This window comes from Telluribacter roseus, from assembly GCF_017355915.2.
In the GTDB taxonomy this organism is placed as follows: domain Bacteria; phylum Bacteroidota; class Bacteroidia; order Cytophagales; family Spirosomataceae; genus Telluribacter.
In genome coordinates, this window is the sequence record NZ_JAFEUV020000014.1 from 115,343 (window position 1) to 159,060 (window position 43,718).

39 protein-coding genes (1 of these 39 cut by a window edge) are annotated in these 43,718 nt (G+C 51.7%); 14 read left to right on the plus strand and 25 right to left on the minus strand.

Features of this window, described 5'->3' with window-relative positions; genetic code table 11:
- The 4 genes from ribH to serS all read left to right on the plus strand — a co-directional run.
- A protein-coding gene (gene ribH / locus JTN23_RS21200) for a 6,7-dimethyl-8-ribityllumazine synthase (protein ID WP_247237064.1) crosses the window boundary here: on the plus strand, positions 1-298 show its 3' portion. It extends 197 nt beyond the left edge of the window; 298 of the gene's 495 nt are visible here — the last part of the coding sequence; its start codon lies off the left edge, out of view; it ends in the stop codon at positions 296-298.
- Positions 295-558: a CBU_0592 family membrane protein gene (locus tag JTN23_RS21205; protein ID WP_247237065.1), complete on the plus strand. Its 264-nt coding sequence runs from the start codon at positions 295-297 to the stop codon at positions 556-558. Before ribH ends, JTN23_RS21205 begins: the two co-directional genes overlap by 4 nt.
- Before the next feature lie 53 nt (positions 559-611).
- Positions 612-1,970 (plus strand): aspartate kinase, encoded by a 1,359-nt coding sequence (locus JTN23_RS21210; protein ID WP_247237066.1) that lies wholly within the window; start codon positions 612-614, stop codon positions 1,968-1,970.
- A 65-nt stretch (positions 1,971-2,035) separates the two neighbouring features.
- Positions 2,036-3,310: a serine--tRNA ligase gene (serS, locus tag JTN23_RS21215; RefSeq protein ID WP_247237067.1), complete on the plus strand. Its 1,275-nt coding sequence runs from the start codon at positions 2,036-2,038 to the stop codon at positions 3,308-3,310.
- A 98-nt stretch (positions 3,311-3,408) separates the two neighbouring features.
- Here serS and JTN23_RS21220 read toward each other — a convergent pair whose 3' ends face one another.
- The 5 genes from JTN23_RS21220 to JTN23_RS21240 all read right to left on the minus strand — a co-directional run bounded on the left by JTN23_RS21220 (position 3,409) and on the right by JTN23_RS21240 (position 9,106).
- A complete protein-coding gene (locus JTN23_RS21220; RefSeq protein ID WP_247237068.1) occupies positions 3,409-4,260 on the minus strand; it encodes an SDR family oxidoreductase in 852 nt (283 codons plus the stop codon).
- Between the two features lie 168 nt (positions 4,261-4,428).
- Complete coding sequence (locus JTN23_RS21225; RefSeq protein WP_247237069.1) at positions 4,429-5,298, minus strand: helix-turn-helix domain-containing protein; 870 nt, start codon at positions 5,296-5,298, stop codon at positions 4,429-4,431.
- A 74-nt stretch (positions 5,299-5,372) separates the two neighbouring features.
- On the minus strand, positions 5,373-6,620 hold the full coding sequence (locus tag JTN23_RS21230; protein WP_247237070.1) for a hypothetical protein: 1,248 nt from the start codon (positions 6,618-6,620) through the stop codon (positions 5,373-5,375).
- A complete protein-coding gene (locus JTN23_RS21235) occupies positions 6,617-7,888 on the minus strand; it encodes a hypothetical protein (RefSeq protein ID WP_247237071.1) in 1,272 nt (423 codons plus the stop codon). Before JTN23_RS21235 ends, JTN23_RS21230 begins: the two co-directional genes overlap by 4 nt.
- A 45-nt stretch (positions 7,889-7,933) precedes the next feature.
- Positions 7,934-9,106, minus strand: coding sequence for a hypothetical protein (locus JTN23_RS21240; RefSeq protein ID WP_247237072.1), 1,173 nt, complete (start codon positions 9,104-9,106; stop codon positions 7,934-7,936).
- A 310-nt stretch (positions 9,107-9,416) separates the two neighbouring features.
- Here JTN23_RS21240 and JTN23_RS21245 point away from each other — a divergent pair, with 310 nt between their 5' ends.
- Positions 9,417-10,556, plus strand: coding sequence for an acyl-CoA dehydrogenase (locus JTN23_RS21245; RefSeq protein WP_247237107.1), 1,140 nt, complete (start codon positions 9,417-9,419; stop codon positions 10,554-10,556).
- Positions 10,557-10,729: 173 nt separating this feature from the next.
- The gene (locus JTN23_RS21250; protein WP_247237073.1) at positions 10,730-11,659 is read left to right on the plus strand and encodes an AraC family transcriptional regulator; all 930 of its coding nucleotides are present in this window, start codon (positions 10,730-10,732) and stop codon (positions 11,657-11,659) included.
- 92 nt (positions 11,660-11,751) lie between these two features.
- Here JTN23_RS21250 and JTN23_RS21255 read toward each other — a convergent pair whose 3' ends face one another.
- The 7 genes from JTN23_RS21255 to JTN23_RS21285 form a co-directional block, all read right to left on the minus strand.
- The gene (locus tag JTN23_RS21255) at positions 11,752-13,146 is read right to left on the minus strand and encodes an NADH-quinone oxidoreductase subunit N (RefSeq protein ID WP_247237074.1); all 1,395 of its coding nucleotides are present in this window, start codon (positions 13,144-13,146) and stop codon (positions 11,752-11,754) included.
- Positions 13,147-13,195: 49 nt separating this feature from the next.
- On the minus strand, positions 13,196-14,644 hold the full coding sequence (locus tag JTN23_RS21260) for a complex I subunit 4 family protein (protein ID WP_247237075.1): 1,449 nt from the start codon (positions 14,642-14,644) through the stop codon (positions 13,196-13,198).
- 33 nt (positions 14,645-14,677) lie between these two features.
- The gene (nuoL, locus tag JTN23_RS21265; RefSeq protein WP_247237076.1) at positions 14,678-16,597 is read right to left on the minus strand and encodes an NADH-quinone oxidoreductase subunit L; all 1,920 of its coding nucleotides are present in this window, start codon (positions 16,595-16,597) and stop codon (positions 14,678-14,680) included.
- A gap of 82 nt (positions 16,598-16,679) precedes the next feature.
- Entirely contained in the window at positions 16,680-17,018 is a 339-nt protein-coding gene (gene nuoK / locus JTN23_RS21270; protein ID WP_247237077.1) for an NADH-quinone oxidoreductase subunit NuoK, read from the minus strand.
- Between the two features lie 104 nt (positions 17,019-17,122).
- On the minus strand, positions 17,123-17,932 hold the full coding sequence (locus tag JTN23_RS21275; protein WP_247237078.1) for a 3'-5' exonuclease: 810 nt from the start codon (positions 17,930-17,932) through the stop codon (positions 17,123-17,125).
- Positions 17,933-18,005: 73 nt separating this feature from the next.
- Positions 18,006-19,505: a glycerol kinase GlpK gene (gene glpK / locus JTN23_RS21280; RefSeq protein ID WP_247237079.1), complete on the minus strand. Its 1,500-nt coding sequence runs from the start codon at positions 19,503-19,505 to the stop codon at positions 18,006-18,008.
- A 193-nt stretch (positions 19,506-19,698) separates the two neighbouring features.
- The gene (locus tag JTN23_RS21285) at positions 19,699-20,967 is read right to left on the minus strand and encodes a hypothetical protein (RefSeq protein ID WP_247237080.1); all 1,269 of its coding nucleotides are present in this window, start codon (positions 20,965-20,967) and stop codon (positions 19,699-19,701) included.
- Positions 20,968-21,145: 178 nt separating this feature from the next.
- Here JTN23_RS21285 and JTN23_RS21290 point away from each other — a divergent pair, with 178 nt between their 5' ends.
- Positions 21,146-21,580, plus strand: a complete 435-nt coding sequence (locus JTN23_RS21290; RefSeq protein WP_247237081.1) for a nuclear transport factor 2 family protein — start codon at positions 21,146-21,148, stop codon at positions 21,578-21,580.
- 209 nt (positions 21,581-21,789) lie between these two features.
- Here the strand turns inward: JTN23_RS21290 and JTN23_RS21295 are convergent, their stop codons facing one another.
- The 3 genes from JTN23_RS21295 to JTN23_RS21305 all read right to left on the minus strand — a co-directional run bounded on the left by JTN23_RS21295 (position 21,790) and on the right by JTN23_RS21305 (position 24,283).
- The gene (locus JTN23_RS21295) at positions 21,790-22,527 is read right to left on the minus strand and encodes a beta propeller repeat protein (protein ID WP_247237082.1); all 738 of its coding nucleotides are present in this window, start codon (positions 22,525-22,527) and stop codon (positions 21,790-21,792) included.
- A gap of 148 nt (positions 22,528-22,675) precedes the next feature.
- Positions 22,676-23,224: an REP-associated tyrosine transposase gene (locus tag JTN23_RS21300; protein ID WP_247237083.1), complete on the minus strand. Its 549-nt coding sequence runs from the start codon at positions 23,222-23,224 to the stop codon at positions 22,676-22,678.
- Positions 23,225-23,401: 177 nt separating this feature from the next.
- A complete protein-coding gene (locus JTN23_RS21305; RefSeq protein ID WP_247237084.1) occupies positions 23,402-24,283 on the minus strand; it encodes a glycoside hydrolase family 16 protein in 882 nt (293 codons plus the stop codon).
- A gap of 279 nt (positions 24,284-24,562) precedes the next feature.
- On the opposite strand from JTN23_RS21305, the gene JTN23_RS21310 reads away from it, so the two are divergent.
- Positions 24,563-25,687 carry an alpha/beta hydrolase family protein gene (locus JTN23_RS21310; RefSeq protein ID WP_247237085.1) on the plus strand — a complete coding sequence of 375 codons (1,125 nt, stop codon included), beginning with the start codon at positions 24,563-24,565 and terminating at the stop codon, positions 25,685-25,687.
- A gap of 13 nt (positions 25,688-25,700) precedes the next feature.
- Here the strand turns inward: JTN23_RS21310 and JTN23_RS21315 are convergent, their stop codons facing one another.
- From JTN23_RS21315 to JTN23_RS21335, 5 genes are all read right to left on the minus strand, one after another.
- Positions 25,701-26,309 carry a hypothetical protein gene (locus JTN23_RS21315; RefSeq protein ID WP_247237086.1) on the minus strand — a complete coding sequence of 203 codons (609 nt, stop codon included), beginning with the start codon at positions 26,307-26,309 and terminating at the stop codon, positions 25,701-25,703.
- Between the two features lie 11 nt (positions 26,310-26,320).
- Complete coding sequence (locus JTN23_RS21320) at positions 26,321-26,809, minus strand: RNA polymerase sigma factor (protein WP_247237087.1); 489 nt, start codon at positions 26,807-26,809, stop codon at positions 26,321-26,323.
- Positions 26,802-27,641 carry an alpha/beta fold hydrolase gene (locus JTN23_RS21325; protein WP_247237088.1) on the minus strand — a complete coding sequence of 280 codons (840 nt, stop codon included), beginning with the start codon at positions 27,639-27,641 and terminating at the stop codon, positions 26,802-26,804. Before JTN23_RS21325 ends, JTN23_RS21320 begins: the two co-directional genes overlap by 8 nt.
- 94 nt (positions 27,642-27,735) lie before the next feature.
- Positions 27,736-28,356: a hypothetical protein gene (locus JTN23_RS21330; protein WP_247237089.1), complete on the minus strand. Its 621-nt coding sequence runs from the start codon at positions 28,354-28,356 to the stop codon at positions 27,736-27,738.
- Between the two features lie 193 nt (positions 28,357-28,549).
- Entirely contained in the window at positions 28,550-29,239 is a 690-nt protein-coding gene (locus tag JTN23_RS21335; RefSeq protein WP_247237090.1) for an NUDIX hydrolase, read from the minus strand.
- Positions 29,240-29,360: 121 nt separating this feature from the next.
- On the opposite strand from JTN23_RS21335, the gene JTN23_RS21340 reads away from it, so the two are divergent.
- From JTN23_RS21340 to JTN23_RS21350, 3 genes are all read left to right on the plus strand, one after another.
- Positions 29,361-30,995 (plus strand): carboxylesterase/lipase family protein, encoded by a 1,635-nt coding sequence (locus JTN23_RS21340; protein WP_247237091.1) that lies wholly within the window; start codon positions 29,361-29,363, stop codon positions 30,993-30,995.
- 20 nt (positions 30,996-31,015) lie between these two features.
- Positions 31,016-31,975, plus strand: a complete 960-nt coding sequence (locus JTN23_RS21345) for a sugar phosphate isomerase/epimerase family protein (protein ID WP_247237092.1) — start codon at positions 31,016-31,018, stop codon at positions 31,973-31,975.
- A 269-nt stretch (positions 31,976-32,244) separates the two neighbouring features.
- A complete protein-coding gene (locus tag JTN23_RS21350; protein WP_247237093.1) occupies positions 32,245-35,010 on the plus strand; it encodes a DUF6797 domain-containing protein in 2,766 nt (921 codons plus the stop codon).
- Between the two features lie 97 nt (positions 35,011-35,107).
- On the opposite strand, the gene JTN23_RS21355 is transcribed toward JTN23_RS21350, so the two are convergent.
- On the minus strand, positions 35,108-35,668 hold the full coding sequence (locus tag JTN23_RS21355; RefSeq protein ID WP_247237094.1) for a YqgE/AlgH family protein: 561 nt from the start codon (positions 35,666-35,668) through the stop codon (positions 35,108-35,110).
- A 429-nt stretch (positions 35,669-36,097) separates the two neighbouring features.
- Positions 36,098-37,342, minus strand: coding sequence for a cytochrome P450 (locus tag JTN23_RS21360; protein WP_247237095.1), 1,245 nt, complete (start codon positions 37,340-37,342; stop codon positions 36,098-36,100).
- A gap of 134 nt (positions 37,343-37,476) precedes the next feature.
- Between JTN23_RS21360 and JTN23_RS21365 the strand changes: the two genes are divergently transcribed.
- On the plus strand, positions 37,477-37,995 hold the full coding sequence (locus JTN23_RS21365) for a gamma carbonic anhydrase family protein (RefSeq protein ID WP_247237096.1): 519 nt from the start codon (positions 37,477-37,479) through the stop codon (positions 37,993-37,995).
- Between the two features lie 3 nt (positions 37,996-37,998).
- Here JTN23_RS21365 and JTN23_RS21370 read toward each other — a convergent pair whose 3' ends face one another.
- The gene (locus tag JTN23_RS21370) at positions 37,999-38,652 is read right to left on the minus strand and encodes a DedA family protein (protein ID WP_247237097.1); all 654 of its coding nucleotides are present in this window, start codon (positions 38,650-38,652) and stop codon (positions 37,999-38,001) included.
- Between the two features lie 114 nt (positions 38,653-38,766).
- Positions 38,767-40,659, minus strand: coding sequence for an ABC-F family ATP-binding cassette domain-containing protein (locus JTN23_RS21375; protein WP_247237098.1), 1,893 nt, complete (start codon positions 40,657-40,659; stop codon positions 38,767-38,769).
- A 198-nt stretch (positions 40,660-40,857) separates the two neighbouring features.
- Between JTN23_RS21375 and JTN23_RS21380 the strand changes: the two genes are divergently transcribed.
- Both JTN23_RS21380 and JTN23_RS21385 read left to right on the plus strand, forming a co-directional pair.
- On the plus strand, positions 40,858-41,850 hold the full coding sequence (locus JTN23_RS21380) for a formylglycine-generating enzyme family protein (RefSeq protein WP_247237099.1): 993 nt from the start codon (positions 40,858-40,860) through the stop codon (positions 41,848-41,850).
- Positions 41,851-41,889: 39 nt separating this feature from the next.
- On the plus strand, positions 41,890-43,218 hold the full coding sequence (locus JTN23_RS21385; RefSeq protein ID WP_247237100.1) for a Gfo/Idh/MocA family protein: 1,329 nt from the start codon (positions 41,890-41,892) through the stop codon (positions 43,216-43,218).
- A gap of 91 nt (positions 43,219-43,309) precedes the next feature.
- Here the strand turns inward: JTN23_RS21385 and JTN23_RS21390 are convergent.
- A partial coding sequence (locus tag JTN23_RS21390) for an integrase core domain-containing protein (RefSeq protein ID WP_247237101.1) occupies positions 43,310-43,718 on the minus strand: 409 nt, incomplete at its 5' end.

Below are 43,718 nucleotides of genomic sequence, written 5' to 3' on the forward strand. Positions count from 1 at the left end.
TGAACTGACGCTGGGATCGCAGTGGTTTGCGGAGCGTGACGATGTAGACGCCGTCATAGCGCTGGGAGCGGTGATCCAGGGCGAAACCAAGCATAACGATTACATCAACCATGCCGTAGCCCAGGGGCTTACTAACCTGTCGCTGAAGTACAACAAGCCCGCGATATTTGGAGTATTGACTCCCAATACCATGGAACAGGCGCTGGACCGCGCGGGTGGAAAACACGGTAATAAAGGAGATGAAGCCGCGATCACAGCTATCAAGATGCTGGGGCTTAAAGCGCAGGCTGCTCGATGAACGAGAAGTTATGGATTGATATAGTAGGGTGGATAGGATCCGTATTGGTGGTCGGTGCCTACGCTCTGAATATTAGTGGCCGCCTGCGCGCCGATGCCCCCTCCTACTTGTGGGCCAATGTCGCAGGAAGTATAGGCTTGATCATAAACACTGCCTATGCAGGGGCCTACCCTTCAACCGGTGTCAACGTAGTGTGGGTTTTCATTGGCCTGTGGGGGCTCTGGAAAAGGAAGAAACTAGTAAAGATTCCTAAGTTATAGTACCCGTAGTACCTGTTTAATCATCCGTTTTTTACAATCAATCACTAAGTAAGATGCAAGTCTGGAAATTTGGCGGCACCTCGGTTGGAAAGCCTGAGCGCATGCATTCGATCAGAAACCTAATTACGTCTACCGATACGCGAAAGATCGTGGTACTGTCGGCTCTGTCGGGTACTACCAATGCCCTGATCTCCATGGGAGAGTCAGCCAAAGCGAACAATGATGCCGAAGCTACCCAGAAGGTAGATGAACTGAAAGCCCACTACGATAGCTTTATCCAGGAGCTGTACCAGACCGAAGAAGGCCTGGCGACGGGACGTAAGGTCGTGGAGAATGAATTTTCGTTTATCCGTTCGCTGATCGGCATTCGTCCTTTTACCATTAAGCAGGAGAAAGAACTGGTGGCCGAAGGGGAGCTACTGAGTACGCAGATGTTCCAGGCGTACCTGGCTGAGCAGGGTGAAAACTCGGTGCTGTTCCCGGCCCTTGAGTACATGCGCATTGATGCCGATGGCGAGCCCGAGCTGGATGTGATTGAGAGGAAACTGACTACCATGCTGGAGCAGCACCCCGACAAGCAACTGATCATTACGCAGGGCTTTATCTGCCGCAATCCGCGCGGACAGATAGATAACCTGAAGCGCGGTGGCTCTGACTATACGGCTTCGCTGATTGGTGGAGCGATCCGGGCCGAGGAGATCCAGATCTGGACCGACATCGACGGCATGCACAACAACGATCCCCGCATCGTGAAGCGTACGTTCCCGATTCGTGAGCTGACCTTTGAAGAAGCGGCTGAGCTGGCCTACTTTGGCGCCAAGATCCTGCACCCAAGTACCATTACGCCCGCCAAGATGCGTAATGTACCGGTACGCTTAAAAAATACGCTGGAACCCGCGGCTCCGGGTACTCTCATTGCCAACCAGACTACTGACCGTGACATCAAGGCTATTGCGGCCAAGGATAACATCACGGCTATCTACATTCACTCGACCCGTATGCTGAATGCCTACGGCTTCCTGCGTCGGGTGTTCGAGGTATTTGAGAAGTACAAGACCCCGGTGGATATGATTACTACTTCGGAAGTATCAGTATCCGTTACCATTGATAATCCGGAGCGTCTGGCTGATATTACCGCCGAATTGCGCGAGTTTGCCGACCTGGAAGAGCACGATCTGGAGCAGTCCATCATTTGCATCGTGGGTAACTTCAGCGCCGACAAGGAAGGTATTGCTCTGAAAGTACTGGATGCCCTGAAGCACATACCGATCCGGATGATCTCCTACGGAGCTTCTGAGCACAACCTTTCGCTCCTGATTCATACCAAGTACAAAGCCGATGCTCTGAATGCCCTCAACGAGCGCCTCTTCTACTATGAAGATGCGATGAAGGGAATTTTTACGGCACCGTAATAAATATACCTATTTTTGTAGCCTCGTACTCACCGTACGAGGCTTTTAGTTTATTCTTATTTGATATGCTACAGACAACCTTTATACGTGATAACAGGGAGTTAACCATTGCCGGACTTACCAAGAAGCGCTTTGCCAACGCCGAAAGTGCGGTAGATCTTATCCTGAACCTGGACCGTCTGCGCCGGGAGACCCAGCAGGAGCTTGATTCTATACTGGCTCAGTCCAATGCCAAAGCCAAGGAGATCGGTGGATTAATGAAACAAGGCAAGAAAGAGGAAGCTGAGGCCGCCAAAGCCGAAACAGCCTCTTTGAAGGAGCGCTCCAAGGCACTGGATGAGCAACTGAAAAAGATTGAAACCGAGCTACAGGACGAACTGGTAAAGCTACCTAACCTTCCGCATGAAAGCGTACCCGAAGGCCGCACCGCCGACGATAACGTAACGGTACTGGAGCAGGGTAAAAAGCCGGTACTTCCCGAAGGGCATCTCCCCCACTGGGAGCTGATCAAGAAGCTGGATATTATAGATTTTGAACTGGGCAATAAAATTTCCGGAGCGGGCTTTCCCGTTTACAAAGGCAAAGGGGCTCGTCTGCAGCGGGCAATGATCTCGTTCTTCCTGGATGAAGCGGCCAAAGCGGGTTATACCGAGATACAGCCCCCGATCCTGGTCAACGCTGACTCCGGCTTCGGAACCGGCCAGCTTCCCGACAAGGAAGGACAAATGTACCACGCCACCGCCGACGATCTGTACCTGATCCCGACGGCCGAGGTACCTATTACCAATATCTACCGCGACGTCATTCTGCAGGAGAGTGAGCTTCCCGCTAGGAACGCCGGCCATACTCCCTGTTTCCGCCGCGAAGCCGGTAGCTGGGGCGCCCACGTACGCGGCCTCAACCGCCTGCACCAGTTCGACAAGGTGGAGATCGTACAGATCCGGAGGCCGGAGGAATCCTACGCAGCCCTGGACGAGATGGTAGACCACGTAAAAGGTCTGCTCGAAAAGCTGGAACTCCCCTACCGGATTCTGCGGCTCTGCGGGGGCGATATGGGCTTTACCTCCGCACTTACCTTTGACTTTGAGGTGTGGTCGGCGGCGCAGGAGCGCTGGCTGGAGTGTAGCTCCGTATCTAACTTTGAAAGCTACCAGGCTAACCGTCTGAAGCTGCGCTACAAAGTAGAAGGCAAGACGCAGCTCCTGCATACACTGAATGGCTCCGCGCTGGCCCTGCCCCGCATCGTAGCCGCTCTGCTCGAAAACAATCAGCAGGCCGACGGTAGTATCCGTATTCCACAGGCACTGGTACCTTACTGTGGATTTGATAGAATCGGGTAAAGCTACTTTTACTTTCGGATAAAATATAAAAAGCCGCTAGCTGATGAAGGCTAGCGGCTTTTGTTTAACCCATTCAGTCTATCTTACATAAAGTACTTTTAAGCACCTTTGAGTGTCTCAGCGACCGTTTCCGACAGCGGAGTAGTGGGGCGGCCAATGAGTGCGGAAAGCTGACGACTTTCATCATACAAAGCATCCTCCGCAGCAGCGGCATCCCATCCGGCAATAGCCTGCGCCAATCCCTCCGGCAAGCCAAAGCTGGCAAGAGTAGCGGCATATTCATCCTGTGACATGTTTTTGTACGGAATGGCTTTGCCCGTTTGCAGAGAAACTTCGGCAGCCAGATCACTAAGTGTGAACGCTTCATCACCGGCCAGTTCGTACACTTTGCCCTCGTGCCCTTCACCCGTTAACACAGCTACTGCCGCTTCTGCATAGTCGGCGCGTGCCGCTGAAGATATTCTGCCCTCACCGGCACTGCCAATAAAGGCACCTGCGGCCAAAGCACCCGGAATAGAGCCAGCGTAGTTTTCGGTATACCAGCCATTGCGGAGGAGTGTGTAGGGAATACCTGCCTCTTTCAGCGCAGCCTCCGTAGCGCGATGTTCGCCCGCGAGACTAATTTTGGAGATATCAGCATGGAGAAGGCTTGTATACACGATCCATCTGACACCGGCTTTCTTCGCTGCCTCAATGACATCCTGGTGCTGCTTCGCCCGTTTTCCTGCTTCGCTACCTGAGATGAACAACAGGGTATCTATCCCACTCAAAGCACTATCCAGCGTTTCGGGCTTGTTGTAATCGGCTTCGCGCGCCTCTACGCCTAGGTCAGCCGCCTTCTGTGGCGAACGAACCAGCGCAACAAGGCTGTCGGCGGATACTTTCCCTTTCAATTTGTCAATGACGAGGCGGCCTAAGTGCCCCGTAGCTCCAGTGATTCCTATTTTCATTGTACGTTACGTTTTAATTTACTTTTTCCATTGCGACATCCATCACAACAGTCTTCGCTGGATCTCTCAATGAGTACCTGCTCTGGATTACGGGTACAAAGTTCGTACCTGGCCAGGGGCCGGAAAAGGTAATAATGGGACTAAGTATGATACTTTTGGGATGACAGACTACGTGGTGAACTGCTCCCTGAACTCAACCGGCGTGTTGCCATTGTGTTTGCGGAAGTACTTGATAAAGTTGGTAGGCTCCTGAAAGCCCAGCTCATACCCTATTTCTTTGATGCTTTCACTGGTATGGGACAGGAGCCTCTTTGCCTCCAGCATTACCCTGTCGTTAATGATGGCTTTAGGAGACTTACCCAGTACCTTAGAGGTCGCCTGGTTCAACCGCTTTTCGGACACGCTCAGGCTGGCGGCATAGCTGCTGACCTGTTTTACTTGTTTGTAGCGGGCTTCTACCAGCTCTTTGAATAGAACCGTATACTCCAGATCGGCGCCTTTCCTGATCTCTATGAAATTCTGTCGCCTTCGTTCCCGCTCGGCCAGTAGCAGGAAATTGTGCAGGTAGTTTTTCAGTATGTCTGGCTGGTACACTTCATCGCTGGCCTGCAGCTCTCTTTCCATAAGGGAAAAGAGGCTGGAAAGTACCGGCGAGGCCTCATCGAGTTGCAGGTAGGATATCCCCAAAAGATCATTGAACAGAATGGTACTGCGTAAGTACCTGATGTCCGCCTCCGACCTGCAAAAGAAATTATCGGTGAATAGGATGGCCTTCGCCTCAAATCCGCCCCTGGAATCAAACAGTTGAACGGTATCCTTATTCAGGAACAGTAGCGTGTTGGGCTGTATAGGTACAGGATTGAAATCAACTATGTGAGTAGGAGTACCCGTCTGAAACCAGACAATGTGATAAAACGCGGTACGATGTGGGGCGGTGAGTTCCTGTCGGCTCTGTTTGAATAGTGCTGAGATAGATACAATCTCAAATTCAAAGGGCATGCCCTCCTTGAAATCATAACTTTTGATCGGCTCTGTCATCGTAGCGAAACCTTTTGGTCAGTACCTGGTCAGTGTGTGCTTCTGTACTTTCATGTACTGACGGAAGGTAATGCTCACACCCTGGCAGCCTCTCTTTTAGGAAAAGCCAGCCAGATGAAATAGATCGTCAGCGCCACTATACCCGCCTGCATCAGGTAGTCTACTACCAGCGCCGAAGAGGCGAAGACATCCGCCGGAGACAGGTACTTGGGCATATCCATCCGCCACCAGTACGACGGGTGCACCACGCACAGCAGATTATACAGCAGCAACAACCCTACCTGTGTCTTATCTTTCCAGTTAATGATGTAGAATACCAGCGGGAGCAGAAACAGAAATATGTAGTTACTGTAAGCGCTCTGCTGCACGATCATCATGGTAGCGTATATGATCACCCATACGTGCGAGAGCATCAGGTAAAAGGGAGCCGTGCGCAGCCGCCAGCCCGCCAGGGTACCCAGCCCCACCGACAGCAGCAAGCCAATCCAGTTCCAGAACTTCTCCCCCGTACCAATGGAGTTCATGGCCCAGGGATTAAGTACCGACAGGACATTGGGGGCGCGCAGTACATCGGCTTCCCCCAGCGGCTGTGTAAACTCCCACCCCACCAGACTGTAAAGTACCGCCAGCGAAATAAGACCTGCTACGCTGAGGGTAAGCAGCATCTTGATCTTCTCCGTCTCGAGCAGGAACAGGGGGACGAAGATAAGCACGAAAATAGCCTTCGTCATCATCAGTCCCAGGGCTAGTACCAGGCTGTAGGCTACCACGCTCCGGGTGCGCTGCCGCACCAGCCAGGCCAGTACCACAAACAGCCACATCCAAACATCTTCCTGCGCCCCTACCACGCATAAGATCAACGAACCGGGCAGAATCAGGTACAGCAGTGCCTTGTACAGCAGTACCTCCCTCGGCTGACTATTCCGGTAGAATAGCCACGACAGTCCCAGTGCCACGCCATCCATGAGTGTCATGATCAGCACTACCATCCGGGGACTGTACCAGAGCTTGGCGCCGGCGCCCAGAAAGTAAGAGTACAAGGGTGAGTAGGGCGACCAGAAATCAAGATATACCACTTTACCGGCAGCGGCGGCACTCGCCATGTTCCAGAAGCCGATTACATCCGAAGTAGGCTCAAAACCGGCAACAAGGTACACCGCCAGGAAGGGAAGCAGGCGAAACACGATCCAGCCACCTATCAGGAGGGTAAGGGCGCCCGTATTTTTGAGCCGGGCCGTAATGGCCGCCCGCATGTATAGTACTACGCCTACCAGTAGCAGGGCAGCCAGACTCAAGCCTACTTTGGCTAGTATAATACTCATGATAAAACCGGGATTGGGAGCTCGACTACTTTGCGGTAGGCTTGTCTGAGGAACCAGAAGTAACAGGCCACACTCAGTATCTGTAGTACATACTCCAGAATATATATGGGATTGGCAAACATACCAAAGCTGGTATAGTGAGGCTGATCGTAATATACGTATACGAAAGGCTGCACGACCGTCAGCCAGCTTACCGCCAGTAGTATCCCGATGTGCCACGTCTTACGTACATCGACCAGCTCAAACACCACCGCGATCAGATACGCAATAATATAAGCACCCGGCGCACTGGCCTGAAAGATCATCATACATACAAAAGAAGCCACAAACAGACTCGGCAGCGTCTCGGTTATGTGACGCTCGCGGCTGCGGTAGGCCATATAGCTCGGAATAAGTACCGTAAACACCAGCCCAATCCAGTTGAACAGGGTGGATTCTTTCTCATTCACCTTAAAAAACAGCTCGATGTAAGGCCTCAAGATAGAGAACAGGTTGGGCGTCATGAGCTGCTCTGTATGCTGAATAGGCATCAGGAACAGGTCGCCGATCTGGGAGTACAGGAAGGCCAGAGCCGGTAGCCCCACTGCTGCCATAACCAGCAGCATCTTGATGGGCTTACGCACGATCAGGAGCAGGGGCGGCAGGAAGAATATAAAAGTTACCTTAATGGTGAGCAGAGCCAGCGCGAAAAGCAGTCCTATACCAACTTCGTAATCGTCCCGGCGCTTGTACGCGTGCCGTAGCATCAGCAGGGCTATGCCCCAGAACCACACTTCTTCCTGCCCGTCGATCAGTACATACATAAACGTAGCCGGTAGCAGCCAGTACAGAAAGGCGAGCTGTAGCGCATTGGACGACCGGCTCTTGTAGGTTCGGTAGGTAAGCCACAGGATAGCGGTCTCCATCAGTACCATCAGGAGTACTATAGAGCGGGCATTGTGCCACAGCCAGAGCGGCAGACTGATGATATACGCGTATAAGGGAGCATGGTACGACCAGAAATCACGGTAGACAAATCCGCCCGCTTTGGCCCCTTCGGCCTTGTAGAAAAAGAAAGGTACATCGCCGCGGGGATCTTCATTGATTATCAGAAAGACGCCGATCCAGGGGAGTAGCCGAATGAGCAGAAATCCTATTCCGAATACCAGTCCATCCTGCTCATTCTGCCATTTTGCGAAAAGTGATTGCTGACGAACAACCCAGACGATGCCGGCGGTAAGAGCTATATTGAGGAGTATCTTTATAGAAAAAACTTCAAGAATGGACATATCATCAAACTATAATCAAACGAAACAACAAATGGGTACTTTACTTTAATCAAACCACCCCCAGCCGGTCCATCTGTCAAGAAACATAACTGCTTTCAGAGGAAGTGGTTCAGCCCATAGTACTTTATTATACCCCAGCGTATAGCACATAGGATGAATAATACAGATGAGGGCCATCACGAAAAGTAATTTTCGGTATTCGGGCAAAGGTACCATTCTGGCCAGTACCAGGCTACTAATCAGCAGGAACGGAAAGCCATACCCGTACGCCCGGTCAATATCGTGAACAAATATTCCGGTCGTGATCAGTACCAGGAATCCTACCAGCAATGCCACCAGCAACCAGTAGTGCCGGGCCATGTACAGTACATAACCTGCTGCTCCCAGTAATAGCCAGGCTCCCTCAAACGAAGTCCAGAGACTATTGCCCAGCCCTGCCCGGTGGGCATCCGCGAACAGAACCGGAGTACCTTCGGTGGTATACTCATGAAAGAAAAAGTAGGTGCTCATGATGTACCTCCGGAAGATAAAATACAGGATCCAGGAGATGACTACAACCCAGGTAGCCGGTACAAACGCACTTTTTGCTACCGCCCCCAGCGTAGATGCATCTCTTTGGGCCACTAAGGTACGAGCCATCCACCATAAAATAACATAACCTCCGGCTACAATAGCGCGTTCGTCCGTAAAAAAGGCCAGCTGCAGGCACACGAAGAGCAGGAACGGATTCCTGATAAACAGAGCCAGCAGCAGGAAAAAGTAGGCAAATCCGTCGCCGTAGCCGGCCATATCCACCAGGAACCACGAGAACACGAACATATTGGATAAGGCAAGGGCAAAAAAAGCCGTTACTACTTTATCTGCCGTCTGCCGGTAAACCTCCCGGGCGATCAGGTACAGAAAAACGCACCCCAGCAACCCCTGAATCACCACAATAAGAATGACGTTGTGCCCCGTCAGGTACGACAGCAGCGGAAGTACCCACCGCATAACCATATTCTCGCGACGGATGTACACCTCATAGCCGTAGGGATGCAGGATATCCTGGGCCTGGATCTCGATGAAAGCCCAGGCATCCGCGCCTTTAAGAATGGTATAGGGAGGTACTGCCAGGAACCAGGAGAGAACCGCACAAAAAAGGGTCAGGTACAAAAGCCAGTTGGGGCTATCTAGTTTTTCATCAATCCATTGACATAGCCGGTAATACTGCTCTGACAAGGAAAAAATAGTTTGTACCTGCTTCATTTACAAAGGCTGGAATAAAAGTGCTGCAAAGCTAAACCAGACTTTCAATATGCCAAATAGTCCCTAATGTATTTATCCTGTGGCTGTTTTAGTTATGTACGGGCACATCAGCCTTCGTCTTCAGCGCATATTACCTCTCCTGAATAGTATTGTCCACCGGTCACAGTATGCTTGCATACTATATCAAAATAGAATAAATTTGGTTATAACACTATTAGTAATCGAACTACTTCATCAGTAATCAAACTATACGATTATGGCACTAGCTGCAGAATGGACCGGTATGGACTTCAATCTGAGTGAAGAACATAAAGCTGTACAGGAGGCTGCCCGGGACTTCGCACAGAATGAACTACTACCTGGCGTCATTGAACGTGATAATGACCAGAAGTTTGACCCCGCCCTGCTCCGCCGCATGGGTGACCTGGGCTTCATGGGCATGATGGTTGCTCCCGAATACGGAGGAGGAGGTATGGATACGGTCTCGTATGCCATCGCGATCGAAGAGATTTCTAAAATAGACGCCTCGGCGTCGGTCATCATGTCGGTGAATAACTCGCTGGTGTGCTGGGGGCTCGAAAAGTACGGTAACGAAGAACAAAAGCAACGGTACCTGACGCGCCTGGCATCGGGCGAGGTAATAGGGGCTTTCTGTCTTTCGGAGCCGGAAGCCGGCTCTGATGCTACCTCGCAGCATACTACCGCCGAAGACAAAGGGGACTACTACCTGCTCAATGGTACCAAAAACTGGATCACCAACGGCAACACTGCCTTGATCTACCTCGTCATGGCGCAGACCTACCCCGACAAACGCCATAAAGGAATCAACTGCCTGATTGTAGACAGAGGCCTGGAAGGATTCTCCGTTGGTAAGAAAGAGGACAAAATGGGTATCCGGGCTTCGGATACGCACTCCCTGATGTTTGCGGATGTACAGGTACCTAAGGAAAATCGAATCGGTGAAGACGGAATGGGCTTTAAGTTCGCCATGAGTACCCTTAACGGAGGGCGTATAGGTATAGCAGCCCAGGCACTGGGCGTTGCGGCCGGTGCCTACGAGCTGGCGCTGGCCTATGCACTACAACGACGTACTTTTGATAAACCTATCTTTGAGCACCAGGCTGTGCAGTTCAAACTGGCCGAAATGGCCACCCGCATCGAAGCAGCTCGCCTGCTGGTGTACAAAGCGGCCCGCCTCAAGGATGAAGGCAAGGATTTTGTGAAGGCGGCGGCTATGGCCAAGCTCTATGCTTCTGATGTAGCCATGTGGGCTACGACCGAGGCCGTACAGATCCACGGTGGCTACGGCTACGTAAAGGAATATCACGTCGAAAGGCTCATGCGGGATGCCAAAATCACACAGATATACGAGGGTACATCAGAAATCCAAAAATTAGTGATAGCCAGAGAGCTCCTCAAATAGGGTTAGATAACCGTTTATCGAAATTTTCTAAAAAAAGTGCACTATTTGTAGGTAGAATCGTGTACTTTTTTTTTATTTTCGCTATATCGATCCTTGTATTAGTTTTGTACAATTTATTAGATTTGTACAAAATTAGATTTACAAGGCTAACACATGCCTCTAAAATACATGTCATGGAAGATTACAACAAGATTATCGAATCACTTGGGGTGAAGTTTGTGAGGGCTCGACACATCCGTATTTTGCAGCCCATAACAATCAAAAACTTTTATGATGTACAGAACTCACTCACGATTTTGTACGATGGGGAAGTGTCGTTCGGGACAGAAGAACCTCAGAAAGTAGAAATGGGTGATATGCTGTTTATCCCCGGTGGTAAGCACGCTACAGTTACGTACGGTAACTCGGCTCTGGCCAAGACTGTATCTAACGAGGAGTTTATGACCAATCGTGACAACTACTTCGAAGCCAGTCACGAGCCAGCTATGATCGGTCAGATCCCTAACTCATTCGGACTGATATCTTTTGAGGCGAAGGTTTTCGATACCGTTAACTTCTTTACTTCGCTGGATATCCCTCCTTTCCTGATCAAGCGCGATGATAACATGGCCGCTACCATCAATCAGGTACTGGCCGAAGAAATGACCGACACACCCGGTAAGGGACGCGTGATCAAGATCAAGACCGAGGAGGTAGTGATCGAGATTATCCGCTATATATTAAAGAACAAGCTATTCGTTGAGCAGCTCGTTACCAACAGTACCTACTTCAAAGACCCCCGTCTGATCGATATTTTTGCCTATATCAAGGACAACCTGGGTGGTGACCTGTCGAACAAAGTACTGGCTAATGTGGCCAACGTATCTGAAGACTACGTAGGGCAGTACTTCAAGATGCTGACTGGTATCAACCCGCAGGACTACATCGAGTACCAGCGTATGGAGAAAGCCGTTGACCTGCTCCGTACTTCCAAGAAGAGCATCCGTGCCATCGGTGCTGATGTAGGATACAAAGACACCGCGTACTTCTGCCGTCGCTTCAAGATGATGTTCGGTATACCGGCAGGTAAGATGCGTCGTCGTGAGTCACTGATGAACGTGTAAGACTACACAGTCTGGTACATAGATCACTACCAAAAAGGAGAGGCGGCTGGATATCCAGCCGCCTCTTTGTGTATGATGAAATGAGTGAACTACTAGAGAAGCTGTTCGAAGAAGCCCGGAGCCAGGCCAAACAGTATAGTAATGACCGTAGCTGCCACCAGTACGATCTGGTAAAAAGGAGCCACGCGAATCTTGGCTGTGTTGCCTTCTTTCATGTAAGAAGCGATCACCACCCGGAAGTAGTAGTAGATACCAACCGCTGACATCAGCACGGCCACTACCAGCATCCACATCAGCCCGCGATCAGCGGCGCTGCTAAACACAAAGAACTTGCCCCAGAAGCCCGCAGTAAGCGGAATACCCGCCAGCGACAGCATCGATACCGTTAGCACAAAGGCCAGGAGCGGGTTCTGCTTAGCCAGTCCGTTGAAGGCATCATAGCTCTCGTTAGGACGGCCGTCCAGCGACTTTTCCTTGGCGATCAGCATCAGTACGCCAAAGGCACTGATGGTAGCCACCGAGTAAGCCATAGAGTAAAACAAGATGGACCGTTCAGTCTGCTCGGTAAGGGCCGTCAGAGCGATCAGCAGGTAGCCGGCATGTGATATACTTGAGTAGGCCATCATCCGCTTAAAGCTATTCTGATAGACAGCTACTATGTTACCCACAAACAGCGTCAGCACGGTAATAGCGGCGAGGGTAACCCACCAGAAGTCATAGATACCCGAGAACGAGTGGGCCATCAGACGGAAAATAGCGGCGAAACCGGCTGTTTTCACGATGGTGGACATAAACGTGGTAAAAATGGAAGGAGCTCCATCGTATACGTCGGGAGTCCAGAAGTGGAAAGGAGCCGCCGAAACTTTGAAGAGCATCCCAATCAGTAACAGCAGCAATCCGCCGTACATAATATACGATTGAGCCGCCGGACCCGCACTCACAAACCCGCGGATACCCGTCAGGGTGAATGTACCGGTAGCACCGTACAGTAGGGCTATTCCAAATATCATGATACCCGTTGCGAAGGATCCCATCAGGAAGTACTTAAGGGAGGCCTCGTTGGAAAGCGTATTGCGCTTTTCGCTTCCGGTAAGAATGTACATGGCTACGGAAAGTATCTCTACTCCCACAAAAAGCATGATCAGGTGCTCGTACCCGATCATCATAAAGGCTCCTACGAGTGAGAAGGTCATGATGGCAAAGTACTCAGCGGGCTGAGCCTCTTCGTCATCCTGAAAGCCCCGGGTCATGGCCGCGATCATAAAGGCCGATACCAGTACAATGGCATTGAATGCCAGGGTAAGGTTAGTTACCGAGAACATTCCGTAGAAGTACAGAAGAGGCCCCTGGTTCCAGTCGATAAAGTTACTTCCCAGCGCCAGGGCCAGGAACAGCAGCGTAGCGGGTAGTAAGATATTCTTTGATTTCAGAAATCCCAGAAACAGGAGGACGATACCAAGAACGGACAACAGTACAATAGGATACATAATTATGGATAGTCGTTAGTCGTCAGGCCGGCTACATCATTAGCCCTTATCAACCATTTATGAAACGTAGTAATTGACTTACAGTAGGCTCCGTCAGGCTCAGGAACGTAGAGGGATAGATCCCAATCCAGAATACCATAGCAACCAGGGGTATCAGCACCGCCCGCTCGCTCAGGCTCAGATCAGCGAAGTGCTCGGCTACCTCCGTACGGGGACCAAACATCGACCTCTGGAAAAGACGCAGCATATATACTGCTCCCAGAATGATGGTAAGTCCGGCAACGGCACCCAGCCAGCCGTTGTACTGGTACACCCCCGCCAGCAGCAGGAATTCACCCACAAAGGCATTGGTCAGAGGCAGGGCCACGCTACCCAGCAGCAGGATCATAAAATACACCGTTAGCTGAGGTGTGTTCTTGGTAATACCTCCCAGCTGATCGAGGTTACGGGTCCTGGTGCGGGAGAAGATAATCTCTACGATAAAGAACATCCCTACCACGTTGATCCCGTGCGCCAGCATCTGAATCAGGGCTCCCTGCAGACCATTTAATGTCGTAGAGAACACACCAGCGGACATCAGGCCTACGTGCGCGAAGGATGAATACGCAACCAGACGCTTCATATCACGCTGCTTGATGGCGATGATCGAGCCGTATACAATACCTATTACTGACAGTACGATGGCTACCGCGCCCCAGTCTTCCAGAGCCATAGGGGCGATAGGGAGCAGCAGACGAATCAATCCATACACCCCCATTTTTAGCATGATACCCGCCAGCAACATAGTAGCCGGTGTAGGCGACTCGGTGTAGGTATCGGGCTGCCACGTATGGAACGGGAATATCGGCATCTTGATCGCGAAGGCTATGAATAACCCCCAGAATACCCAGCCTTGTACGGCGGGATCTAGCTGCAGGTTGTAGAAAGCAGCAATCTCGGAAGTGTGCGTACCGGGCGTCTGGAAGTACAGGTACACAAATGCCACCAGCATGAACAAGCTTCCGAAGATGGTATAGATAAAGAACTTGAAAGTTACCTTCAGGCGGTTCTCTCCTCCCCACAGGGCCGACAGGAAGTACACCGGTATCAGCGCCGCTTCGAAGAACAGGTAGAACAGGAAGGCATCAGTAGCGGTAAATACGCCTACCAGCGCCGCTTCCATAAAAAGGATCAGCGAGTAGAAAGTGGGTGCATTACGATACTCATGACCAAAGGTAGAGAGTACGATCAGTGGCGTCAGGAAGGTAGTCAGCAGTACCAGCAGCATACTGATGCCGTCAATGCTGGCTCCCAGGGTAACCCCCGCCGACTTGATCCAGTCGTACTTGAAACCAAACTGCTGACCACCCACCGGATCAAACTGCATCCACACGACCAGCGCGACAGCCAGCTCGGCCACTGCCCCAAGCAGGGCCAGCAGCCTGGCATTACGCCCGCCGAAGCTTAGTGTAAGTATTCCTGTAAGGACAGGTATAAGTATAAGAAGGAGAGTAAACATAAGTTTAAATCTTGTTCTTTATCGAAAAGTGTTTTAGCGAATCAGCAGGTTCCAGAATAAAATCGCAACGATACCTACAACCATCGCAAATATGTAGTAGCCGACCGAGCCCGTCTGCATTTTACGCAGTTGCCCCGACAAGGCTTTTACCAGTCGTCCGGTACCCAGTACAATCAGGTCAATAAAGAATTCACCAAAGCTGTACAAGAGGTTTGACAGGGCACTGATTGGTTTTACAAATACTCCACTGTAGAGTTCGTCTATGTAGTACTTGTTATATACCAGACGCTCCAGTGACGAACGCTCCGCTGTGTCGGGAGCCGGCACCGAGCTACGGCTGACATACATTACATAGGCAGCAATAGCGGCGATCAGAGCAGCGGCTACCGAAATACCCATCAGCATAAATTCTTCGGAATGGCTCAGCGTAGTAGCCGCAAAAGCTTCGGGATTGACCTGACGGGCTCCGTCATAAAGCGGACTCATAAACTCTGCCAGCTGGTGAGTACCTCCCAGTACTTCGGGTACTCCCATGAATCCACCTACGGCCGAGAAAATAGCCAGAATAACCAGTGGTATGGTCATGGAAGCCGGTGACTCGTGCAGATGATGCTCCTGCTCATGAGTACCCCGGAACTGGCCGAAGAAGGTTAGGAACAACAGACGGAACATATAGAATGACGTCATCAGAGAACCCAGTACGCCAAGTGCCCACAGCAGCTTGTTGTGCTCGTAGGCATGCGCCAGGATCTCATCCTTAGAGAAGAAACCCGCAAACGGAGGTATACCCGCAATGGCAATGGTACCAATCAGGAAGGTAAGGAAGGTAATAGGGAGCTTCTTGCGCAGGCCACCCATCGAGCGAATATCCTGCTCATCGGACATGGCATGAATCACGCTACCAGCTCCGAGGAAGAGCAGCGCCTTGAAGAAGGCGTGCGTAATAACATGGAACATGGAGGCTGAGTAAGCCATCACGCCCAGCGCCACAAACATATAGCCCAGCTGACTCACCGTCGAGTAAGCCAGTACTTTCTTGATGTCGTTCTGCAGTAGACCAATGGAAGCGGCCAGTAGTACCGTGGCTATACCCACAATAGCAACTACTTCCAGCGTAAACGGCGCCAGGGAATACAGCACGTTGGAACGGATCACCATATAAATACCCGCCGTCACCATGGTAGCGGCGTGAATCAGGGCCGATACCGGCGTAGGTCCCGCCATCGCGTCGGGCAGCCAGGTAAACAGAGGAATCTGCGCTGATTTACCCATAGCTCCCACAAAGAGCAGAAGCGTAATAGTAACCACGACCGGATCACCTACCGACAGGCCAGCAGCCTGACGAAATACGTCGGTATACTCTACCGAGCCGAAGGTGGCGATAATGGTAAAGATACCCAGCAGGAAGCCTAGGTCACCGATGCGGTTCATGATGAAGGCTTTGCGGGCAGCGTTGTTGTAGTTGGTATTGGTGTTCCAGAAGCCGATCAGCAGGTACGAACAAAGACCTACCCCTTCCCAGCCGATGAACATGATCACGTAGTTGGAGCCCATCACGAGCAGCAGCATGAAGAAGAGGAAGAGGTTCAGAAAGGCAAAGAATTTGCCGAACCCTTCATCGTGCTTCATGTAGCCGATAGAGTAAATGTGGATCAGAGAACCTACCCCCGTCACGATCATCAGCATCAGTAACGACAGCTGGTCGATCTGGAAGGAAAATGGAATGTTGAGGTTCCCGACGGTAATCCAGTCAAAGAGCGATACGACCTGTGGCTGACTACCGGCCGCTTTGAATGCACTTAGTACGGCCACTGATACCGCAAAACTACCCAGGGCAGCCAGCGAACCGATCACTCCCACGGCCCCCTTTGGGACGCGACGAAATCCGATACCATTAATAAGAAAACCTATTAAGGGAAGGAGGGGTATCAGAATGAGTAAAGAAGCAGACATAAAGTTAAAAGGAATATTGAGTGGTTAGCCGCTAATGGTTATTCGGTGAATGTGGCATTCGCCGACACGTACAGTAGCTTAATCACCATTTTAGTTTGTTAAGGAAACCAATATCCGTCGTCCGGGTATTTCGATAGATCATTACGATAATAGCCAGACCTACCGCTACCTCCGCGGCAGCAACGGCCATGATGAAGAATACGAAAACCTGTCCGGCCGGATCGGATTTATAGGAAGAGAAAGCAATCAGGAGCAAATTGGCGGCATTCAGCATCAACTCTATCGACATGAAGATAACGATAGCATTGCGTCGGGTAAGTACTCCAATAATACCAATGACGAACAGAGCTGTACTGAGTATCAAGTAATTTTTTAGAGGAATAAGCTGTATAATCTCCGGTATAGCCGGGGTCTGCAACATAGAGGGTTCCATTATTGTATTTTTCTTAGCTTCAGATTCACAATAAAAATTTGGACAAAACTACTCATAAATCCTACTTACTCAATACTTATCTTCGGATAATTCTATCTTTGAGTAAGGGCTCTTAGCTTTATTTCGGTCAGTTTACGCTTTGTATCCAGCGGAAATTCTCCTTTGAGCATCCAATCGTAATAGAAAGGCTCCTCTTTGAGTACATCAAAAACCCGCTTGCCGTTATGCTTCCCAAAGTTAAATACTTCCTCACCCTTATCGTTATATATCATTCGTCCGGCAAAATCGACGGAGCGGGTAGCGGTCAGATTATGTAATATTTCTATGTCGTTCTGAACCGGCTCAATTTCATTCCCTTTTTCATCTTTGATCTTCACGCCGGCGTAGCGAGATATCTGAGCGTTAAGTACTTCGTAGGTAGCCAGGGCATCGGCTTCGGCGGTGTGGGCATCAATCAGCTCTTTTCCGCAGTAGAACTTATAGGCGGCAGACAGGCTGCGGGGCTCCATCAGGTGGAATATGCGCTGAGCATCCACCAGGCGGCGTCCCTTTACATCAAAATCCACCCCTACCCTCAGGAACTCCTCCATGAGCAGGGGCACGTCAAAGCGGTTGCTGTTGAAACCCGCCAGATCACAACCCTCCAGAAAAGCCGCTATACTCTTGGCGATGCCTTTGAAAGTAGGACAATCTTTTATGTCTTCGTCGTAGATCCCGTGGATCATACTTGACTCCACCGGAATAGGCATCTCCGGATTTACCCTGTGCGTACGTATGTCCAGCTCACCGTTTGGCAATGCCTTCACCACGGATATCTCTACAATTCTATCGCGTATAACGTTAATTCCCGTAGTCTCAAGATCAAAAAAAGCCAATGGCCTTTTCAGGACTAATGTATGCATAGCTAAGTATTTATGGAGCTAAATGTGCCGCGAAGTTACGGGTTAGGTTGCAGATAGCCCAACTTATCCTGTTTTAATCCATCCAGCCGAAGGATTTTGTAACTGCTTTGCTCCATCCCTGCTGCAGTTCAGACCGCTTATCGTCCTCCATAGAGGGCTCCCAGGTATGCGCTACTGACCAGTTGTGGCGCAGGTCTTCGATACTGTTCCAGTAGCCTACGGCCAGTCCGGCGGCATAGGCAGCCCCCAAGGCGGTGGTTTCGGCTACGGCAGGGGCCACCACCGGCGCTCCCAGCATATCCGCCTGAAACTGCATCAGCAGCTGGTTAGACACCATACCGCCATCTACCCGCAGCGACGATAACCGGATACCCGCATCCTGCTCCATGGCCTTTACCACGTCCATACTCTGGTAGGCGGTAGCCTCCAGTACCGCCCGGGCTATATGTCCTTTGTTGACATAGCGGGTCAGTCCGGCTATGACCCCGCGGGCGTCGTTGCGCCAGTAGGGAGCGTACAGTCCCGAGAAGGCCGGTACGCAGTAAGCACCTCCGTTGTCCTCCACGGTCTGGGCCAGCGCTTCGATATCACTACTTTTCTGGATCAACCCCAGATTGTCCCGTACCCACTGCACCAGTGCCCCGGCAATGGCTATACTTCCTTCCAGCGCGTACTGCACCGGCTGGTCACCAAACTTGTAGGCGATGGTAGTCAGGAGACCATTTTCGGATAGCTTCAGTTCATCACCGGTGTTCATCACCATAAAGCAGCCCGTGCCGTAGGTATTCTTGGCCATACCGGGCTCGAAGCAGGTCTGCCCTACCAGCGCTGCGTGCTGGTCGCCCAGGATACCGGCTATGGGTACGTGGGGTAGTACCTCCGACGATACCTCTCCGTATACCTCGCTGCTGCTCCGGATGGTAGGCAACATAGCCCTGGGTACACCATAGGTAGCCAGCATATCATCGTCCCACTGCAGGGTACGCAGGTTCATGAGCTGGGTACGGCTGGCGTTGGTCACGTCCGTCACGTGGATACCTCCCCGCGCTCCACCCGTCAGGTGCCAGATCACGAACGTATCCATGTTCCCGAACAGCGCCTCACCCTTTTCAGCGTCGTCCCGCACCCCTTCTACATTATCCAGTATCCATTTCAATTTCAATCCGCTGAAATAGGTGGAAACGGGCAATCCCGTCTTCTCCCTGAACTGATTCAGTCCGCCCTCCTTTTCGTACTTCGCCACCAGGTCACCCGTACGGGTATCCTGCCACACCAGAGCGTTGTAGTAGGGCTTGCCGGTGCGGCGGTTCCATACCACAGTAGTTTCGCGCTGATTGGTAATACCGATGGCCGCTATATCCGACGAGGTAGCCGAGGCTTTAATACGCGCCAGCGCTATCACTTCCAGGGTATTTTTCCAGATCTCATCGGGGTTATGTTCCACCCAGCCCGGCTTGGGGTAAATCTGTTCGTGCTCCTTCTGTCCCACCGAGATGATGTTTCCCTGGCGGTCAAAAAGAATGCAGCGGGTACTGGTGGTTCCCTGGTCAATAGCGGCAATGTATTTGGACATGTTACTAGTTGGGTTTAGCTTGTCGTAGGAATAAAGAGGGAAATAGATAAATTTTCCTAAGAGAGCCAAATAGATTTGCGGATTTGTGGTGTGGGCATCCGTATCCCTATCAACAGATGTTGCCGCTGGATTAACTTTCCAGCGGCAACGATAGTACGTGTAGGATGTCAGTATATCGGTAAAAACGGGGCTACTACCACGAGTAGTGTAGCCCTAGCTGCGGAAGCGATACTACGCCATTATCCACTGTTGGATAAGTAGGCCGCAGCATATATACTCCCAGGTCGGCTTTGAGGTGGTGGCTCAGACGAATGCTAACGCCGGGCATAAAGGCGATGAACTGCCAGGCGTGCCGGTAGCTGTCGCCGGTCTCCTGCCCGATCAGGTACGACGCCTCTATAAAGGGGGAGAATGCTGTAGTACTGATGTGGTACCTCGTCATGGGCCCCACTGCCCAGCCCCGCAGGGGCGCATCGATAGGTACTATGGTTGAGTAAGCACCAAAGCCTACTGCCCCCACCAATACACGGTCCGTCACGAAGTGTCCGCCTTTGAGAGCTACGTTGGCAAAGCTACCTCCAGTTTGATAGGGTATGGCTACGCCCGAAAAGCCTGCCATGGATGAACCAGCCGTAAAATCGGCCCAATTGGCATGGCGGCGGTTAGGGATAGCAGCGTTATAGGGAGTCTGAAAAGTCCCCTTCTGCTTCCAGTCCAGGCTTTGCTTGTAGCCGATCTGCAGCGAGGCAAAGCTACCGCGGCTCACGACGTTGGCTTTGTACTTTATGCCATTCAGGTCCAGTTCGCGGGTCGAGATACGGAACAGGTCGCGGAGACCGTTGTTGTACAGGAACTGCAGCGTAAGGGCACGGTACTGGCCGATCTTGTAGTCCACGCCGCCCCGCAGGGTAAAGGCAAAGCCATTGTTACGGGTATGGGTGCTTACCAACTCGTAGTTATATACGTCGCCCGGCCAGTGGCCGTCGGTCATGCGGTTGCTGCGCTCCCTCACGAAGCCATCGTACCGGTTGACGATCAGGCTGGCATCCACGCCGCCATTCAGAATAAACCGTCGCCAGAAGAGGCGCGAGTTGTAGGTCAGACCCATATTGAGGTTGGCGGGCGAAAACTGCGTGTAGCCGTTGTTGCGCCCCCAGCCACTGATGGTACCGGTCGAATCGCGGAATATAAAGCTGGTGCGGGTCCCTACCTTGAGGTTGGCGGTACGTACACCCAGCCGGAACGACAGGTGGGGCGTGAGGCTCCGCTCCGCCGACAGGTCAAACGCTACCCCCAACCCGTTGGGGGCTTCAAACTGTCCGGAAGGAATGGGTTTGTCAGAGTAGAGCCGGTTGAGCGAAACCGATGGCCCTAAGGAGGTACTCAGCCGCCACGGGCTTTGCGCCATGCCTAGTGTTACACTACCTACCACCAAAAAGAATACGCGTAAAGTTTGTTTCATAGGCACGTAATCGTTTCAATTCTGAGTTAACACTAATATACTGATTAGAAGCACTTCATGACATACCCTTTACTAATACTTATCCTAAAATGTTTTGAGCTCAGAGGCCTTTTCTGCACATTACTCACTAAAGTTCGTAAGCGTCATCCAACTACTACCCAACTACCTGCTATTTGCCATGAAAAATCTAGTATTTACTCTCCTATTTGCACTAAGTACCCTTGCTACCTACGCCCAGTCCGGCAGCCTTTCCGCCCAGGATCCCACGGCTAGTACCCATGCCTTTTTTGAGGCCCTGCTGAACGAAGATGGCCGCGCCCTGGGTAGCCTGCTCACCCCGGATTTTGGTATCGTGAGTTTCGACGGAAGCATCATCGACGGAGGTACCCTTGCCCAATCGGTAGCCGGAGGCTTCATAGTAATTGACTCGGGTACCCTATACAGCCTCCGTACCCGCACCTATGGCGATGCCGCCGTTACGAATGGTAACTGGCAGGTGAGGGGCACATTCCAGAACCGGGGCTTTGATACCGAAGTGGTATTTACGGTAGTATCCGTACGGCAGGGCGGTAGCTGGAAAGTAGCCTCCGTGCAGATGACGCCTACGCGGTAGTACACTTACGGGTGTTCTTTAGAGTACTTTCACGGTAGGCTCCGCCGCCGACACCATGTACCTCGGCCAGTACCGCAGCTATCCGGGTGGTAGGAAGGTGGTAGTGGAGTAGGTTGATTATCGCGGCTGCGCGCCCCGGTTGCAAACGCTAGTGGATGCAACCCCAGCGGGGGACCGTCCCGATTGCAAATCGGGGTGAGCGGGAGACATCAGGGCAGCGGATTCTTTGAAATATAAACGACTCCTCTACCTTTCCTGCTGTTACAAAACGAAAAGGGTTCACCTGTTTTGCCACCTCGTCCACAGACGGCATCAGTCCCAGAAATGTAAAGGCGCTGCTTACTGTCTAAATATAAACTGCGCAACTGATGAAGTTGAGGGAGGACAATTTCACGTCCATCTGACGTAATGACACCAGGGGTCTCAAAATGGCCGGATGTCGCCATCGGACTGTCCACAAAAACTTGGTTGATTTTGTAGGATAAGCCATTCGGCGCTATGACCGGATTGGCGTAAAGTTGCTGATGTGTGACAGGGCCGATAGCGGACCATTTATCGAAAAAGAGATTTACCTTTCGGTATGGTGTCCAGCTTTTTCCGTCGTCAACGCTGTATTTGCCAGCGTTAACAAAAACTTGTCTGTCTTGTTCGGTCATAAGTCCATTCATAGCAAACAGCGTGTCCCTGTATTCAATTATACCTGATATACCACTTTGCTGCGAATCGACTTCCTGCCAGTTTCTGCCTTGATCGGTTGAGCGGAATATATTGAAGGTAGTTGCTATCAGAAGGGTATTATCTCGGTCCCCCCATACCCCCTGTATCTGCTGGTCGATAGGTGACTTGAGTGTGTACCAGTCCCGGTACTCAGGTTCTACCGTGTCCAATTCTGTCCTATTGCAAGATAATATTCCGAGCAGAATCAGAAGGCAAAAGGTATCTCTCATGGATATCAGATTTAGGTATTAAGTTAGTTAAAGTTATAACAGTCTGTCTAAAAACAAAGCTGTGAATACATTCACCCCTGCTCACCCCGATTTGCAATCGGGGTTGCATCACATAGCGTTTATAACGCGATAAATATCAAACAAAATCCTATAATAACTCCACATCCAGCAGGCCCTTAATTCCTGCATAGGTCCGCGCCGAGCTAAACAGATAATGCTCCGGCTCCTCTACTATCAGATTCCGCACCGGGTTCTGGTGAATGTAGTGCAGCTTTTCCAGCAGAAAAGCTTGGGAGGTACATTCCTCAGCCTGATTCCCATCCTGCCAAAACTTATACTCCTTCACATTCGTCTGGTACTTCCCGGCATAGGCAAAGCGTTGAAGCATCCAGTCGCGGCGGCTTTCCGGCTCTTCCTGAATCGCTTTCACAAGCTGCTTGGACGTATGCTTTTTCATATCCCGCAGGATGTCCGAGAGGTTATAACCATCAGCCGCGGCAGCTAACAGATGCAGATGGTTGGACATAAGGCACCAGCCATACAGCTGTAGTCCTTTCTGCTGTTGGCAATAGCGTAGTGAGTCAACTATGATGTAGCGGTAGGCGGGGCGACTAAACACATCCACCCAATCCACTACCGTCATGGTGAGGAAATACACGCCTTCCTGGTTGCGAATGAAGTACTGGCTGCTGGGCATAAAGCGTCTATGTGGTATGTTATAACTCCTACTAGAGCAGCTTGGGTTATAGTAGAGCGTTGCAAACGCTAAATGAAGCAACACCCGATTACAAATCGGGGTTAGCAGGTGTTAGCAGGTGTTAACAAGTTCACATACAACAGCTCAACCAACTCCAACAAACAGTACTCGTCAGCCTTACTTCTTCATGGGCTCATACGACATCCAATCCACTTCCAATGGGTAGCGGTTGCGCGGCTTTTCGAGCGACTGGGGGTTCGTCTCGACCGACCAGTTGTCCGTATGCCAGAAATTCATCCGGTAGTGTGAAGCATTTTGCGGAATACCCAGAGATGATCCCTGATAATCCCAGAGCACAATTTTGTCGCCCGTGGTCGGGTGGAGCATCCACCAGCGGATGCGGTCGGGGTACCAGTCGAAGCCGTAGGTATAAAAGCGGGCCGAGGCGTCATAGTCCGCGAGGGCGGCAATGCGTTCGGGCTGGTTCTGGCGTCCGGACAGCGGGGTAGACGCTCCACTGTGGGTTACTCGATGGATGGTATTGTAGATGGTACCCTCGGCGAGGTTAATCGTACGCCCAACCCGCACCAGGGAGTCGGTCGGGCCCGTCCAGGTACCTACATAGATGATCTCAGGATCGGCCAGGAGCCATTCAAAATCAATTTCGCTCAGTCCGGGTATACTGTCGACGTGGTAGGTAAAGTACCCCACAACTGCCCCGACGTTGGGTTGAGTCTGGCGGACATCCGGAATTTTGAGCCGGGCAGAGTAGGTACCAAAATGGGTGAAGTCTTTGGATATAATCTCCGGCCCCTTCCCCGCGCCCGCTGCCTCGGCAGGATCGAGCTGAAACAAGAGTACCTTCGTAGCTGGCTCCGACGGAGCGGGTACGCCGGACTTCCATTTAAAATCGGCCTTAGTCCCGGTGGAACCATACCTGAAATTTTGGAGCGATGAGTTACTGAAATCTTCCTTGAAAGCAGCGTGGTACTTTTTAGGCTGGGCGTTAGCCGTCAGGCTGATTATCCAAATGAGAGTGATCAATAGTAGTCTTTTCATGTTGCTTTATTTGAACACCCTGGAATAGGCGTGTCTGCAAAATACAAAATGGCCGCTAAAACAAGCATAAAGCAACACGCTAAATCCTAAGCGGATAGGCAGCCCTACCGTACATAATCCTGGATTACCGTTTAACAAAAACCCGGTAATATAATGTACCTGCTTCCGTTTGCTTCACTAGTGTCTGCTATTTCCCCTCCTGAGGTTAGGAAGAAGAAGTAGATCAGAACAGAGTAATGATAGCATACCTTCAAACCCTAATTAGCCAAAGAAAGCGCCATGAAAAAAACATTCATTCTATTCATTCTTCTGTCTGTAACGAGATACGGCTGGTCACAGGACCAGGCAGAGCCCTTGGTACTTCCTAAGCCATCGGGAAAATTTCAGGTAGGTCGATATGGGTTGAGTTTGAAAGACCCTTCGCGTCAGAACCGGGAAATCCCCCTGTTTATCTACTACCCTACTACATCTGTCAGTACCACCAGTTATATCATTCCGACTGACGAATGGCGGCAGCAGTACCTGCCCGTGTTACAAAAGAAATTAGGTGGTGAAGCAGGCAAAGCAGTGGCTTTTGGGAAAGCTTATTTTACCGAAGGCCTTCGTCTGAATGGAAAGGAGAAATTTCCTTTGATCCTGTTTGCACCCGGTATGGGCTGGTCCACACTTGAGTACAGCTACATCATTCAGGAGCTGGTGAGTGCCGGGTACATGGTAGCCGCTCTCAACTCCTCTCCCCTGGCTCCCGTTCTGCAGGCCTCCGATGGTACGTTCATAGCCGCCGATAAGCCCAAAGACAGCTATCAGTTAATAGCGGATGACATTACATTCGTATTGCACCAGATCAAAACCGGAAGCGCACCCTTACAAAATATAACAAAGCATATAGATCCGGCAAGAGTTGCTCTGGCCGGACATTCACTCGGTGGTGCCGCCGCCCTACTGGCTGCAGATATAAATCCGGAGATCAAAGCGGCAGTAAATATGGATGGAGATATGATGGATGCCAGCCTGAAAGCGGCTCCGCGAGGATCTGTCCTGTTTTTAAACCAAATCCCTGCTGCATTCGACAAGAAATCCTTTACCGAAATGCAGGCAGATCCTGACCTGGGATGGCGGTATCAGCAAATGACTAAAGCCACGGCCCATGCTTCGCAGGGAAAGTACATAGCCATTGCAGGAATGTACCACTCCAACTTTCAGGACTACGCGCTACTTCCCACGGTTATGATTCCTGAGAATATCCGTAAATACAGATTAGGACCCATTGATGGAAACAAGTGCCTCCAGCTAATCAGCAAGACACTCATCTCGTACTTCGATGAGGCTCTGAACGGAAAGAAAGCGGATCGAGCCCCCTTTGAAAAGGAAAATCCAGACCTGCGGGTGACTACTCTTAAATAAGAAAAAGCCTAAATCAGGAGTCCAGTTCTGTACCGGTCGGGGTGGCCTGGAGGTCGTTTTGTATCTCGATCAGTTCGGCCAGGCTTTTCATTTCCTTTTTGATGCCTTTACGGATTTGAACAAAGAGGAATACTGCCATGACTACGAATGACACATGCATCAGGACCATCCAGTTGAAAGGGATGTACAGGCTGAACTCGGGCGTCAGCAAATAAAAACCCAGTATATACATACCGACTATAGAAAGGGTGACCGGTCCGTGAACCCGCTTGCGGAAGCTGTAGTACCCGACGGCCTCCTGGGTGGCCTGGAGTGTAGTGGTACCCAGCCGTATCTTTCGGGATTTATAGATACTCCACACCTCTATCGCGATACGGAGCAACAGCCCACCTAGCATACATACTACCCCTACCCGGCTGAGTACCTCCCTGACCGGAGCCACCCAATAAAAGAAGGATCCGACCCCGATCAGGGTGATGGTCAGGACCAGAATATTTCCGAGCTGGAAGTACTGCGAACTTCGCTGTCGTTGGCGGGCCCGCCCTACCAGCTGGGTGCTATCGGTAGTGGTTGTTTTTAGCTGCGTCCTCGCTTTTTTCCACTGGTTTGAAAGCTCGTCCATAGTAGTATGTATTAGAGTAATTGTCTGAGTTTGTTTTTAATCCGGTGAATCCTGACCCGCAGGCTCACCGCATTGATACCTGTTACCCTGGCTATTTCCTCGTATTCCAGTTCGTCCAGTACCATCATGATAATGAGCCGGTCCAGCTCGGGTAGTTTTCCGATGGCCTGGTACAAAGGCTGGTACATCGCGCCCTCCTCTACCCAATCAGCCTGGACCAGATGGTGTACGGCCTCCTGAGCTACTTTCTCCTTTCGGCGGGTAGTCCGGATGTACATCAGGCAGGTATTGACGGTGATGCGGTAAATCCAGGTCTTAGCGGAGGCCTCGCCCCGAAACTGCGGCAGGGCCCGCCAGACGTTGATGAAAATCTCCTGCGCGAGGTCCTTGGCCTGGTCCCGGTCGCCCTGCACGTAGCCCAGGCACACCTGGAGTACCATCGGGCGGTACTGCTGGTACAGCGACTCAAACGGCGGTAACTGGGCGGGAGAGCTACTCATTTTTTAGAAAGGCGGCTACTTTTTCGTACAGCCAGTCGGGCTGGTCAAACATGATAAAATGCTTGCTGGCGGGAGCAATCTGAATGGTTTTGGCCGATAGCCCGGCGTACTGCTTCTGGAAGTTTTCCAGGACTACCTTCTCATCCGGAAACGGAGCACCCAGGATCAGGGCTTTGGCCTTTATGCCAGGCAGTACTTCCCGCAGGTCCAGTTTGAGCAGGTCGGTGTACCCGTACACGTAGGTGGGCCGGTGGGCTTCCAGGATCCAGCGGGCGAGGGTATCGGCCATGGCTTTATGGTTGGTCATGTTGGCGGCCATGCCTCGGGCCATCTGAGCAAACTGCTCATCTGGCATTTCCAGCATCTGCTTGTTGTACGGACTTTCGTAGGAGATCTGCGAGGCCGGTACGCCGGGCATCATGAGCGCCCGCATGCAGGGAATGGCATCCACCAGTACCAGTTTGGTAACGCGGTCGGGAAGGGCCGCGGCTATATCCACCGCCAGACTGCCTCCCATACTGTGCCCGATGATAGTCAGGTCCGTCAGTTTTTGCTGCTCAATGTACGACAGCAGCTCCTGCCGGAGGCGGGGGTACCAGGGCGTATCGACGGGTAGCAGGCCGTTGAAGCCGGCGTAGGAGACCACGTGGCTCTGCACTTCCCCATTGAGGTGGCGGATGGTTTCGTTCCAGACCGAGCCCGGTGACGTAAAACCCGGCAGAAAAAGAACGGCAGTTCCCTGGCCTTTCTTCACTACCCGAATGGCCTGGGGCTGGGCGAAGGCCATAGCGGCCATAATCAGTAGAGCGGTAGTAAATGAGATAGTCTTCATCCTAATTTTATCGCTTTGATGCGGGTGCCGGATAAATGTTACATCGGCTCTGACTTTTTTCTATTCATTACCCAAAACTATACAGAAAAGGAGCCTAGTTGTCAATCAAACTTCTCCCCAGGTCACCCAGGCGTTCAATGTCCTTTTCTCCAAAGTTAGCCAGGCTCATAACGGGTAGCGATGCCTCTTTGGTGATTTTCTTCTTCAGGGTGGGCTTTGTGATATCGTACTTGTTGGTCAGTAAGTTCACCGTTTTTGTATAAGCCCCCTCATGCACCGCATTACCAAATGATTCTTCGTCGTAGCCGATCAGCCGCATGCTGGCTATAGAGGGATAGTACTTGAACTTGAAATTCATACAGAACCTTCCATTGCCGAGGCACGCTCCTACGCTAAGTACTTTGGTCTTGTCATTGAACTGGAGGTCGTAGTGGTGTGTGCTAAACGGAAAGGAATAGACAGTATTTGATTTTGAATACACAGAGCTTAGATATACAGCCACCCTGTTTTCTTCCTCGCCGGAGCGGCTTTTGGAGTACACCGTTACCAGATCCTTTACCCCATCGTTGTCAAAGTCAGCAGAAAGGGAGTAAGGCTTTTTGTCCAGGTCCAGGTAGGGGTAATACCCTTGGGGAACGGGGTACTTTGGGGTCTGGCTATTACCTTCTATAGCCATTGTCACACTGAATAGTAAGAACAGAACGAAGGGCTTCATGGGGTAGTGAATAATTTGGAATACGTATGTGGTAGCATTGGGGCCAGGCTACACCCGAAAAGAAAAGAATCAGATCGAACAGGTGAAGAGTAGGTAATGCTGCTTCATGCATAGGATGTGTAGGATTGCAAATGAGTATAGGTCATAACTACCCTGTAAGCAGGCAAAGTTACAACAGATTTACGATGCGCCCTCACCCAAAACTATACAGAAAAGGAGCCTTGTTAGCGGCACCAGAGTACTGCTTCTCGTGGCGCTGCAACACACCGAGGCTCAGCATTTTCCGCTGAAAGGTACCCCGGTGGAGCTTTTCGCCCAGAATGGCTTCGTACACATGCTGCAGCTCCTTCATGGTAAATCGGGCGGGGAGTAGATTGCCTCCCACCAGCTTACGGTTGATGTTCTCCCGCAGGGTTTCCAGGGCTTTCTGCACAATCTGCGCGTGATCGAGCATCAGGGGAGGTAGCTGGTCCACATCGTACCACCCACAGGAGTCCGACAAGGCATCGGGCGTAGGTACTACCTCCGCATAATTAATCAGGGCATAGTAGGCCACCGTTATAAACCGGTCCAGCAACCACGACAGGTCTTCGTCGGGTGTATGGTTAGCCTGAATAATCTGCTTCATCACTTCGGGCTTGTAACGGGCTACGTCGCCAAATGTATAAAACTGTTCGAGGTAAATCTGGTCCAGCCCCGTCCGTTCTTTAAGTCCTCGTTGTACGGCATCGTTCAGATTTTCGTCTTTACGGACAAATCCACCCGGCAAAGCGAACAGGCCGGTGTTGTGATATTCCAGTATTAGTATCTTCAGCTTCTCTCCTGAAAATCCAAAAATTACTGAGTCGTAGGCTATGTGATGTAGGTAATTGTCTCCCTGCATAGGTTGTGTTGTAGCTCCGAACCGCTACCCGTTTTAATAATTTTTCAAAACTAAATAGGATTATTTTAAAGAACTAATTATTATTGTCGCAAAATGCGACAATAATAATTCAACCTTATTTATGAAACGAGTCCTTTATACCATAGCTCTTGCGTTAGGAGTATCCCTGGCTGGTCAGGCCCAGAACACCAATGCCTTTGCGGTACAAACCAAAATTGAACCCGGCACTATCGAGGGGGACTACGATACCAAAACCGGTATCCAGACCTACTTCGGTGTACCCTTTGCCAAACCACCCGTCGGAAATCTGCGCTGGAAAGCGCCCCAGCCGGTAGACAAGTGGACGGGTGTAAAAGAAACAAAGCAGTTTGGCCCCCGGCCCATGCAGAAGCTCGTCTTTGGCGATATGAACTCCCGCTCCAACGGCGTCAGCGAAGACTGCCTGTACCTGAATGTGTGGACGCCGGCCAAGCGTACTACCAAGGACCTGCCGGTGCTGGTGTACTTCTACGGGGGTGGCAACGTAGCGGGCGACGGTTCCGAGCCTCGTTACGACGGTGAGGCTATGGCCAAAAAAGGCATCGTAGTAGTTACCTGCAACTACCGCCTGAATATTTTCGGCAACTTTGCCCATCCTGAACTATCAGCCGAGGCTCCTTACAAAGCATCCGGCAACTACGGCTACCTCGACCAGCTGGCGGCCCTGCAGTGGGTGCAGAAAAACATAGCTCAGTTTGGTGGCGATCCTAAGAAAGTAACCATCGCGGGCGAATCGGCCGGTTCTATATCCGTGAGCTACCAGATGGCATCGCCCTTGTCGAAAGGCCTTATAGCCGGAGCCATCGGCGAAAGCGGAGCGGGTATCAGTCCTACTATGGCCCCCGTACCCCTGGCCGAAGCTGAGAAACAGGGAGCTGAATTTGCCAAAAACGCGGGTGTACCTACGCTGAAGCAACTGCGTGCGCTGTCGTCACGCGACCTGTACGAGATGTATGACGAGTCGAAGCGCTTTGGCTTTCCGGTAGTACTGGATGGCTACTTCCTCCCCAAGTACCTTCCGCAGATCTTTGCTGCCCGTGAGCAGGCTCAGGTACCCCTGCTGGTAGGCTGGAACTCAGCCGAAATTCCGGCCGGAGCCTTTATGCAGGGAAAACCTAATACCCGCGAGAACTTTATTGAGCGCGTCAAAGCCGAGTACCCCGATACCCACCAGGAGGTCCTTAAACTGTATCCGCATGGAAACGAAAAAGAAGTGGAGCTGTCGGCTACGGCCCTGGCCTCTGACCGTTTCATTTCCTACTCGACCTGGAAATGGTTTGACCTGCACCGCAATAATTCTACCCAGCCGGTATACCGCTATCTGTACAGCAAGCTGCGCCCGCCCCTGGTAGATAATACCCTGACTCCGGGCCTGGCGGGAGGTACTATCAAGAAGACCTCCAATGCTCCCGAGCCTCCCAAAGCCGTGGGTGCGCCGCATGCCTGCGAAATCGAGTACTGCATGGGTAACCTGCACCTGATCAAAGAATACGCCTGGACCGACGAGGATTACAAAGTATCAGAAACTATGTCGGAGTACTTTGCCAACTTCATCAAGACCGGCAACCCGAACGGAGCTAAGCTACCTACCTGGGAGGCTGCCAAAGCGGGTGATGCTACGCCTCCGGTTATGATCATCGACGCCGTATCACGTACTGAGAAAGCAAAAGACGATGCTCGTTACGATTTTCTGGACAAGGCATACAAGAATAAATAAGACCCGAAGTATAACAGAACATGACGACGAGAAGAGAATTCATAAAGAGTACGGGCCTCCTAACGGCTGCGGCATTTTCACCAATCAGTAGCGTAATGGCGGATCTGAAAAAGAATAACCAACTGGGTATACAGCTTTTCTCTATTCCTAAAATGCTCTCCGAAGATTTTGTGGGAGGCATGAAGATGCTCTCTGACCTGGGCTATAAGGAAATTGAAATGTACGGCCCGTTTCCGTTCAGTGCCGACAAAGCCAAAAAAGGCTGGGAAGGCGCCGCCAATATGCTGGGATTTAGCGGAAGCGGGTACTTTGGCCGGGATGTGAAGGAAGTCAAGAAAATTCTGGCTGACCACGGCCTCAAGACCACCGGTACCCACACCGACCTGGACACGCTGCTGGAAAACATGGGACCTCTGGCCGAAGCAGCGAATGTACTGGGACAGAAGTATGTGACACTACCTGCCATACCCGACGACAAGCGACGGACGCTGGATGACTACCGAAAAATGGCCGATACCTTCAACACCATCGGAGCCAATGCCAAAAAGAACGGGGTTAAGTTTGGCTACCACAACCACGGGTACGGATTCAAACCGGTGGATGGTAAGGTACCTTTTGAAGTACTAGTGGACAATACCGATCCCAATCTGGTGTTCCTGGAGATGGATATTTTCTGGACCACCGCTGCGGGAGCCGATCCGGTCAACTACCTTAACAAGTACGCTAACCGGTACAAGATGCTGCACCTCAAGGATATGAAGGAGAAAAAGACATTTAGTGGCGATGGAAACGATGCTTCTCAATGGTTCCCGCTCTTCTCCTCCATGACTTCAGCCGGCGAGGGCGTTATGGATCTGAAAGGTATCATCTCTACCGCTAAGAAGATAGGTGTAGAACACTACTATGTAGAGCAGGATATGGTGGCTGCTCCCAAAGAGGCGCTTGGAAAAAGCGCCGCCTACCTGACCAGCCGGATTTAAGGTTGCAGTTTCGGAAGCCTGGTAGCCATAGTATAAACTAATTATAGTGAGCAGAACGCCTGCTACCGTCCTCTATAAAGCGGACCGGTAGCAGGCGTTTCACTTTTTTGGGCCTGTATGTAAGGAGATCGGGCATTTTCTGCGTCAGTACAATATCCGGCTGCACCGTACAAAATCACCGGAAGGTTACAGTAAAAATATACGCTAACCGGGTTCATTACAGTTAATAAGGTGCAGTAAACGGCCTTGCTTTCAATTATCATTGATCCATGTTTAGATTATCGCGTACCGTTACCCTTATAGCTTCGGTCGGCGCTCTGTCCGTAGCTTCGCTGTTCATGGCCGGTAACTCCGACTTCAGGAAGGTAATTACCACCCAGCCCGACTCCCTCGAGCTCGGCGGCTTCGTCGAGGCCGACTTTCCTTTTATCTCTACGTCCATTGACGGTCGTAAGCTGGGGCCGGGCTTTCCGAAGGAGAATGAGGCAGCACGGACGCTGGCTATCCGGCTCAGCGACAGCGCTTACGTGTGCTTTGATACGGACCTGCTCCGGTGGTCGGTAGCCTGGACCCGAAGTTTTATGCCCATGAACCTGATGGCGCAGGTGTCGTACAGTGATTTTTTTAACAAGAGTAATAAACTGGCTACCATTGGCGGTGTTCCTCAGCTGGCTACCGGAAGCTACGCCGGCTGGGTAGCCTTAAAGGGCAATGCAGCAAATTTCGAGGTAGGTGCTCCCAAGCGCGACTGGATACCGCTACCGGCTGGGGAGGCCCGCTGGAACGGCGTATATACCCACGGCAATAAGGTGGTACTGAACTATACTGTTGGACAAACGCCGGTGCTGGAGCTGCCCGGAAGTACCTCATTCAGCGGACAGACTGCCTTTACCCGCACCTTCCGGATAGGCTCCTCGGCTGATGCGCTGGGGCTCGTACTAGCGGAAGTACCTAATGCAAAGAGAGTAGAGCAGAATGCTCGCTTCGCGTACATCTATCAGGGCGCTAACCTGGATACCGTCACGGCCGTAGGACTGGCCGGTAAAGGCACTCGCCTGATGACGACCAGCGTATCGGAAAAAGGTCACCTGAAAGTCAGAGTAGCACCATCCAGCAAGGATGTGGAAGCTACGGTGATAGTATGGAAAGGCCCGGCTCGATTAATAAAGCAATTTGAAAAAGCCGCCAAAGCAACCAAGGTTACTCTTCCTGACGTACAGAAGGGCGGCCCTGCCTATTGGAAGCAGGATGTGGTAACGCGGGGTGTACTATCACCGGATACGGCAGCCTTCGTTACCGATAAGGTAACCTTACCCCTACCCAACCCCTGGAAGCGGAACGTCCGGGTGGCGGATGTATCCTTCTTTAAGGATGGCCGCGCCGCGGCCATTACCTTCGAGGGCGATGTATGGCTGATCGATGGCATTGACCGCAGCCTCCAGAATGTGAGGTGGCGACGGTTTGCGTCGGGTATGCACGAGACCATGAGCATTGAGGTAGTGAATGATACCATCTACGTGTTCGGCCGGGAAGGCATCGTGCGGCTGCACGACCTGAACCGCGACGGTGTGGCTGACTACTACGAAAACTTCTCCAATGTGATGTCGCAGTCGCCCGAAGGCCGTGAGTGGGCGGGAGACCTGGTACACGCGCCGGATGGCAGCTTCTATGTAGCCAAAGGCGGTAGCCTGAGCAACGGCCCCGGTATGACACCACAGGTTGCGAAAGGATTCCGTCAGGGCTCGAAGCACAATGGTGTTGTCCTCCGGATTTCACCTAATGGCCGTGAAGCCGAGACCATCGCCACGGGCTTAAGAGGGCCATACCTGGGCATCCATCCCCAGACCGGTGTCCTGACTGCCTCCGATCAGCAGGGCAACTTTGTCCCTTCTACCCCGATCTACGTGATCAGGAAAGGCGACTACTACGGCGTTTCACCTACTGCCCATACAGACGAAAATCCACCCATTGCCCCACCACTGACCTGGATACCTCACCACATAGACCAGTCGAGTATTGCGCAAGCCTGGGTTATAAGCGATAAGATGGGACCGCTGAATGGTCAGATGGTGCATTTCTCCTTTGGCCGCCCCGGTTTGTTCAGGGTGCTGGTAGATAGTACTTCACAGGGGATACAGGGAGGCGTTTCGGTGATCCATGCCGACTACCCTGCTCCTACTTCCAAGGGCGCGGTTAATCCCGCAGACGGACAACTTTACGTCGCCGGCTTTAACCTGTGGGGCTCCAACTCCAAGGGACTAAGCGCGCTGCTGCGCCTACGCTACACGGGCAAGCCCAGCTACATGGTCAGCCAGTTTGAGGCCGGTAAGCAAGGCATTGTACTTGGCTTCGACTCGGAACTGGATCCGGCCGTAGCTGCCAATCCTGAAAACTTCCGGGTGAAGCGGTACAACTACAAGCGTACGGAAGAGTACGGCTCCGGCCACTACAAGCTGGATGGATCTACCGGCGAGGAAACCATGTACGTGTCGGCCGCTTACGTATCTCCCGACCGAAAGAAGGTACTACTGCTGGTACCTGACATGAAAGAAGTGATGCAGATGGAGGTAGACTATCAACTGGCGGCTAAGGACGGTCGTAAAATAACCGATCAGTTCTGGTTTACGATCAATGATCTGGACGAGCTAACTCCCGCCAAACATGGCTTTGAAAAAGTAGACTACAACCTTTTGACCATTCGACGGGAAGCTTCGGCCGCGCAGCCCAAGGAAGTCGCTTCGGCGGAGAAGGGCAAACAGGTGTTCCAGAAGACGGCGTGTGCCGGTTGTCATTCGGAAGGTACCCGTACCAAGGGGATGTACGGCCCGCCTTTCCAGCCCCTGTACGGTGCCCAGCGCCCCTTAGAGGATGGTACCACCGTTGTGGCTGATGATGAGTACATCCGGGAGTCGATCCTGAATCCGTCGGCCAAAATCGTGAAGGGCTACAATCCCGAAATGCCCTCGTTCCAGGGTATCCTGTCTGATACGGATATCGAATCAGTAATACTATATATAAAGTCGTTGAAGAAGTAGAGATTCGGCAGGGACGGAATGTACCAGGTATTGAAGCAGAAAAGAAAAACTAGTGGGCACCAAAAAGAAGAGACGCAATTGCTTGCGTCTCTTCTTTTTAATTCAGGCTTGGATCTATGGGGTAATGGGCGATGGAGCGGTACTTGCCTCCCATGTTTTTCAGGACTTCACGCCAAAAGTGGTTAGCTGGTGTGCTGAACAAAAAGTCGGACGAAGTCTGAGATACAATCCAGGTTTTCTGAAGCAGTTCGTCCAGAAGCTGGCCGCTGCCCCAACCCGAATACCCTACAAAAAAGCGAAGATCTTCATTAGTAAGCTGATTGACATTGATTAGTGTCTTGACCTGTTCAAAGTCGCCTCCCCAGTACACATTCTCTCCGATCTCGATACCTCCTTCGATGAGGTCGGGGCGACAGTGGATAAAGTGCAGGGTATTTTTCTCCACGGGTCCACCCAGGTAAAGAGGTATATCCTGATAAATCGTTTCTTCAAGTACATCGCCAAGCATCAGCTCGGTAGCCTGGTTCAGAACGAACCCAAAAGACCCCTGTTCGTTATGCTCGCACAGCAATATTACGCCACGCTCAAAATTAGGGTCGCTAAGAAAGGGTTCTGCAATCAGCAGGCTCCCCTTTGATATATTAACAACTGATGCCATAACTTTTCCATTTAGGTTAATTCTTATGCTCAATATATTGATTTTCCCTGCGGAAAAACCTGTTTCCTTCTTTAACCGAAAATAAGTTACTAAAATTGTTCCACTTCTACGGCACGGCCCGGTAGAGCTCTATTTGTACTAGTATGTACGAAAACTGTGCTGATTAGGACCAGAGATGACATTACAAAAAGCTTCTGGATTATCTCCGATACAGTTCCAGCCTTCCTCACAGTATCGTGGCGGCGGGTCAACAGGTTGACGCCCACCTGCCGTTGGCGGCGGCATCCCACTTGCAACAACAGTAGCCCACCACATTTACAGCCTCCTGCTCCTGCCAAGTGGGGTTGCTTACGTAATGGGCTACTATATGGGCCGGATGTTTATCTGTAAGAATGCCCGACGACATTCCTTCGCTCAGTACTCAGGCAGCTATATGACTTTGACATTGTTCATCACAAAACCGCTCTCCGGATAGGTAGGCATACGCCTCAGACTATACGACAGGTCCTGCTGGGGTACATCGTACCGCAGGCGGTTGACCAGATGGTCCACGGCTATTTTGAGCGTTTCCAGCGTTATTCGCTCGCCGGGGCAGCGATGTCCCTTGTCGGGGTACCCTCCTCCGTGCGGAATAAAGTTGAACGGGCTGCCGTCCCAGCTACTGAAGCGCTCCGGCCTAAACTGCTCCGGATGTGCCCAGATCTTTTCATCGTGAATGGTACCAAATATATCCAGCATTACCATGGTTCCTTTTTCAAATTGGTAGCCCTTCCACTCAAAGTCTTCGCGCACGAGAGCTCCCATAAACGGCGCAATGGGATAAAACCGGCGTACCTCCTGAGCAAACCATTCGAGGTACTGCGGGTCTCCTTCCCGGAGCCGCTGGCGACACTCCGGATACTCGTGCAGGGCTACCGCGGCAAATGTGATAAAATAAGAAACAGCCACCGTAGGCCGTATCATATTGATCAGCTCCACCGCCGCCAGGCGGGGCTCCAGCAGCTGGCCGTCTTCGGTATGGGCCGCGATTACGGAGGCCGGAGATCCCTCAGCTACGTAGAGCCGCTTGTCGCGTATTTGTTCGATTACCCCAATAATCCACTCTTCGGTGCGGCTCCGGGCCCGCTTGCCACGCCAGTGCCGGGGCCCTACGGCCCCAAAGGCATCTACCATGGCGGTAAAGTCCTGCGCCCGTTGCTCTACCTCTTCCTCCGGTAGTGGCACACCCGCCCAGGTACAGGCGGCCCGGGTAATGAGCTGCTGCATTTCCGGGAAGAGCGTCACCTCCCCTTTCTGCTCCCATACGGGCAGGATAGCCTCCCACTCCCTAAGCAAGCAGTCCGTAAGGTTCTGGATGCTCTCGTCCGACGCCAGGGTCAGGAATACCTGCTTTCGGCGCCGGTGTTTTTCGCCATCCAGGGTATGTATCGCGTCTTCACCGACCAGGGTTTTCTGTATTCGCTTGGGTACCGCCCCACTCCTCTGAAACTTGTCCGGATCATAAAAGAGCTTCGCCCCTTCTTCTCCTCCCAGGCAGATCACGTTCATCCCCATGAACCGGATCGCCAGCACATCAGTACCGTTTTCTTTTCGTTTGTTGAGCAGGAAGTCGTACCCGTCTTTCAGAAGCGACAGGGTATTGTCCAGGCTTTTATCCTGAGGTATAGTTGCCATAGTAGTCATAGTTTGGTTGTGGATAAAACGACAGGCTCCGTACCTACGCCGCTTAATATGTCTCTATCTGAGCGTATCGTATTTTAAAACACAACTACTGTATTACTTTTATGGTTGAAAAAAAACCTGAAACTATGGCTTTGATACGATCTGTACGGGGAATAAAACCTGAATTGGGCGACAACTGCTGGCTGGCCGATAACGCCACAGTAGTAGGGGATGTAGTGATGGGCGATAACTGTACCGTGTGGTTCAACGCGGTGGTACGGGGTGACGTCAACAGCATCCGGATTGGCCACAACTCCAACATACAGGATGGAGCCGTGATCCACTGTACCTACCAGCGGTTTGGCACTACCATCGGCAACTACGTATCCATTGCGCACAACGCCATTGTACACGGCTGCACCATACAGGACCGGGTACTTATAGGTATGGGCGCTATAGTGATGGATGGCGCCGTGATAGGCGAAGGGGCCATTGTGGCCGCGGGAGCCATCGTCACGCAGGGTACCATCGTGGAGCCGGGGAGTATATACGCCGGCAATCCAGCGCGCTTCCTGAAGAAGGTGTCGCCCGAGCTGGATGAGGTGATTACCCGCACGGCCAACAACTACATTACGTACTCGGGCTGGTTCAGGGAAGAAGAGTAAGATCTACTTCATCGTACGTTCCTGCTCCGCCTTCATTTCCTTGCGGGCGTTGAAGTACCCTTTTACGACGGTCACGGTAGTAATGGCCAGGAAGAAGATCACGATGTAGTGTACATAGTCAATGATCCAGGGGAAGCGGCTGCCGAAGTAGTAGCCTCCGCCCGTCAGTCCACCGATCCAGATGGCTCCTCCCAGTACATTATAGGTCAGGAAGTCAGCGGGACGCATTTTGACTACGCCCGCAAGAATGGGAGCAAATGTACGTACTACGGGTAAAAAGCGGCTAATGACCAGGGTGCGGCTGCCGTACTTTTCGAAGTACTTGCGGGTAGTCTCGATATGTTTCCGCTTGAAGAAAAGGGAGTCCTTTCTGTTTTCGAGCTGGTCGCCAAAGTACTTACCGAACAGGTACCCTACCAGCGAGCCCAGTACCGCCGCGGCAAACAGGCATATCAGTAGGACGGAGAGAGGTACGTCGAGCAGATGCGTACCACAGAACACCCCCGCCAGGAACACGAGGTAGTCGCCGGGGAGGAAAAAAGCGAAGAACAGACCGTTTTCGGCAAAGACGATGAGGGTAATCACAACAAGCCCACCCGTACGAATGAGCTCTTCGGAATCAAGCAGATACTGAAAAAATTCAAGAATAGAATTCATAAAAGGCCGTTTTTACAAAGGTAGTAGCCGAGGTACCGGCCCTCTGTTTCAGAGCCTGTACCCCGGACATCTGCCATGACGACGCATGGCTGGTAGCGGGTTATATACCCAAAGTTAAGCAAATTCTGATAGTTCGAGCCAGCGCATCTCTTTCTCCGACAGCTCCTCTGTTATCTGCTCAATCGCTCTGGCCCATTCGGTCAACTCCTCGTGGGAGCCACCATTGTTAAGTTTTCCAATCAACTCCCCCTTGCGTTCTTCCAGCTTGGCTATATCCGTTTCCAGTTGCTCCAGCTCCCGCTGCTCCTTGTAGCTCAGCTTCCGCTTGGATGAAGAGGAAGTATTGGCAGCTTTGACTGGTTCAGGGCTTGGCGCCGCAGCCTGTTGTCGGCTCTGGGCCAGTTGCTGCTCGCGCTTCTGCCCGGCTTCCTGCTCCTCCTGCCAGATGCGGAAGTCGCTGTAGTTGCCGGGAAAATCACGGATCTTGCCTTCTCCTTCAAATACAAACAGGTGGTCTACCAGCCGGTCCAGGAAGTAACGGTCGTGCGACACGATCACCAGACAGCCCGGAAAGTTGACCAGAAATTCCTCGAGTACGTTGAGGCTACTAATGTCCAGGTCGTTGGTAGGCTCATCCAGAATAAGGAAGTTGGGCTCCTTCATCAGTACCAGCAAGAGCTGCAGGCGGCGCTTCTCCCCCCCGCTCAGCTTGGAGATGAAGTCGTGCTGCTTGGACGGCGAAAACAGAAATGCCTCCAGGAACTTCGACACCGTGACAGTCTGCCCGGTACCCAGCCGTACGACCTCCGCTACATCCTTTACAATATCAATGACCCGCTGGTCGTCCCGGAACTCAAGGTCACTCTGGGTGTAGTAGCCAAACTGCACCGTATCCCCACGTACTACCTGTCCGTTGTCCGGGCGAAGCTCGCCCGTGATCATATTCAACAGGGTACTTTTACCCATTCCGTTCTGCCCTACGATGCCGATGCGGTCGCCCTTGCGGAAGGTGTACAGGAAGTTATGGATCAGCTCACGGTCGCCGAAGCGCTTGCCTACGCTCTGCAGCTCCACGATCTTGCTACCCAGGCGGGTGGCCTTCACGTTCAGCTCCATCTGGTTGTCGTACTTGCGCTGGCTGGCCTTGTCTTTCAGGTCTTCGAAGGCATCTACGCGGTACTTGGCTTTGGTACCACGCGCTTTGGGCTGCCGACGGATCCAGTCCAGCTCCTTACGCATCAGGTTACGGGCCTTGTCAATCTCGGCGGCTTCCATTTCCTCCCGCTCCGCTTTCTTTTCCAGAAAGTACGAGTAGTTGCCCTTGTAGGTATAGGCCGAGCCTCCGTCCAGCTCCACCACGTTGTTACATACCTTGTCCAGGAAGTACCGGTCGTGCGTTACGATCAGGAGCGTGGTGTTTTGGGTAGTAAGGTAGTTCTCGAGCCATTCTACCGTATCCAGGTCCAGGTGGTTGGTAGGCTCATCCAGAATCAGCAGGTCCGGGTCTTCGAGCAGTACCTTGGCCAGGGCTACCCGCTTGCGCTGTCCCCCCGACAGGGTACCAAAGCGCGCATCCACATCATGAATGCCCAGCCGCCCCAGTACTTCCTTGGCCTTGGCTTCAAAGTCCCAGGCTTTTAGCGAGTCCATTTCACCAAGAATGGCCGTCAGTTCGTTATTATTACTAGTAGCGAGGGCGTGTTCGTACCGCTTCACTACCTGGGCTACCGGGTTGGATGACGCAAAGATTACCTCCATCACGGGCAGCGCCTCGTCGAAGGAAGGGCTCTGGTCCAGGTACCCCAGACGGATATCCTTGCGCAGGCTCACCAGCCCTTCATCGGGCGGCATGAGTCCGGCCAGTATGTTCAGAAACGTAGTTTTGCCGGTTCCGTTGGTACCGATCAGGGCTACCTTATCACCCCGGCTCAGCCCGAAGTTAATGTTACGGAACAACCACTTTTCACCAAATGACTTTGATATATTTTCAGCAGAAAGATAATTCATGTATCAGATCAATATTTTAACCCAAAGTTAGGACTATAGCTGGTAAGTACCTGCTTTTGGGAAGAGAGCAGGTCAAGTCTATCTCCTTTAGTAACAAACATATCCTAAAAATTATCTTTTGTGTAGTATATCTTCGCTATTTTTACTCTTTATATTAAATAGACTTTTTTCAAGTACCCCCATTTGCAGTTTTGTCTGATGAATACGCGATTATCATTATTAGTAGCTAGTGTTTTTTCACCTTTATTGGCTTTTTCACAGGCCGATTTCAAGAGCTATACGCAGAAGATTCCGGGTAGCAGCCAGACCTACGATATGGTGGCTATACCGGGAGGTGAGTTTATGATGGGAAGCCCGGCTTCCGAAAAAGGCCGCCGCGAGGACGAAGGCCCGCAGCACAAGGTCAAGATCGAGCCCTTCTGGATGGGTAAGTACGAGGTCACCTGGGATATCTATGATCTGTATGCCTTCAAGAACATGGAGAAGGAAATGGCCGCCCGTAACCCCGACCCTTCCAATAGCATTGCCAAGACGGACGCCAGTACCCGTCCCAGCCCTCCGTACGTAGATATGTCGTTCGGAATGGGGCGCGCGGGCTATCCGGCTATCAACATGACGCAGTACTCGGCCATCTACTTCTGTAAGTGGCTGTACGAAAAGACGGGCATCTTTTACCGCCTGCCTACTGAGGCCGAGTGGGAATACGCCGCCCGTGCCGGTACCAAGACCGCCTACTCGTTTGGCGACGATCCGGCCAAGTTGGGTGAATATGCCTGGTACAAGGATAACAGTGACGGAGCTTACAAGCAGATTGGTCAGAAGAAGCCTAACCCCTGGGGGCTGCACGATATACACGGCAACGTAATGGAGTGGACACTGGACCAGTACCACCCCGACTACTACGCCAAAAGGGCTAAGGGAGAAGTAAAAGAAGCCTTTGCTCCCGTAACTGAGCTGTACCCCAACGCCGTCAGGGGCGGATCGTGGGACGACGATGCTTCGGTAGCCCGTAGCGCCGCCCGTACCCCCTCGTCACCCGACTGGAAGATCCTGGACCCCCAGCTGCCCAAGAGCGAGTGGTGGCTCACCAGCGCCTCCTTTGTAGGCATGCGCCTGGTACGTCCGGTGAAAACACCTTCGAAGGAGGAGATCGAGAAGTACTACAACCCGCCTCTGATCGAAGACTATTGATTTAGCATATATATCCTTTAACTCTTAACATACAGTACAATGGAAAAAAATCGTCGCGAATTCCTAAAAGCCTCCGGCCTACTGGCGGGTGGAGCCCTGCTTAGCCCTCTGGCATCCTACGGCTATAATAGTGCGGTAGACGATACAATCAAAGTCGCTCTGATCGGTTGTGGTGGTCGTGGCTCCGGAGCCGCAGCACAAGCTCTTAGCACTAGCCAGAACGTCAAACTGGTAGCTATGGCCGATGCCTTCCGCGATCGTCTGGAAGAAGCGTACACAGGTCTGACTAAGCGTAAATATAAAGATGCTTCGGGTAAGGAAGTCAGTAAGGTAGATGTACCCGACTCTCGCAAGTTTGTAGGGTTGGATGCTTATAAGCAAGCCATTGCTCTGGCCGATGTAGTGATCCTGGCAAGCCCTCCGGGCTTCCGTCCTTCTCACTTCGAAGAAGCCGTACGTCAGAACAAGCACGTTTTTATGGAGAAGCCTGTCGCAACCGATGCCCCTGGTATCCGTAAAGTGCTTGAAGTGGCCGAAATTGCTAAGAAGAAAAAACTGAACGTGGTGACTGGCCTGCAGCGCCACTACCAGCGCAACTACCGCGAAGCCATGAAACGCATCCACGACGGTGCCCTGGGTGACATCGTGGGCGGACAGGTGTACTGGGTAAGTGGTGGCGTATGGGTGCGTGAGCGCCAGCCCAGCATGACCGAGATGGAATACCAGATGCGTAACTGGTACTACTTCAACTGGCTGTGCGGCGACCATATCGTGGAGCAGCATGTACACAACATAGATGTAGCCAACTGGGCGAAGAACGCCTATCCGGTAAGCATACAAGGTACTGGTGGCCGTCAGGTACGTACGGACAAAAAGTACGGCGAGATATTTGACCACCACATGCTGGATATGGTGTACGCTGATGGTACCTGTATTTCGAGTCAGTGCCGTCACTACGAAGGTACTTACAGCAAAGTAGATGAGGCCTTCGTGGGTACCAAAGGACGCATCGACAGCTTCAGTGACAAAGGTACTGTACTGAAAGATTATAAAGGAGGCGTCATATACGCCCACGACAGCAAAGGCGACAAGAACCCCTACCAGGTAGAGCACGATGAACTGTTTGAGGCTATCGCCAAAGGAGAGTATAAGTTTGCCGATGCTGAGCGCACCGCCAAAAGTACTATGACGGCCATTATGGGCCGGATGGCTACCTACTCGGGCAAGCTGGTGAAGTGGGATGACGCTCTGAACTCAAATATCAACCTCTTCCCGGATAAGCTGGCCTGGGACGCTATGCCTAAGGTACTTCCCGGACCAGATGGATACTACCCGGTAGCAGTACCTGGCAAGACGCAGGTGATATAAGAGCTATTAGCTGTTAGGTTTTAGCCGTTAGCCTTTTACTTGAAGCTTGTCCCGACCTAAAAAAACGATACAGATTTTTAGGTGATTGGAGTTAAACAAATTCAGCAGTAGAAGCCCTAGGGCTTCTACTGCTTTTAGCTTTATAGGTTCTCATTTTGATCTGGTCTTGTTGGTGCATCATCTCCGGCGTGAGTAGGTGGTTTGAATAATGGGGCCTTTGTCGGTTGTACACATCAATGGACTCTTTCACTACCTTACGAATCAGACGTAAGTCCTCTCCAGCGGCATCAAGCATAAACTCCTGCTTGAGGATGCCGTTGATTCTCTCTGCGACAGCATTCTCATAAGGATCAGAGTCCTGGGTCATGCTGCATTGGATGTTGTTTTTGAGTAAGACCTGTTGATACTGGTCGGCACAGTACTGTATCCCCCTGTCAGAGTGGTGGATCAGCTCGAGCTTCTTGTCCACCCTCTGTTTGAGGGCCATCCTCAGGGCGTTA

Bases quoted from the DNA above. Each gene is read 5' to 3' on its own strand.
- JTN23_RS21205 (WP_247237065.1), top strand. From the start codon at position 295: ATGAACGAGAAGTTATGGATTGATATAGTAGGGTGGATAGGATCCGTA.
- JTN23_RS21380 (WP_247237099.1), top strand. From the start codon at position 40,858: ATGAATACGCGATTATCATTATTAGTAGCTAGTGTTTTTTCACCTTTA.
- JTN23_RS21220 (WP_247237068.1), bottom strand. From the start codon at position 4,260: ATGAAAATAGGAATCACTGGAGCTACGGGGCACTTAGGCCGCCTCGTC.
- JTN23_RS21230 (WP_247237070.1), bottom strand. From the start codon at position 6,620: ATGAGTATTATACTAGCCAAAGTAGGCTTGAGTCTGGCTGCCCTGCTA.
- glpK (WP_247237079.1), bottom strand. From the start codon at position 19,505: ATGTCCAAATACATTGCCGCTATTGACCAGGGAACCACCAGTACCCGC.
- JTN23_RS21245 (WP_247237107.1), top strand. From the start codon at position 9,417: ATGGACTTCAATCTGAGTGAAGAACATAAAGCTGTACAGGAGGCTGCC.
- JTN23_RS21365 (WP_247237096.1), top strand. From the start codon at position 37,477: ATGGCTTTGATACGATCTGTACGGGGAATAAAACCTGAATTGGGCGAC.
- JTN23_RS21285 (WP_247237080.1), bottom strand. From the start codon at position 20,967: ATGAAACAAACTTTACGCGTATTCTTTTTGGTGGTAGGTAGTGTAACA.
- JTN23_RS21320 (WP_247237087.1), bottom strand. From the start codon at position 26,809: ATGAGTAGCTCTCCCGCCCAGTTACCGCCGTTTGAGTCGCTGTACCAG.
- JTN23_RS21295 (WP_247237082.1), bottom strand. From the start codon at position 22,527: ATGAGAGATACCTTTTGCCTTCTGATTCTGCTCGGAATATTATCTTGC.
- JTN23_RS21370 (WP_247237097.1), bottom strand. From the start codon at position 38,652: ATGAATTCTATTCTTGAATTTTTTCAGTATCTGCTTGATTCCGAAGAG.
- JTN23_RS21330 (WP_247237089.1), bottom strand. From the start codon at position 28,356: ATGAAGCCCTTCGTTCTGTTCTTACTATTCAGTGTGACAATGGCTATA.
- JTN23_RS21290 (WP_247237081.1), top strand. From the start codon at position 21,146: ATGAAAAATCTAGTATTTACTCTCCTATTTGCACTAAGTACCCTTGCT.
- nuoL (WP_247237076.1), bottom strand. From the start codon at position 16,597: ATGTCTGCTTCTTTACTCATTCTGATACCCCTCCTTCCCTTAATAGGT.
- JTN23_RS21375 (WP_247237098.1), bottom strand. From the start codon at position 40,659: ATGAATTATCTTTCTGCTGAAAATATATCAAAGTCATTTGGTGAAAAG.
- JTN23_RS21360 (WP_247237095.1), bottom strand. From the start codon at position 37,342: ATGGCAACTATACCTCAGGATAAAAGCCTGGACAATACCCTGTCGCTT.
- JTN23_RS21355 (WP_247237094.1), bottom strand. From the start codon at position 35,668: ATGGCATCAGTTGTTAATATATCAAAGGGGAGCCTGCTGATTGCAGAA.
- JTN23_RS21305 (WP_247237084.1), bottom strand. From the start codon at position 24,283: ATGAAAAGACTACTATTGATCACTCTCATTTGGATAATCAGCCTGACG.
- JTN23_RS21335 (WP_247237090.1), bottom strand. From the start codon at position 29,239: ATGCAGGGAGACAATTACCTACATCACATAGCCTACGACTCAGTAATT.
- JTN23_RS21310 (WP_247237085.1), top strand. From the start codon at position 24,563: ATGAAAAAAACATTCATTCTATTCATTCTTCTGTCTGTAACGAGATAC.
- JTN23_RS21275 (WP_247237078.1), bottom strand. From the start codon at position 17,932: ATGCATACATTAGTCCTGAAAAGGCCATTGGCTTTTTTTGATCTTGAG.
- JTN23_RS21385 (WP_247237100.1), top strand. From the start codon at position 41,890: ATGGAAAAAAATCGTCGCGAATTCCTAAAAGCCTCCGGCCTACTGGCG.
- serS (WP_247237067.1), top strand. From the start codon at position 2,036: ATGCTACAGACAACCTTTATACGTGATAACAGGGAGTTAACCATTGCC.
- JTN23_RS21255 (WP_247237074.1), bottom strand. From the start codon at position 13,146: ATGTATCCTATTGTACTGTTGTCCGTTCTTGGTATCGTCCTCCTGTTT.
- JTN23_RS21210 (WP_247237066.1), top strand. From the start codon at position 612: ATGCAAGTCTGGAAATTTGGCGGCACCTCGGTTGGAAAGCCTGAGCGC.
- nuoK (WP_247237077.1), bottom strand. From the start codon at position 17,018: ATGTTGCAGACCCCGGCTATACCGGAGATTATACAGCTTATTCCTCTA.
- JTN23_RS21350 (WP_247237093.1), top strand. From the start codon at position 32,245: ATGTTTAGATTATCGCGTACCGTTACCCTTATAGCTTCGGTCGGCGCT.
- JTN23_RS21300 (WP_247237083.1), bottom strand. From the start codon at position 23,224: ATGCCCAGCAGCCAGTACTTCATTCGCAACCAGGAAGGCGTGTATTTC.
- JTN23_RS21225 (WP_247237069.1), bottom strand. From the start codon at position 5,298: ATGACAGAGCCGATCAAAAGTTATGATTTCAAGGAGGGCATGCCCTTT.
- JTN23_RS21345 (WP_247237092.1), top strand. From the start codon at position 31,016: ATGACGACGAGAAGAGAATTCATAAAGAGTACGGGCCTCCTAACGGCT.
- JTN23_RS21235 (WP_247237071.1), bottom strand. From the start codon at position 7,888: ATGTCCATTCTTGAAGTTTTTTCTATAAAGATACTCCTCAATATAGCT.
- JTN23_RS21250 (WP_247237073.1), top strand. From the start codon at position 10,730: ATGGAAGATTACAACAAGATTATCGAATCACTTGGGGTGAAGTTTGTG.
- JTN23_RS21340 (WP_247237091.1), top strand. From the start codon at position 29,361: ATGAAACGAGTCCTTTATACCATAGCTCTTGCGTTAGGAGTATCCCTG.
- JTN23_RS21315 (WP_247237086.1), bottom strand. From the start codon at position 26,309: ATGGACGAGCTTTCAAACCAGTGGAAAAAAGCGAGGACGCAGCTAAAA.
- JTN23_RS21260 (WP_247237075.1), bottom strand. From the start codon at position 14,644: ATGTTTACTCTCCTTCTTATACTTATACCTGTCCTTACAGGAATACTT.
- JTN23_RS21325 (WP_247237088.1), bottom strand. From the start codon at position 27,641: ATGAAGACTATCTCATTTACTACCGCTCTACTGATTATGGCCGCTATG.